Origin of the sequence: Aeromonas sp. 84A, from assembly GCF_051919345.1 — a bacterium.
GTDB classification, from domain to species: Bacteria; Pseudomonadota; Gammaproteobacteria; order Enterobacterales; family Aeromonadaceae; genus Aeromonas; species Aeromonas veronii.
Genome location: NZ_JBQBEW010000001.1, coordinates 465,001 through 522,671 on the forward strand (window position 1 = coordinate 465,001; position 57,671 = coordinate 522,671).

The 57,671-nt window shown below is 57.6% G+C and carries 45 protein-coding genes, 2 rRNA genes and 1 pseudogene (1 of these 48 running past the window's edge); 26 read left to right on the forward strand and 22 right to left on the reverse strand.

Features of this window, described 5'->3' with window-relative positions; all coding sequences use genetic code 11:
• Nucleotides 1-119: 119 nt before the first annotated feature.
• From ACTG20_RS02225 to tcdA, 3 genes are all read left to right on the forward strand, one after another.
• Nucleotides 120-3,009, forward strand: a 23S ribosomal RNA gene (locus ACTG20_RS02225).
• 122 nt (nucleotides 3,010-3,131) lie between these two features.
• Nucleotides 3,132-3,246 (forward strand): 5S ribosomal RNA (gene rrf / locus ACTG20_RS02230).
• A gap of 194 nt (nucleotides 3,247-3,440) precedes the next feature.
• Nucleotides 3,441-4,277 (forward strand): tRNA cyclic N6-threonylcarbamoyladenosine(37) synthase TcdA, encoded by an 837-nt coding sequence (gene tcdA / locus ACTG20_RS02235; RefSeq protein WP_194494883.1) that lies wholly within the window; start codon nucleotides 3,441-3,443, stop codon nucleotides 4,275-4,277.
• A gap of 21 nt (nucleotides 4,278-4,298) precedes the next feature.
• Here tcdA and ACTG20_RS02240 read toward each other — a convergent pair whose 3' ends face one another.
• Nucleotides 4,299-4,733, reverse strand: a complete 435-nt coding sequence (locus ACTG20_RS02240; protein WP_194494882.1) for a SufE family protein — start codon at nucleotides 4,731-4,733, stop codon at nucleotides 4,299-4,301.
• A 13-nt stretch (nucleotides 4,734-4,746) separates the two neighbouring features.
• A complete protein-coding gene (locus ACTG20_RS02245) occupies nucleotides 4,747-5,967 on the reverse strand; it encodes a cysteine desulfurase (protein ID WP_194494881.1) in 1,221 nt (406 codons plus the stop codon).
• A 181-nt stretch (nucleotides 5,968-6,148) separates the two neighbouring features.
• Here ACTG20_RS02245 and rep point away from each other — a divergent pair, with 181 nt between their 5' ends.
• Entirely contained in the window at nucleotides 6,149-8,161 is a 2,013-nt protein-coding gene (gene rep / locus ACTG20_RS02250; RefSeq protein WP_139408935.1) for a DNA helicase Rep, read from the forward strand.
• Nucleotides 8,162-8,163: 2 nt separating this feature from the next.
• On the opposite strand, the gene ACTG20_RS02255 is transcribed toward rep, so the two are convergent.
• The 5 genes from ACTG20_RS02255 to ACTG20_RS02275 all read right to left on the reverse strand — a co-directional run bounded on the left by ACTG20_RS02255 (nucleotide 8,164) and on the right by ACTG20_RS02275 (nucleotide 14,212).
• Nucleotides 8,164-10,440, reverse strand: coding sequence for a putative bifunctional diguanylate cyclase/phosphodiesterase (locus tag ACTG20_RS02255; protein WP_043821401.1), 2,277 nt, complete (start codon nucleotides 10,438-10,440; stop codon nucleotides 8,164-8,166).
• Nucleotides 10,441-10,524: 84 nt separating this feature from the next.
• Nucleotides 10,525-10,980 carry a c-type cytochrome gene (locus ACTG20_RS02260; protein ID WP_041234042.1) on the reverse strand — a complete coding sequence of 152 codons (456 nt, stop codon included), beginning with the start codon at nucleotides 10,978-10,980 and terminating at the stop codon, nucleotides 10,525-10,527.
• 197 nt (nucleotides 10,981-11,177) lie between these two features.
• The gene (gene tdh, locus ACTG20_RS02265) at nucleotides 11,178-12,206 is read right to left on the reverse strand and encodes an L-threonine 3-dehydrogenase (protein ID WP_005340852.1); all 1,029 of its coding nucleotides are present in this window, start codon (nucleotides 12,204-12,206) and stop codon (nucleotides 11,178-11,180) included.
• 55 nt (nucleotides 12,207-12,261) lie between these two features.
• Nucleotides 12,262-13,452 (reverse strand): glycine C-acetyltransferase, encoded by a 1,191-nt coding sequence (locus ACTG20_RS02270; protein ID WP_378006503.1) that lies wholly within the window; start codon nucleotides 13,450-13,452, stop codon nucleotides 12,262-12,264.
• Nucleotides 13,453-13,567: 115 nt separating this feature from the next.
• Nucleotides 13,568-14,212 (reverse strand): TetR/AcrR family transcriptional regulator, encoded by a 645-nt coding sequence (locus tag ACTG20_RS02275; RefSeq protein WP_439987432.1) that lies wholly within the window; start codon nucleotides 14,210-14,212, stop codon nucleotides 13,568-13,570.
• 157 nt (nucleotides 14,213-14,369) lie between these two features.
• Here ACTG20_RS02275 and rfaD point away from each other — a divergent pair, with 157 nt between their 5' ends.
• The 6 genes from rfaD (at nucleotide 14,370) to ACTG20_RS02305 (ending at nucleotide 20,810) form a co-directional block, all read left to right on the forward strand.
• On the forward strand, nucleotides 14,370-15,323 hold the full coding sequence (rfaD, locus tag ACTG20_RS02280) for an ADP-glyceromanno-heptose 6-epimerase (RefSeq protein WP_042029589.1): 954 nt from the start codon (nucleotides 14,370-14,372) through the stop codon (nucleotides 15,321-15,323).
• A 108-nt stretch (nucleotides 15,324-15,431) separates the two neighbouring features.
• Nucleotides 15,432-17,192, forward strand: coding sequence for a polysaccharide deacetylase family protein (locus tag ACTG20_RS02285; RefSeq protein WP_194494879.1), 1,761 nt, complete (start codon nucleotides 15,432-15,434; stop codon nucleotides 17,190-17,192).
• Between the two features lie 3 nt (nucleotides 17,193-17,195).
• Entirely contained in the window at nucleotides 17,196-18,422 is a 1,227-nt protein-coding gene (locus ACTG20_RS02290; RefSeq protein ID WP_194494878.1) for an O-antigen ligase family protein, read from the forward strand.
• Nucleotides 18,419-19,510, forward strand: a complete 1,092-nt coding sequence (locus ACTG20_RS02295; RefSeq protein WP_194494877.1) for a glycosyltransferase family 9 protein — start codon at nucleotides 18,419-18,421, stop codon at nucleotides 19,508-19,510. Before ACTG20_RS02290 ends, ACTG20_RS02295 begins: the two co-directional genes overlap by 4 nt.
• A gap of 47 nt (nucleotides 19,511-19,557) precedes the next feature.
• Nucleotides 19,558-20,343 (forward strand): DUF4422 domain-containing protein, encoded by a 786-nt coding sequence (locus tag ACTG20_RS02300; RefSeq protein WP_194494876.1) that lies wholly within the window; start codon nucleotides 19,558-19,560, stop codon nucleotides 20,341-20,343.
• A complete protein-coding gene (locus ACTG20_RS02305) occupies nucleotides 20,340-20,810 on the forward strand; it encodes an NAD(P)-binding protein (RefSeq protein ID WP_439987433.1) in 471 nt (156 codons plus the stop codon). Before ACTG20_RS02300 ends, ACTG20_RS02305 begins: the two co-directional genes overlap by 4 nt.
• 135 nt (nucleotides 20,811-20,945) lie before the next feature.
• Here ACTG20_RS02305 and ACTG20_RS02310 read toward each other — a convergent pair whose 3' ends face one another.
• Entirely contained in the window at nucleotides 20,946-21,878 is a 933-nt protein-coding gene (locus ACTG20_RS02310) for an IS5-like element ISKpn13 family transposase (protein ID WP_004235553.1), read from the reverse strand.
• A gap of 72 nt (nucleotides 21,879-21,950) precedes the next feature.
• On the opposite strand from ACTG20_RS02310, the pseudogene ACTG20_RS02315 reads away from it, so the two are divergent.
• Nucleotides 21,951-22,601: pseudogene (locus ACTG20_RS02315) on the forward strand (UDP-galactopyranose mutase); the annotation flags it as partial.
• Between the two features lie 31 nt (nucleotides 22,602-22,632).
• On the opposite strand, the gene ACTG20_RS02320 reads toward ACTG20_RS02315, so the two are convergent.
• A complete protein-coding gene (locus ACTG20_RS02320) occupies nucleotides 22,633-23,694 on the reverse strand; it encodes a glycosyltransferase (protein WP_194494874.1) in 1,062 nt (353 codons plus the stop codon).
• A gap of 236 nt (nucleotides 23,695-23,930) precedes the next feature.
• On the opposite strand from ACTG20_RS02320, the gene ACTG20_RS02325 reads away from it, so the two are divergent.
• Nucleotides 23,931-25,130 (forward strand): 3-deoxy-D-manno-octulosonic acid transferase, encoded by a 1,200-nt coding sequence (locus ACTG20_RS02325; protein WP_194494886.1) that lies wholly within the window; start codon nucleotides 23,931-23,933, stop codon nucleotides 25,128-25,130.
• Between the two features lie 43 nt (nucleotides 25,131-25,173).
• On the opposite strand, the gene ACTG20_RS02330 is transcribed toward ACTG20_RS02325, so the two are convergent.
• Entirely contained in the window at nucleotides 25,174-25,713 is a 540-nt protein-coding gene (locus tag ACTG20_RS02330) for a hypothetical protein (protein WP_194494873.1), read from the reverse strand.
• A 256-nt stretch (nucleotides 25,714-25,969) separates the two neighbouring features.
• Here ACTG20_RS02330 and ACTG20_RS02335 point away from each other — a divergent pair, with 256 nt between their 5' ends.
• From ACTG20_RS02335 to ACTG20_RS02360, 6 genes are all read left to right on the forward strand, one after another.
• Nucleotides 25,970-26,728, forward strand: a complete 759-nt coding sequence (locus ACTG20_RS02335) for a substrate-binding periplasmic protein (RefSeq protein ID WP_439987434.1) — start codon at nucleotides 25,970-25,972, stop codon at nucleotides 26,726-26,728.
• Between the two features lie 60 nt (nucleotides 26,729-26,788).
• Nucleotides 26,789-27,610, forward strand: coding sequence for a helix-turn-helix transcriptional regulator (locus ACTG20_RS02340; RefSeq protein ID WP_005357044.1), 822 nt, complete (start codon nucleotides 26,789-26,791; stop codon nucleotides 27,608-27,610).
• Between the two features lie 40 nt (nucleotides 27,611-27,650).
• The gene (locus ACTG20_RS02345; RefSeq protein WP_439987436.1) at nucleotides 27,651-28,286 is read left to right on the forward strand and encodes a LysE family translocator; all 636 of its coding nucleotides are present in this window, start codon (nucleotides 27,651-27,653) and stop codon (nucleotides 28,284-28,286) included.
• Between the two features lie 57 nt (nucleotides 28,287-28,343).
• Nucleotides 28,344-29,474: an ABC transporter substrate-binding protein gene (locus tag ACTG20_RS02350; RefSeq protein ID WP_439987437.1), complete on the forward strand. Its 1,131-nt coding sequence runs from the start codon at nucleotides 28,344-28,346 to the stop codon at nucleotides 29,472-29,474.
• 391 nt (nucleotides 29,475-29,865) lie between these two features.
• Nucleotides 29,866-30,522 (forward strand): DUF3313 domain-containing protein, encoded by a 657-nt coding sequence (locus ACTG20_RS02355; protein WP_439987438.1) that lies wholly within the window; start codon nucleotides 29,866-29,868, stop codon nucleotides 30,520-30,522.
• A 244-nt stretch (nucleotides 30,523-30,766) separates the two neighbouring features.
• Nucleotides 30,767-31,279 (forward strand): cupin domain-containing protein, encoded by a 513-nt coding sequence (locus tag ACTG20_RS02360; RefSeq protein WP_439987439.1) that lies wholly within the window; start codon nucleotides 30,767-30,769, stop codon nucleotides 31,277-31,279.
• Nucleotides 31,280-31,380: 101 nt separating this feature from the next.
• Here the strand turns inward: ACTG20_RS02360 and ACTG20_RS02365 are convergent, their stop codons facing one another.
• Entirely contained in the window at nucleotides 31,381-31,881 is a 501-nt protein-coding gene (locus tag ACTG20_RS02365; protein WP_439987440.1) for a DUF1993 domain-containing protein, read from the reverse strand.
• Nucleotides 31,882-32,192: 311 nt separating this feature from the next.
• Between ACTG20_RS02365 and ydfZ the strand changes: the two genes are divergently transcribed.
• The 3 genes from ydfZ to ACTG20_RS02380 all read left to right on the forward strand — a co-directional run bounded on the left by ydfZ (nucleotide 32,193) and on the right by ACTG20_RS02380 (nucleotide 34,543).
• Nucleotides 32,193-32,390 carry a putative selenium delivery protein YdfZ gene (gene ydfZ / locus ACTG20_RS02370; RefSeq protein ID WP_005357022.1) on the forward strand — a complete coding sequence of 66 codons (198 nt, stop codon included), beginning with the start codon at nucleotides 32,193-32,195 and terminating at the stop codon, nucleotides 32,388-32,390.
• Between the two features lie 688 nt (nucleotides 32,391-33,078).
• On the forward strand, nucleotides 33,079-33,609 hold the full coding sequence (locus ACTG20_RS02375) for an REP-associated tyrosine transposase (RefSeq protein ID WP_194494867.1): 531 nt from the start codon (nucleotides 33,079-33,081) through the stop codon (nucleotides 33,607-33,609).
• A gap of 172 nt (nucleotides 33,610-33,781) precedes the next feature.
• The gene (locus tag ACTG20_RS02380) at nucleotides 33,782-34,543 is read left to right on the forward strand and encodes a hypothetical protein (RefSeq protein ID WP_194494866.1); all 762 of its coding nucleotides are present in this window, start codon (nucleotides 33,782-33,784) and stop codon (nucleotides 34,541-34,543) included.
• A gap of 111 nt (nucleotides 34,544-34,654) precedes the next feature.
• Here ACTG20_RS02380 and uvrD read toward each other — a convergent pair whose 3' ends face one another.
• A complete protein-coding gene (gene uvrD / locus ACTG20_RS02385) occupies nucleotides 34,655-36,826 on the reverse strand; it encodes a DNA helicase II (RefSeq protein WP_194494865.1) in 2,172 nt (723 codons plus the stop codon).
• Nucleotides 36,827-37,333: 507 nt separating this feature from the next.
• Here uvrD and ACTG20_RS02390 point away from each other — a divergent pair.
• The 4 genes from ACTG20_RS02390 (at nucleotide 37,334) to ACTG20_RS02405 (ending at nucleotide 42,069) form a co-directional block, all read left to right on the forward strand.
• Complete coding sequence (locus tag ACTG20_RS02390; RefSeq protein WP_005340803.1) at nucleotides 37,334-38,332, forward strand: BMP family lipoprotein; 999 nt, start codon at nucleotides 37,334-37,336, stop codon at nucleotides 38,330-38,332.
• 85 nt (nucleotides 38,333-38,417) lie between these two features.
• Nucleotides 38,418-39,983, forward strand: a complete 1,566-nt coding sequence (locus tag ACTG20_RS02395) for an ABC transporter ATP-binding protein (protein ID WP_100644783.1) — start codon at nucleotides 38,418-38,420, stop codon at nucleotides 39,981-39,983.
• Entirely contained in the window at nucleotides 39,983-41,101 is a 1,119-nt protein-coding gene (locus ACTG20_RS02400; RefSeq protein ID WP_005357011.1) for an ABC transporter permease, read from the forward strand. The genes ACTG20_RS02395 and ACTG20_RS02400 overlap by 1 nt, the downstream gene beginning before the upstream one ends.
• 2 nt (nucleotides 41,102-41,103) lie before the next feature.
• Complete coding sequence (locus tag ACTG20_RS02405) at nucleotides 41,104-42,069, forward strand: ABC transporter permease (protein ID WP_005340795.1); 966 nt, start codon at nucleotides 41,104-41,106, stop codon at nucleotides 42,067-42,069.
• 265 nt (nucleotides 42,070-42,334) lie between these two features.
• Here the strand turns inward: ACTG20_RS02405 and ACTG20_RS02410 are convergent, their stop codons facing one another.
• Nucleotides 42,335-44,326 (reverse strand): bifunctional 2',3'-cyclic-nucleotide 2'-phosphodiesterase/3'-nucleotidase, encoded by a 1,992-nt coding sequence (locus ACTG20_RS02410; RefSeq protein WP_194494864.1) that lies wholly within the window; start codon nucleotides 44,324-44,326, stop codon nucleotides 42,335-42,337.
• Between the two features lie 348 nt (nucleotides 44,327-44,674).
• On the opposite strand from ACTG20_RS02410, the gene ACTG20_RS02415 reads away from it, so the two are divergent.
• Entirely contained in the window at nucleotides 44,675-45,616 is a 942-nt protein-coding gene (locus ACTG20_RS02415) for a hypothetical protein (protein ID WP_194494863.1), read from the forward strand.
• 81 nt (nucleotides 45,617-45,697) lie between these two features.
• On the opposite strand, the gene mgtE is transcribed toward ACTG20_RS02415, so the two are convergent.
• The 9 genes from mgtE to hlyD form a co-directional block, all read right to left on the reverse strand.
• On the reverse strand, nucleotides 45,698-47,122 hold the full coding sequence (gene mgtE / locus ACTG20_RS02420; protein ID WP_139399905.1) for a magnesium transporter: 1,425 nt from the start codon (nucleotides 47,120-47,122) through the stop codon (nucleotides 45,698-45,700).
• Nucleotides 47,123-47,268: 146 nt separating this feature from the next.
• Complete coding sequence (gene cysG, locus ACTG20_RS02425) at nucleotides 47,269-48,669, reverse strand: siroheme synthase CysG (protein ID WP_194494862.1); 1,401 nt, start codon at nucleotides 48,667-48,669, stop codon at nucleotides 47,269-47,271.
• A gap of 12 nt (nucleotides 48,670-48,681) precedes the next feature.
• A complete protein-coding gene (nirC, locus tag ACTG20_RS02430) occupies nucleotides 48,682-49,494 on the reverse strand; it encodes a nitrite transporter NirC (RefSeq protein ID WP_194494861.1) in 813 nt (270 codons plus the stop codon).
• 57 nt (nucleotides 49,495-49,551) lie between these two features.
• Nucleotides 49,552-49,869, reverse strand: a complete 318-nt coding sequence (nirD, locus tag ACTG20_RS02435; RefSeq protein WP_113069183.1) for a nitrite reductase small subunit NirD — start codon at nucleotides 49,867-49,869, stop codon at nucleotides 49,552-49,554.
• Between the two features lie 106 nt (nucleotides 49,870-49,975).
• Nucleotides 49,976-52,522 carry a nitrite reductase large subunit NirB gene (gene nirB / locus ACTG20_RS02440; protein WP_194494860.1) on the reverse strand — a complete coding sequence of 849 codons (2,547 nt, stop codon included), beginning with the start codon at nucleotides 52,520-52,522 and terminating at the stop codon, nucleotides 49,976-49,978.
• A gap of 306 nt (nucleotides 52,523-52,828) precedes the next feature.
• Nucleotides 52,829-53,917, reverse strand: a complete 1,089-nt coding sequence (locus ACTG20_RS02445) for an ABC transporter permease (RefSeq protein ID WP_194494859.1) — start codon at nucleotides 53,915-53,917, stop codon at nucleotides 52,829-52,831.
• 3 nt (nucleotides 53,918-53,920) lie between these two features.
• Complete coding sequence (locus ACTG20_RS02450) at nucleotides 53,921-55,030, reverse strand: ABC transporter permease (RefSeq protein ID WP_182926775.1); 1,110 nt, start codon at nucleotides 55,028-55,030, stop codon at nucleotides 53,921-53,923.
• Nucleotides 55,027-56,766, reverse strand: coding sequence for an ATP-binding cassette domain-containing protein (locus ACTG20_RS02455; RefSeq protein ID WP_439987442.1), 1,740 nt, complete (start codon nucleotides 56,764-56,766; stop codon nucleotides 55,027-55,029). Before ACTG20_RS02455 ends, ACTG20_RS02450 begins: the two co-directional genes overlap by 4 nt.
• A protein-coding gene (gene hlyD / locus ACTG20_RS02460; protein WP_219278515.1) for a secretion protein HlyD crosses the window boundary here: on the reverse strand, nucleotides 56,763-57,671 show its 3' portion. The gene runs 60 nt beyond the window's last position; the window shows 909 of its 969 coding nt (coding positions 61-969); the start codon falls outside the window, past its right edge; its stop codon occupies nucleotides 56,763-56,765. Before hlyD ends, ACTG20_RS02455 begins: the two co-directional genes overlap by 4 nt.

Consider the following 57,671-nt stretch of genomic DNA (forward strand, 5'->3'; position numbering starts at 1 on the left):
GTTCTCAAACATTTGTTACAAGTGCTTTGGAAACTTCTTGGCGAAAACCAAATTTTATTTGGTCCTTGTTGTACGACAACAGGCTGTGCCGGTTTCACCGACACTTCTTGGGGTTGTATGGTTAAGTGACTAAGCGTACATGGTGGATGCCTTGGCAGTCAGAGGCGATGAAGGACGTACTAACCTGCGATAAGCTGTGAGAAGTCGGTAAGAGACGCTATTACTCACAGATTTCCGAATGGGGAAACCCACCCGAGATAACTCGGGTATCTGTTACTGAATACATAGGTAACAGAGGCGAACCGGGAGAACTGAAACATCTAAGTACCCCGAGGAAAAGAAATCAACCGAGATTCCCTCAGTAGCGGCGAGCGAACGGGGATTAGCCCTTAAGCATCTTGGAAGTTAGTGGAACGGTCCTGGAAAGGCCGGCGATACAGGGTGATAGCCCCGTACACGAAAACAACCTTGATGTGAAATCGAGTAGGGCGGGACACGTGACATCCTGTCTGAATATGGGGGGACCATCCTCCAAGGCTAAATACTCCTGACTGACCGATAGTGAACCAGTACCGTGAGGGAAAGGCGAAAAGAACCCCTGTGAGGGGAGTGAAATAGAACCTGAAACCGTGTACGTACAAGCAGTGGGAGCCCTTCGGGGTGACTGCGTACCTTTTGTATAATGGGTCAGCGACTTACATTTTGTAGCGAGGTTAACCGTATAGGGGAGCCGTAGGGAAACCGAGTCTTAACTGGGCGTCTAGTTGCAAGGTGTAGACCCGAAACCGGGTGATCTAGCCATGGGCAGGTTGAAGGTTGAGTAACATCAACTGGAGGACCGAACCCACTAACGTTGCAAAGTTAGGGGATGACCTGTGGCTGGGGGTGAAAGGCCAATCAAACTCGGAGATAGCTGGTTCTCCCCGAAAGCTATTTAGGTAGCGCCTCGGACGAATACTACTGGGGGTAGAGCACTGTTTGGGCTAGGGGGTCATCCCGACTTACCAACCCCATGCAAACTCCGAATACCAGTAAGTAATATCCGGGAGACACACGGCGGGTGCTAACGTCCGTCGTGAAGAGGGAAACAACCCAGACCGCCGGCTAAGGTCCCAAAGTTCTGGTTAAGTGGGAAACGATGTGGGAAGGCTCAGACAGCTAGGATGTTGGCTTAGAAGCAGCCATCATTTAAAGAAAGCGTAATAGCTCACTAGTCGAGTCGGCCTGCGCGGAAGATGTAACGGGGCTCAAACCAGGCACCGAAGCCGCGGATTCACACTTATGTGTGAGTGGTAGGGGAGCGTTCTGTAAGTCTGCGAAGGTGTATCGAGAGGTATGCTGGAGATATCAGAAGTGCGAATGCTGACGTAAGTAACGATAAAGGGGGTGAAAAGCCTCCTCGCCGGAAGACCAAGGGTTCCTGTCCAACGTTAATCGGGGCAGGGTGAGTCGACCCCTAAGGCGAGGCCGAAAGGCGTAGTCGATGGGAAGCAGGTTAATATTCCTGCACGACTTGTAATTGCGATGGGGGGACGGAGAAGGCTAGGTGGGCCAGGCGACGGTTGTCCTGGTGAAAGTGCGTAGGTGGTGTTTCTAGGCAAATCCGGAGACACAACACTGAGACACGAGACGAACGCACCACGGTGCGGAAGCCATTGATGCCCTGCTTCCAGGAAAAGCCTCTAAGCTTCAGATTACAAGTCATCGTACCCCAAACCGACACAGGTGGTCGGGTAGAGAATACCAAGGCGCTTGAGAGAACTCGGGTGAAGGAACTAGGCAAAATAGAACCGTAACTTCGGGAGAAGGTTCGCTCTTGATGGTGAAGTCCCTTGCGGATGGAGCTGTCGGGAGTCGCAGTGACCAGATGGCTGGGACTGTTTATCAAAAACACAGCACTCTGCAAACACGAAAGTGGACGTATAGGGTGTGACACCTGCCCGGTGCCGGAAGGTTAATTGATGGGGTTAGCGCAAGCGAAGCTCTTGATAGAAGCCCCGGTAAACGGCGGCCGTAACTATAACGGTCCTAAGGTAGCGAAATTCCTTGTCGGGTAAGTTCCGACCTGCACGAATGGTGTAACCATGGCCATGCTGTCTCCACCCGAGACTCAGTGAAATCGAATTCGCCGTGAAGATGCGGTGTACCCGCGGCTAGACGGAAAGACCCCGTGAACCTTTACTACAGCTTGGCACTGAACATTGAACCTACATGTGTAGGATAGGTGGGAGGCTTTGAAGGCGTGACGCCAGTTGCGCTGGAGCCGTCCTTGAAATACCACCCTTGTATGTTTGATGTTCTAACGCAGGGCCCTGAATCGGGCTCGCGGACAGTGCCTGGTGGGTAGTTTGACTGGGGCGGTCTCCTCCCAAAGAGTAACGGAGGAGCACGAAGGTTGGCTAATCCTGGTCGGACATCAGGAGGTTAGTGCAATGGCATAAGCCAGCTTAACTGCGAGACGGACAGGTCGAGCAGGTACGAAAGTAGGTCATAGTGATCCGGTGGTTCTGAATGGAAGGGCCATCGCTCAACGGATAAAAGGTACTCCGGGGATAACAGGCTGATACCGCCCAAGAGTTCATATCGACGGCGGTGTTTGGCACCTCGATGTCGGCTCATCACATCCTGGGGCTGAAGTCGGTCCCAAGGGTATGGCTGTTCGCCATTTAAAGTGGTACGCGAGCTGGGTTCAGAACGTCGTGAGACAGTTCGGTCCCTATCTGCCGTGGGCGTTGGATGATTGAAGGGAGTTGCTCCTAGTACGAGAGGACCGGAGTGAACGAACCTCTGGTGTTCGGGTTGTCACGCCAGTGGCACTGCCCGGTAGCTAAGTTCGGAATCGATAACCGCTGAAAGCATCTAAGCGGGAAGCGAGCCCTGAGATGAGTCATCCCTGACCCCTTGAGGGTCCTAAAGGGCCGTTGGAGACCACAACGTTGATAGGTGGGGTGTGTAAGCGCAGTGATGTGTTGAGCTAACCCATACTAATTACCCGTGAGGCTTAACCATACAACACCCAAGAAGTGTTCTAAGGCTTGTAGCAAATAGAACGAACTACTCAAATTCAGTGATAGTGACAAGCCAAGCGCAACATCACTACTCACGTCAGCTTTCTCAGATTGAAGAATTTGCCTGGCGGCCATAGCGCCGTGGAACCACCTGATCCCATGCCGAACTCAGAAGTGAAACGCGGTAGCGCCGATGGTAGTGTGGCATTCGCCATGCGAGAGTAGGACACTGCCAGGCACCCAATACAAGAAACCCCGCTCATCGAGCGGGGTTTTTTATTACCTGCAATTCATAAAATCGTCTAATAACTGACCTTTCATTCCCTCTTCCCTGCCGTTTTCTCCATTTTTCCTCCTCGATTTTCTCCGGTTCTGCCATCGCGGCTGGCGGTGGTTGCCGTTATAATGGCCGCCCTCAAGCAAGGTGGTGGTATGAAAGCAGAATATCTACAGCGATTCGGGGGCATTGCCCGTCTTTATGGTCAGAACGCCTTGCGTTCCTTTAGCCAGGCCAAGGTCTGTGTGGTGGGGATCGGCGGCGTTGGCTCCTGGGCGGCGGAGGCGCTGGCCCGTGCCGGTATCAACCAGATCACCCTGATCGACATGGACGATATCTGCATCACCAACACCAATCGTCAGATCCACGCCATGCAGGGGACGGTTGGTCGCCTCAAGATCGAGGTGATGGCCGAGCGCATTCGCGCCATCAATCCGGATTGCGAAGTGATCGAGATAGACGATTTCGTCACCGCCGATAATCTGGCCGAGTATATCAAGCGGGAGTTTGACTATGTGGTGGACGCCATCGACTCGGTCAAGGCCAAGGTGGCGCTGATTGCCTTCTGCAAGCGCAATAAAATCCCGGTGATTGTGGCGGGTGGTGCCGGCGGACAGATGGATCCGACCCAGATCACTGTGGCCGATCTGGCCAAGACTATTCAGGATCCGTTGGCGGCCAAGGTGCGCTCCGATTTGCGCCGGTTGCACAACTTCAGCAAGAATCCGGCGCGCAAATTCGGGGTGGAGTGTGTCTTCTCAACCGAGCAGCTGAGCTATCCGGATGGCAATGGTGGCACCTGTCAGGCCAAGGCGGCCAGCGATGGCACCATGAAGATGGATTGCGCCTCCGGTTTTGGCGCGGTGACGCCGGTGACGGCAACCTTCGGTCTGGTTGCCGCGTCCCGGGTATTGAAGAAGATTGCCGAGCGGGGTGCCCGTGCCGAGAAAGAGGTTGGGAATGAAAACGCCGGGTCGATTGGCGAAGCCTAATCGACCAATGAACAAGGCGGGTTAGGCCGCGTGTTCCCGGATCGCCAGTACGATCGCTCTGAGCCCGTTACCTCGTGACGGGCTCAAGTGTTTCTCAAGCCCCAGTTCGGTGAAATAGCCTTCAATATCAAAAGCCTGGATCGCCGCAGACGATTGGTGGTTGAGTGCTGCCAGCACGATGACGATGAGGCCACGCACGATGCGGGCATCGGAATCACAGGCAAAGTGCCAGCAGCCATTCTCGTTTTGTTCTCCCTTCAGCCAGGCCTGGCTTTCACATCCCTTGAGGCGGAACTCCTCCTGCTGCCATTCGGCGGGTAGTGCTGGCAGCTGCTTGCCGAGCTGGATGATGAGCCGGTACTGGTTCTCCCAGCCGTGAGCGGCGGCAAACTGTTGGCGGATGGTGTCGGCGTTGGGCTCAAGGCCAATCTGGGTATAGCTTGCGAGGTCACTCATTCGGTTGTCTGCCTTAGAAGAAGTCACTGAGTTTGTGCAGGGCGGCCAGCAGGGCATCGACATCATCCCGATTGTTGTAGCAGGCCAGTGAGGCGCGCATGGTTCCGCCGATCCCGAGCGATTCCATCAGCGGCATGGCGCAGTGATGGCCGACTCGCAGGGCGATCCCCTGCATATCGAGCAGGGTGGCGGCATCTTGCGGGTGGATGTCGTCGAGCAAGAAAGAGACTGCCCCGGCGCGTTGGCCGGATTCGCCGATAAGACGCAGCCCCGGCACCTGTTGCAGGCTTGCGACCAGATAGTTGATCAGCGTCTCTTCATGCTTGGCTAATGAGCCTCGGTCTTGCCCCATCACAAAGTCGATAGCGGCGGCGAGGCCGATAGCGCCAGCGATATGGGGGGTGCCTGCCTCGAACTTGAAGGGCAGGGTATTGAAGGTGGTACCGCTGAAACTGACCCGATCGATCATCTCACCGCCGGTTTGCCAGGGTGGCATCCGCTCCAGCAGTTCGGTGCGGCCCCACAACACGCCTATGCCGGTCGGGCCATAGAGCTTATGGCCGGAGAAGGCGTAGAAGTCGCAACCGATGGCCTGCACATCCACCTCGAGATGAGCCACCGCCTGGGCGCCGTCGATCAGCGTCACGGCTCCAACCGTTTTGGCGGCCGCCACTATCTCTTTGACTGGATTGACGGTACCGAGGGCATTGGAGACGTGGGCCACGCTCACCAGCCGGGTGCGTGGCCCCAGCATGGTGTGATAGGCGGCCAGATCGAGATCGCCCCGCTCATCGAGGGGGATGACCCGGATCACTGCGCCGGTACGCTGGGCAAGCAGCTGCCACGGGACGATATTGGCGTGGTGTTCCAGCGTACTGAGGATAATTTCGTCCCCCGCCTTGAGCTCGCTCATCCCCCAGCTCTGGGCCACCAGATTGATTGCCTCCGTGGTGCCGCGGGTCCAGATAACTTCGTGGCTGCGGGGCGCATTGATAAAGCGGGCGACCGTCTCGCGGGCAGCCTCGAAGGCGCGGGTAGCGCGGCCACTCAGCGCATGGGCGGCGCGGTGCACGTTGGCGTTGTCGGCCCGATAGTAGTCAGCGATGGCATCCAGTACCGCTTGCGGCTTCTGGGTGGTGGCGGCGTTATCCAGATAGACCAGAGGGTGGCCGTTTACCTCCTGCGCCAAGGCCGGAAACTGGCTGCGCAGTTGGTCATGCTGTTGCTGATTCATGCTCCCCTCACTATCTGGAAAAAGTCATCATCTCGAAAGGTCGGCCATGATCCTGAAAATAGCGCCCGAACACAAGGTGCGATAAGCCCGATGAGCGGTTGCCTGCCTTGCTGCAGGTACGGCTCGTCGGGTGATTTCTGGTACAATGCCGCCCCTCATCATAAGCCAAGAGATCCGGCCCATGAAGCTCAACCCCAATCAGAACGAAGCGGTCAAGTATGTTTCCGGCCCTTGCCTGGTGCTGGCGGGTGCCGGATCGGGCAAGACCCGCGTCATCACCAACAAGATTGCCTATCTGGTGCAGCAGTGCGGGTACAGTGCGCGCAACATAGCTGCGGTCACCTTTACCAACAAGGCGGCGCGGGAGATGAAGGAGCGGGTCGGCCAGACCCTGGGACGCAAGGAGGCTAGGGGGCTGATGGTCTCCACCTTCCATACCCTGGGGCTCGATATTATTCGTCGTGAGCACAAGAGCCTGAATCTCAAGGCGAACTTCTCCCTGTTCGACGACACCGACCAGCTGGCGCTGCTGAAAGAATTGACTGAAGACGAGCTCGACAACGACAAGGACAAGCTCTCGGCCCTCATTACCCAGATTTCCAACTGGAAGAACGACCTTATTCTGCCTGCCCGCGCGATGCGCATTGCCCGCGGGCCGGAAGAGGTGCTGATGGCCCAGCTCTACGAACGTTATCACCGCCAGATGGTGGCCTATAACGCGCTGGATTTTGACGACCTCATCGTGATGCCCACCCTGCTGCTCAAGAGCAATCAGGAGGTGCGCGAGCGCTGGCAGAACAAGATCCGCTATCTGCTGGTCGATGAATATCAGGACACCAACACCAGCCAGTACGAGTTGGTGAAGCAGATCGTCGGTGAGCGAGCCCGTTTTACCGTGGTGGGGGATGATGACCAGTCCATTTACTCCTGGCGCGGTGCCAAGCCGCAGAATCTGGTGCTGCTGAGCGAAGATTTCCCCAGCCTCAAACTGATCAAGCTGGAGCAGAACTATCGCTCCAAGCGGCGTATTCTCAAGTGCGCCAACATCCTGATCGCCAACAACCCGCACGTCTATGACAAGGCGCTCTTCTCCGAGCTTGATGAGGGGGTGAAGCTCAAGGTGCTGTTCGCCAAGAATGAGGAGCACGAAGCGGAGCGGATCGCCGCCGAGATGATGGGCCACAAGTTTATGAACCGCACCCGGTTCAAGGATTACGCCATCCTCTATCGGGGCAACCATCAGTCGCGCATCTTCGAGAAGGCGCTGATGACCAACCGGATTCCTTACCGTATCTCCGGTGGCACCTCGTTTTTCTCCCGCACCGAGATCAAGGACATCATGGCCTACCTCAAGCTGCTGGTGAATCCGGATGAGGACACCGCTTTTCTGCGGGTGGTCAACCTGCCGCGCCGCGAGATCGGCCCCACCACCCTCGAAAAGCTTGGCCAATACGCCAACCAGCGCGGCAAGAGTCTGTTTGCCGCCAGCTTCGAGCTGGGGCTGGAGCAGCACCTCTCCGGCCGTGGCCTCGTGGCCCTGCAGGCATTTACCAACTGGCTGGTACGCCTTGGCGATCAGGCGCTGCGCGGTAATCCGGTGGAGGCGGTGCGGGACATGATCAAGGAGATCCACTACGAAGAGTGGCTCTACGAGACCTCGCCCAGCCCGAAAGCGGCCGAGATGCGGATGCAGAACGTCTCCACCCTCTATCGCTGGATCACCGAGATGCTTGAAGGAGATGAGCTGGAGGAGTCGATGACGCTGGCACAGGTGGTCACTCGCCTCACCCTGCGCGACATGATGGAGCGCAACGAGGGGGAGGATGACGCCGATCAGGTGCAGTTGATGACGCTGCATGCCTCCAAGGGGTTGGAGTTCCCCTATGTCTACATGGTGGGGATGGAGGAGGGCTTGCTGCCCCACCAGACCAGCATTGACGAGGACAATGTGGAGGAGGAGCGGCGTCTCGCCTACGTGGGGATCACCCGGGCTCAGACCGAACTGACCTTCACCCTCTGCAAGGAGCGGCGCCAGTTTGGCGAGTCGGTACGTCCGGAGCCAAGCCGCTTCCTGCTGGAGCTGCCGCAGGATGATCTTGAATGGGAAAACCAGAAGAAGGTGACTGCCGAGGAGCGCCAGCAGAAGGGGCAGGTCGGTGTTGCCAACCTGCGGGCGTTGTTCAAGAAGGATTAACCCTAAGGATTGGCCGGGGTCAGTAGCGGCACTATATCTGCTCCCGGCATGGGCGGAGAGATATAGCGCCCTTGCCCCATCCGGCAGCCGATATCAATCAGCTTCTGCAACTGCTGCTGGTTCTCGATCCCCTCGACCACCAAGGTGTAATCGAGATCCTGACAGATATCCCGCATGGCGCGGATCAGCGCCAAATCTTTGGGTGATTGCAGCATCCGCTGGGTAAAGCTGTCATCCACCTTGATGTAATCCACCGGGAAGTGGAACAGGGCGTTGAGGGAGGAGAAGCCGGTGCCGAAATCATCGAGGCTGATCTGGATGCCCTTGGCGCGCAGCTCGTGCAGGGATGCCAGCGCATCGGAATCTTGCCGCGACAGCTCCCGCTCGTTGAATTCAAAGATCAGATAGCCGGGGGCGACCCCCTCCTCTTCGATAATTCCCATCAGTCGCATGATGTGGTCATGGTTGACCAGATGCTTGCCCGACAGATTGATGGCGACCTTGAACTTGCTCTGCCCGGAGATTGGCAGCCAGTTCTTCAGTTGCTGACAGGTGTGGCGCAGGATCTGGTAATCCAGCTCCAGAATCAGGCCGCACTGCTCTGCCAGCGGAATAAAGTCGAACGCATCCTTGAGAATGCCCTCCTCGGTCAGCCAGCGCGCCATCACCTCCAGTCCGGTCAGGCGGCTATCCTGCAGCCGGATCACCGGTTGGAAGTAGGGGACGATACGCCCCTCCCGCAGGGCTCTGGCCAGCATCTCTTCCGGCGAATTCCAGTTCTGGTTGATGCAATCATCCGAGTAGCTGACGATGCGACTGCGACCATTGCGCTTGGCCTGATACATGGCCAAATCGGCCTGATGGAGCAGCTGGCTGATATCTGAGGTTTGCTCGGAGACGCTCGATACCCCCAGGCTGACGGTAATGCTCAACTCGTTGCCGAGTAGCCGGAACGGGTATGAGAGACGGCTGATAATGCGGTTGAGCACCGGGCTGATGTCATCGTCGCTCTTGCTGCTGTCCAGATAGATGACGAACTCATCGCCCCCCAGTCTGGCCACCAGATCGTTTTGCCGGATGCAGGTCTGCAGGCGGCGGCTCACCTCCTTGAGCAGCTGATCGCCAGCACTGTGGCCCAGGGTGTCATTGATCTGCTTGAAGTGATCCACATCGATAAAAATTACCGCGAATCCCGGCGATTTGTAGCGGTTGTAGTGGGTCATGGCGTGGTTGAGGTGGTTCATCAACAGCGCGCGGTTGGGAAGTTGGGTCAGCGGGTCGTGAAGCGCATCGAATTGCAGCCGCCGTTCCAGCTCCTGATGCTGCTTGAGCTGCTTTTGCAGCCTGAGGTTGGTCTGACGCAGCTGTTGTAGCCGCTGGTTGATGGAGTCTTCGGTATTGATGTCGTTGAGCTGCTGGCGGATCCGTCTCAGCTCCAGCAGCAGGGTGAGCTGGCCACGCAGGAAGTCGAGAAACAGCTTGTCGTCGGTCTCCAGCGGTTGAGCCGTGCTGATGATGAAGTGGGCGAAGTACTGTTGTTGCAGCCGCAGCGGCATGCTGTGCCAGTAGCGGGACTCCCTGCTCACCTCGATATTGCTGGTGCTGTGGCACAAGCCGCTGATGAACTCGTCTCCCTGATGGGGATGGGCGGGGTAGATCTTTTCCAGCTTCTGACTGGTTAACCTGACCAGCAGCATGTCCTCGATGGTGAGCATCTGGCGCAGTACCGCTTCCAGCTGGGAGAAGAGCGCCTGGGCCGGCAGAGTATTGGCGAGCCGCATGATGCGGCTGATGCTCTCGATTTTCTTTTTCCAGTTCGGGTCTTTGCGGATCAGCGGTGAAGGGAGCTCGGTGAGATGGGATCCCGCCTGGGTTTCGGTCAGCCGTTTGGCCAGACACTCCAGCAGCAGACGCAGGGTCGGCAGGTCGGCGGGGGTGCCGCGCGCCAGCAACCACTGTATCTGGCCATGCTCGATGGGGAAGACGCACCACCCTTCGGCCTCATCCAGCTGGGTGAGCTGATCGGTGATGCGGGACTGCTCACGGCCCAGCTGTTGCTTGAAGATGTCGCTGACCTTGTAGGCGTAAAGCCAGTTCAGACCGGTATCGGAGAGGCCCAGCATGCCGAAATGTTGCAGCGGGCAGAGTTGGTCAATCTGCTGGATCAGGGCATCGTAATCGTCAGACGTGGCGGTTTGTGGCGCCGGGAAGTCCATAATGGCAGAGACCAACGCCAACAGAGGAGTTGAGTAGTGGGGTTCGATGGATTGGGCCGACATGTGCAACTCCCGATATGTCTACCTTACAAGAGTAGTCGGAAGCCGATAGATTGAAAGGGCCGCAATTGCGGCCCTTTCAAATACTTACAGCTTGTCGATCATGTAGTGGATGGCGTTTTCAATCTCTTCATCACTACAGTTCGCACAGGTGCCGCGCGGAGGCATCATGCCGGACTTACCGGTAAAGCCTTCAATGGCATGTTTCTTGAGAGTATCAATGCCCTGGGCGATGCGAGGATCCCAGGCTGCCTTGTCACCCCGTTTGGGGGCTCCAGCGGCGCCGGTGTCGTGACAGGCAAAGCAGGCGCCCTTGTATACCGTTTCGCCATCGCGGGGACCGGAAGAGGCGGCCGCCGTCGGTGCAGCACTCGCGCCGGCAATACCTTCCAGATCCTTGGCGGTATAGACCTGACCGATTGGTTTGATCCGCTCGGCAATGGCCTCCGGTGACATCTCATCGGCAGCAAGCACTGCCCCAGACAAGCTGGCGGCCGTCATCCCGACAGCCAGCAAATAGCTCAGTTTTTTCAACACGCTCATATACTCCCAGCAGTCTTTTATTATCCATGTAAACGACGGGATTATAACCGAATAGTTACAGCCATTTAAACGCTTGTGTGTGAAGTGTTAAACACTCTGCGTACAAAGTTTTGGCCAATATCACGGCAATTCGGGTGGTGGAGATAAAAAGAAACCCGGCATTCGCCAGGTTTCGGGTACCCAAGGGGTGAAATGGGTTATTTGTCCCAGCTCAGGATCACCTTGCCGGAGTGGCCGGAGCGCATCGCATCGAACCCCTGCTGGAATTCGTCGATGTGGAATCTGTGGGTGATGATGGGGGAGAGATCCAGCCCGGACTGGATCAGGCTGGCCATTTTGTACCAGGTCTCGAACATCTCGCGGCCATAGATCCCTTTGATAAACAGCCCCTTGAAGATCACCTTGTTCCAGTCGATGGCCATGGTGGAGGGGGGAATGCCGAGCATGGCGATCTTGCCGCCGTGGTTCATCTTGTCGAGCATCTCCTGGAAGGCGCTCGGGACGCCGGACATCTCCAGCCCCACGTCAAACCCTTCGGTCATGCCCAGCTCGCTCATTACGTCGGCCAGCTTCTCCTTGGCCACGTTGACCGCGCGGGTGGCGCCCATCTTGCGGGCCAGCTCCAGCCGGTATTCGTTGACGTCGGTGATCACCACGTGGCGCGCACCCACATGACGGCAGACGGCGGCTGCCATGATGCCAATGGGGCCTGCCCCGGTGATGAGCACATCTTCACCCACCAGATCGAAGGAGAGGGCGGTGTGCACCGCATTGCCGAATGGGTCGAAGATGGCGGCCAGCTCGTCCGGGATGTTGTCCGGCAGCTTGAAGGCATTGAACGCGGGGATCACCAGATATTCGGCAAAGGCACCCGGGCGGTTGACGCCAACACCAATGGTGTTGCGGCAGAGGTGAGTGCGGCCAGCGCGACAGTTACGGCAGTGACCGCAGGTGATGTGTCCTTCGCCGGAGACCCGATCGCCGATGGCGAAGCCGCGCACCTCCTGACCGATGGCGACCACTTCCCCGACATATTCGTGGCCGACCACCATGGGTACCGGAATGGTCTTCTGGGACCACTCGTCCCAGTTGTAGATGTGGATATCGGTGCCGCAGATGGCGGTTTTGCGGATCTTGATCAGCAGGTCGTTGTGGCCGAGCTCGGGAGCCGGCACATCCGTCATCCAGATGCCGACCTCTTTGTGCAGTTTGGAGAGTGCTTTCATGGCTGTTCCTTCAATATGAATGCAGAAAAAAGGGGCTGCAGCCCCTTGATTCAAATCAGATAACGCCGAGTTCACGGCCGATGCGGATAAAGGCGTCGATCGCCTTGTCCAGCTGCTCGCGGGTATGGGCGGCAGACATCTGGGTGCGAATGCGGGCCTGACCCTTGGGCACGACCGGGAAGGAGAAGCCCACCACATAGATGCCGGCTGCCAGCATGCGGCTCGCCATTTCGGAGGCCAGTTTGGCATCCCCCAGCATCACCGGAATGATGGCGTGGTCGGCGCCAGCCAGAGTGAAGCCAGCGGCGCTCATCCGTTCGCGGAAGTAACGGCTGTTCTCTTTCAGGCGGGCGCGCAGGTCGTGACCCTCGGCCAGCATGTCGATCACCTTGATGGTGGCGGCAACGATGGAGGGGGCCAGCGAGTTGGAGAAGAGGTAAGGGCGGGAGCGCTGACGCAGCCAGTCGATCACCTCTTTCTTGCCAGAGGTATAGCCGCCGGATGCGCCGCCGAGCGCCTTGCCCAGAGTGCCGGTGATGATGTCGACCCGATCCATCACGCCGCAATATTCGTGGGTGCCGCGACCGTTTTCGCCGATAAAGCCGACCGCGTGGGAGTCATCCACCATCACCAGCGCATCGTATTTGTCCGCCAGATCGCAGATGGATTTGAGGTCGGCGATGACCCCATCCATGGAGAAGACACCGTCGGTGGCGATCAGCTTGAAGCGGGCGCCATCGGCGTCAGCCTGCTTGAGCTGGGCTTCCAGCTCGGCCATGTCGTTGTTGGCATAGCGATAGCGCTTGGCCTTGCACAGCCGCACGCCGTCGATGATGGAGGCGTGGTTGAGGGCATCGGAGATGATGGCATCTTCGGCGCCGAACAGGGTCTCGAACAGGCCGCCGTTGGCATCGAAACAGGAGGAGTAGAGGATGGTGTCTTCGGTGCCGAGGAAGGCAGACATCTTCTGCTCCAGCTCCTTGTGCTGATCCTGGGTGCCACAAATGAAGCGAACCGAGGCCATACCGAAGCCGTGGCTGTCGAGGCCCTGATGGGCAGCGGCGATCAGATCCGGGTGGTTGGCCAATCCCAGATAGTTGTTGGCACAGAAGTTCAGTACCTGCTCCCCACCCACGGCGATGCTTGCCTGTTGGGCGGAGGTGATGATGCGTTCCTGCTTGTACAACCCTTCAGCTTGCACCTGATGCAGTTGTTCGGTCAGGTGACGATAGAATCCGTTAGACATCCTCGATCCTTATTGGCTATTTCAGCTGAGTATCAACAGAGGGCCACATTTTACTTCAGTTTGTTGCGGTTAATTCAAATTATTGTTCTGCAATTAAACAATTGTGAAACAGATCTCACCCGGCTGGTTGGGCCAGTTGGCGGTAGTGTTGCTCCAGCTGCCGGATCTGTCCGGCGACTTGCGGTTGCACGTAGGGGCGCAGTAGAAACAGCACCTTCAGCACTCCCTGATAGAGCAGTGGCTTGGTGATGCGGGTATTGGGTGCCTGGGCAATCTGGAACGGGATCCAGCAGGTGACCACCATCTTGATGGTCTGACCGAGATCCGGCAGGTCTTCATCGCTGACATCGATAATGCCCCCTTCGCGCAGGCTCTTGAGCAGGGTCACGACCGAGGCTCTCATCTGCTCCTGCGCCTTGAGGTATTTCTGTTGCAGCGGCTCGTCCCGGCTCAGGATGTCCGGCAGGTTGGCGTAGAAGAAGCGGAACTGCCACATCAGATAGAAGATGGCATCCAGATAACCCATCAAATCCTGCAGGGTGATTTCACGGTTGCGGGTCGGAATGAAGCTTTCGCTCAGGTGGCGGGCATATTGATCGAAGATAGAGTGGATGATGTCCTCCTTATTACGGAAGTGGTAATAGAGGTTGCCCGGACTGATGCCCATGTGCGCCGCAATATGGTTGGTGGTGATGTTGCGTTCACCCTGATCGTTGAACAGCTCGGTGGCGCTGTGAATGATCCTGTCTCTGGTCTTCATCACTCATTCCTCCAACGGGTTCCGTCTGGGGCAAATGGAACAAGGTCGAATCCCCAGACTGCCCGTGATAAACTTTTCGGCAATTTCAAATTGGCTCACTATACACAGCTTTAACAAGCAGTCACATGTAGCCATCAACGTACGAGAGGCAAACTCCATGATCGTAGTAACTGGCGGTGCTGGCTTTATCGGCAGCAATCTGGTCAAGCAGCTGAACGCTCAAGGACGGACCGATATCGTGGTCATTGATGACCTGACCGACGGCACCAAGTTCGTCAACCTGGTCGATCTGACCATCGCTGACTACATGGACAAAGACGAGTTCCAGGCGCGTATCGTTTCCGGCGACGAATTCGAAGAGTGGGACGGCATTGAGGTTATCTTCCACGAAGGTGCCTGCTCGGCGACGACCGAGTGGAACGGCAAGTTCATCATGGAGGTCAACTACGAGTACTCCAAGGACCTGTTCCACTACTGCATCGAGCGTGAAATTCCCTTCATTTACGCCTCTTCTGCCGCCACTTACGGCGGTCGCAACGACAACTTCATCGAAGATCCCAAGTTCGAGCAGCCGCTCAACGTCTATGGCTACTCCAAGCAGCTGTTCGACCAGTACGTGCGCCGCTGGATGCCGGAGATCAACTCTCAGGTCGTCGGCCTCAAGTACTTCAACGTCTACGGCCCGCGCGAGCAGCATAAAGGCTCCATGGCTTCCGTTGCCTTCCACCTCAACACCCAGGTGAAGAAGGGCGAGAATCCCAAGCTGTTCGAAGGTTGCGACGGTTTCCCCAACGGTGGTCAGATGCGTGACTTCATCTATATAGACGACGTCTGCAAGGTAAACCTGTGGTTCTGGCAGAACCCGCAGCACTCCGGCATCTTCAACTGTGGTACCGGTCGTGCCGAGCCGTTCCAGAACGTGGCTGAAGCGGTGATCAAGCATCATCAGAAGGGTTCTATCGAATACATCCCCTTCCCGGATCACCTCAAGGGCCGCTACCAGAGCTTTACCCAGGCCGACATGACCAAGCTGCGCAACGCAGGTTATGACGCCGAGTTCAAGACTGTGGCCGAAGGGGTTGCAGATTACATGGCGTGGCTCAACCGCTAACGGGTGAGCTTTACACTGCCTATGTAGACAAGCCGGAAGCAGGCCATACCTGTTTCCGGCTCTGTTGTTTGTCACTGTTTTTCTCAGTTTCTACCGGGTAACCACGCAATGAACATATTGATGGCACTCTCCCAGCTCGAAGTGACGGGCGCCGAGGTTTATGCCACCACGGTCGGCAACGAACTGACCCAGCGTGGTCACAACGTCTTTTATGTGTCGGATACGCTGACCAAGCCAACCCTTGGTCCCGTCTTCAAGCTTCGATTCAACAAACGCAGTATCCTGCGCCGTTTCTGGCACGTCTTTTACCTCATCTATCTCATCAAGAAGCACCATATCCAGTTGGTACATGCTCACTCCCGTGCCTCCGGCTGGAGCAGCTATGTTGCCTGCAAACTGACCGGCACCCCGATGATCACCACGGTACATGGCCGCCAGCCGGTACACGCATCCCGCAAAGCCTTCCATGCCCTTGGATTCAGGGCAGTTGCCGTTTGCGAGGATATCGCCCGGCAGATCATCGACAACCTTGGCGTGGATCCCACCATTGTGCAGGTGCTGCGCAACGGTATCGAGATCGACAAGTTCCAGTCCGTGCCGGCGCCGGATAATGACAAGCCGGTGATCGCCATCATTGGCCGTTTGAGTGGCCCCAAAGGGGAGCTTTGCTACCGCCTGCTCGACGAAGTACTCGATCTGGATGCCTGCAAGGTGCGGATTGTCAGTGGTACCTGCGTGCCCGAGCGTTTTGCCCGTTTTCAGGATCGTGCCGAGTTTGTCGGTTATGTCGATGATGTGCCAGCTCTGCTGGCGAGTTGCGATCTGGTGATCGGCGCCGGTCGGGTAGCGATGGAAGCACTGCTCTGCGGTCGGCCCGCCTTTGCCATTGGTGAAGCCAAGGCCATTGGTCTGGTGACGGAACGAAATCTGGACGAGGCGCTGGCCAGCAATTTTGGCGATATCGGCCCCAAGGATCTGGCTATCGATTTTGCTGCCCTGAAGGGAGAAATCGAGACCGCCTTGGCCAGCAAGACGGTGCCGGAAGTCATTCACCAACGCATTCAGGATGAGTATGGCTTGCAGGGGGTAGTATCTGGCCTCGAAACCATCTATCAGGATGCCGTAGTCGAAACACTGCGCCGCGAGATGCCGGTCATCATGTACCACCGTTTTATCGAGCAGGATAGCGAGAAAGGAGTGCATGGCACCTGGATGTCGATCGCCATGTTCGAGAAGCATCTGCGACTGATGAAGTGGCTAGGCTACGAAACCCTGACTTTCCGCGATTTGGCGGACAAAGGCTTTATCCACCGTCTGCAATACGGCAAGAAGTACCTGATGATCACTGCCGATGACGGCTATCAGGACAACCTGACCCGCATGCTGCCGCTGCTGGAAAAATATGGTTACAAAGCTGTGGTGTACGTAGTCACCGGCGAAGGTTATAACCGTTGGGATGTGGAGCATCCGACCAATCCTGATACCAAGGTCTCATTGATGAGTGGTGAGCAGGTCAAGGCGTTGGCCGCCAGCGGTCATGTGGAAATTGGTGGTCATACCCTGACCCATCCCCGCTTGAGCAAGCTCACACCCGAACAACAAGCCCATGAAATTCAGGAGAATAAACGCCAACTGGAGGCCCTGCTTGGCCATCCGCTGCTCTCATTTGCCTACCCTTACGGAGATATGAACGAGAGTGCCAAGGAGCAGGCTATCGCCGCCGGGTATCGTTTTGCCGTCGCTACCAATAGTGGCCCCAAAGCAATGCACCAGGACCCTTTCCAGATCCGCCGGATTGCCATTTTTCCCCGCACAGATGTGTTTGGATTGTGGCGCAAGATCCGCGGGAATTATGTGTTCAGGAAATAACTTGTGAATTTAGATAAAAATCGCCTACGACTAAATATTATTGTGCAATTTGCAGCTTTTTTATTTGGTGCAATAGTTTTAACTGTTCCCAGTGGTTATGGATATGGGCCCAGCATTTTAGTTTTGGCAAGTGCTTTTGTCTTTTGGCGTAAAAGGTATTATTTGGCAATGAGTTCTGAGGTGAAAATATTATCATATATATTCATCTCTTTTTTTATTATCCAAGCCGTGTCAATCTGGATTGATGGTGGTGCTCTCAAAGAGTTAGATCGACCAAGTCGCCTATTAATGGCTGCAATGACATTGCCTTTATTGAGTTTATTTCCTGTAAATATTAACGTGTTTATTGCGGGGCTTTCTATAGGAGCAATTAGTTCAGGTCTAATTGCGATATATGAGAAAGTTTATTTAGGAATGCCACGAGCTTTTGATGAAAGCATGCCAATTCAGTCAGGAAACATCAGCATGACATTGGCATTGTTATGTCTATGTGCTTTTTTTTGGTTCCGCCATTTAGGGAAGAAAAGCATTGCTGCCTTTATGCTTCTTTCATTTTTAATGGGGGGGGTAGGCAGTTTTCTCTCCGGGACCAGAGGTGGCTGGATTTTACTTCCAATAGTATTGTTTACAATAGTTTTTTATTTTCGAAAACTGCTATCCCTCAAAGATGGTCTCTATGCAAGTACAGTATGTGCCTTATTGTTTTTCTTGGCTATGCTTCCGCAAAGTGGCGTAATGGACAGGATATATAATGCGAAAGCAGATGTTGTTCATTATTTTGATGGTGTGAACCCGGATACATCTCTAGGCATTCGATTGCAGTTGTGGGAAAGTGCATATAACTCTTTTTTGGAAAAACCAATTTTTGGTTGGGGAAATAACGGCATTCGCTTATCACAATTAAACCAATATAATAATGGTTCTATATCCGAGTTCATTTATAATTTTAACTCACATGCACATAATCAATTTTTAGATGAATTGGCTAAACGCGGCATTATAGGCTTCTTGATGTTAGCTCTGCTGTACTTTTATCCACTTTGGGTTGCGAGTAAAAATAGAGATAACTTGTTGGTTAGTAGTATGTTGGCGGTTTCATCATTAACTCTTGTTGATTATAGCTTGAGTCAAGCATTTATAAGTCATAACTCCGGGATGATATTCTTCATGTTTTTATTTTCGGCTTTAATTACCACAATAAAGGTATCGCCTCTGGAGGGAAGAAAATGATTAAGAAATTGCAATCGTGGCGCGATATCATTCGTCGTAAAATAGGAATTATGATTTTTGACCGCCCTGTTACAAACTCATTATATGAACAACGAGGAGCCACAGTATTCGTCCGTTGGGACGCAAAGCTGGGTGATGCGATAGTTTCATCGTGGGTTGCTAGAGAGATCAAAAAAAAATACCCAATGCAGAAGGTAATCGCTATCACATCACCCGATATAGCTCACTTATTCAGAAAATATTTTAAATTTGATGAGGTTTTTTGTATACCCAAAAGACCATCATATAATCAACTAGCGAGTTTGGCCTCTTCGCTAGGAAATGTCGATTATCTTGTACATTTTTCAAAAAGTATGAAGATGAAAGACATGTATTTTATAAAAAAAACAAACCCGAAGCATGTTATTGGGATCGATGATGATTTGCAATGTGTTGATATTAAACTGGGTAAAAAAACAGAAAATGTTCATTTTTCGATAAAGTTTTCTGAAGCGCTGAAATCTATGGGGGTTGGTGAGTTTGACAGTAAATATATAATCCCATATTTCACTGAAGATGAAATGAAGGTCAGGGAACATTGGCCTAAGGTTCCGACTATATGCTTTAATCCATATGGAAGTGGGAGCTCAAGAGTATTCAATAAAGAGAATGTATTGAATCTGATAGATATAATGCTGGCTGAATCGGATTTCAATATCTGTCTATTATATCCACCTAATCAACTGGAAGAAATTGACCGCATTATGTCAATGATGTCTGTTGCGTCTAAAGAAAGAGTTTTTATCTATAACCAGCCGCCATCACTTGGGGCTTTGTTTGCCCAGGTAAGAGCGAGTGTTGGTATGGTTTCCGTAGATACTGCTACTGTTCACATTAGTGCAGGGCTAGGTAAGCCTATCTTGGGAATATATAACGATAACTTTGGCATGCCTGAAAACAAAGAGTGGCTACCAAATTGCCATAATTCGAAAGTGTTATATGTTGAAACAAATATGATTCAGAGTGTTAATTATATTAATCTTGATAAGTTTAGAGCTATGTTTATAATGTGGAGTTCTCTTTGTATCAGTAGAAAAAACACTTATTAATAATCTTTTTTTAAAATGGCTTTCAAAATATAAAGGTTTTTGTTTTTATGACAATAAAAATATATGTTGCAACACATAAGCCATATAGTTATCCAAGTGATGCAAATATTTATGTACCTATAGAGGTAGGAGCCGCATTAAGGGAGACGCATTTCTGTTTGGTAAGAGATGATATCGGCAATGATAATATTTCATTGAAAAATGGAAACTTTTGTGAGTTGTCTGCAATATATTGGATGTTGAGAAATGATAACTCAACACATGTAGGATTAGTTCATTATCGGCGTCATTTTAAATTGGGTGCTAGAAATGAGGAAAAGTTTATAGGGCGTTGGGGGGTTAATTCTTGTGTAACTGCATGTGAACTTGATAAATTATTTAAATGTTATGACATAGTAATACCCAAGAGAATTAAGTTTCATGCTCATATTGAACAGGATTATAAAATAAATCATGTTCATGCTGATTATGAGATTACTAGAAGTATTATAAAGGATAAGTATCCAAAATATTTAAAGTATTTTGATGACTTTTCATGCCAAAGAAGTATCCATACTTGCAATATGTTTGTCATGCCTCAACAATTATTTAGAGAATGTTGGGAGTGGATTTTTTCTGTGCTATTTGAGTTAGAGCTGTCTATTGATATTAGTTCCTACGATAGTTATCAGCGCAGAGTATTTGGTTTTATATCAGAGAGGCTTTTTAATGTTTGGATCTTATATGCTGCACAAGAGCTAAATTTGCGCATTTATGAATCTGGGGTGATAAATCTAGAGTCAAAGAGCCGAGTTAAAAAATTATTTAGTAAGTTTATTAAGGAATCAATATGACAGAATATGATTATCTTATCGTAGGGTGCGGATTGTATGGTGCGACATTCGCAAACCAGATGAAGGATAATGGGAAACGTTGCTTGATAATTGATAAGCGAGAGCATATTGGTGGCAACGTTTACTGCGAGCAACAACATGGTGTGATTGTACATAAGTATGGCGCCCATATATTTCATACCAATGATAAAGAAATATGGGACTTTGTTTGTGCTCACGTTGATATGGAACCATATATAAATAGTCCATTGGTAAGATATAATGATGAACAATATAATTTACCGTTTAATATGAATACATTTCATGGTCTATGGGGTGTAAAAAACCCGGAAGAGGCTATGGCTATGATAGAAAAACAGAGGGCTGAATATAATAATGCAACTCCCCCTGCAAATTTGGAGGAGCAAGCCCTCTCATTAGTCGGGCGAGACATATACGAAAAACTTATTAAGGAAGGTGCGATTTAATCAGTCATGACGATCCAGAGCCTGGATATCCTCCTTACGCGGCAAAGTAAGCACCCCAGTTTGGACAATATTTAATCTCCCCCATCAACTCAGGGTAAGCAAAATGTCACTGCTCCACTGATATTACAATGATTTTCACGACATCCCCGCCAGTTGTCCCGCCCGCACCAAATTGCACATTGCAAACAGCATTGAAAGCCGGTTGTGGTTCTTCATCAGTCCCCGTAATCGTGTTTTGCTGAAACCAAACTGGCACTTCAGTATCCGGAAAGGATGCTCAACCTTTGCCCTAATACCTGCTTTCACATATTCATCATGCAGCGCCTGCTTATTCAGCCGGGGATGCTGTCTGAGCTTTTTTACGGCATGAGGACCTTTGGCAATAAACCACTCTTTAACCCGATGTGTCAGAGAGTCCCGTTTTTCTGCCCCGCGATATCCGGCATCGGCGAAGACAATTGCTACCGGCTCCGTAATCAGGCTATCCGCCGCATTCAGGTCATGCACATTTGCCGCCGTGGTCACTACTTTTTCCGTCAAGCCTGTGGCCGCATCAACAGCAATATGAGCTTTCATACCAAAGTACCACTGATTTCCCTTGCGGGTCTGATGCATTTCAGGATCCCGTTGACCGGCTTTATTTTTTACGGAACAGGGAGCGGAAATAATGGTCGCATCGATAATGATGCCCTGACGTAACATCAGTCCGGCCTGCTTCAGTTTCTGGTTAATCAGTGCCAGTATCTGTTCTCCTGCATGATGTTTCTCCAGAAAATGGCGGAAATTCATGATGGTTGTGCGATCTGGCACCGTGTCACAGATCCCCGCAAATTGACGGAACGGCAGGACATCATGCAGGGCGTCTTCAGCCGCTCCGTCACTGAGGTCAAACCAGAGTTGCAGGCAGTGGATACGGAGCATAAGCACCAGGGGGAAAGGCCGTCGGCCGCGACGGGATGACGGATAGACGTGAAGCAGCTTATCAGCAATATCCTGCCACGGCACCAGAACATTCATACGGTCAAGAAAACGGGATTTACGGGAGGAATAGCTGGAAATGGCAGGCATTGTAAACAGCTCATGATAAAGAAAGCTTTATGTTCTCACATATGACGATTAAATCGCACCTTCCTTAAAGGTTATACAGAGAAACAGTGGGGAAAAAAAGCAACTGAATTACCGGCGTTTATAATTAAGCGTATTCCTGTTAGATTTACATATGATAACAATTATTTCAGTGATAAGTACCAAGGGATTCCATTGGGTGGTTATAACACATTAATAAAGTCATTGATTGATGGTGTCGATGTGAAATTAGGGGTGGATTTTTTTGATAATCAGGAAAAATATCGTAAGTTGGCGAAAAAGATCGTGTTCACGGGTGCTATAGATGAGTACTTCTCATACTGTTTTGGCGCACTAGAATATCGCTCTCTTAGATTTGAGCATGAAGTTTTTGAGAGTGAGAATGTACAGGGTAATGCAGTTATAAACTATTCTGAAGCATCCATCCCCTATACTAGAGTTATTGAGCATCGTCACTTCTCTCGCTATTGCTCATCACCATTCTCGGTGTTGACAAAGGAATACCCAGACTCATGGGTGCTTGGTAAGGAAAGGTATTATCCTGTAAATAATGACGCAAATATGGAACGCTATAATAAATATAGAAGGTTGGCAAAAAATGAGTCTGACGTGATTTTTGGAGGCCGACTTGCTGAGTATAAATACTATGACATGCATCAAGTAATTAGTTCTGCACTTTATCGTGCTCGTCAGGAGTTGGAGTAATACAAGGCGAATCATATGATTCGCCTTTCAATTATAAAGCAAGGAATTTTTTAATGGTTTGGCTACTAGAGAATGACTCGTATAAAGTATTGCTTATGAAAGGTGGCATTTTATCAATAGATGATATTGCGGTTGAAAGTGCTTGACCGTTATTTATTGGGCATAGATATTCAAATAGACTGCCAGTAAGAATCTCTGCCGGCCCAGACGGGCAATCCACGCTGATCACCGGGGTATGGCAGATAAGTGCTTCAATAAGTACTGTTGGCAATCCTTCAGCATCCGATGTCAGGATAAGTGCTTGGGCAGCCCTGATATAGGGATAGGGATTCTTCTGAAAATCGATGATTTTCACCTTGTTGGCAAGGTTCATCTCCTCGATCATGGCCTCAATGTGAGGACGCCGCTCCCCTTTTCCCATCAGGACGAGTGGTGTGTCAACGCCGCTTAGCTGATATGCCTGCAAGAGGCGATCGTGGCGTTTTCGCTCTTCGAAGGTGCCGACATGGATAAAATACTTGTCGAATGGCTTGCTGAAAGGCTCATTAGCCAACGCCTGAATTTTCTCGATATCAAACGGATTGTAGATAACCTGACACGATTTGGGTGTAGCTTTTACATTTTGCAAAATGTCGTCTGCGATGCCACGAGATACGCAGATCAGTTTCTTGCCATTATAGAAGCGCTTGAATTTTTCATATCCTTTGGCATTGTCTTTGGCAAAACCGGTGACATTTCCGTGGATCCAGTAATAAATATTCAGTGTATCAGGCAGGTGTCTGGTAATTTTGTCACATGAGCATGAGATAATTACGTCAGGCGAGATCTCTTTGACTTTTTTAAAGATCAGAGATGCTTGTATTTTTTCAACCGCAACATTGGATATGGCTTTAGTCAGCTTTGTGACAATGCCAAGATTAATCGGGTGAATGTTGTCAGGTAGCGTATGGTCTATTTTTTCCCGCAAGGTAAACAAGGTTACATCTGCACCGGCATCTTTTAGCAATGATGCGGTATTGAGCAAAACCTTTTCCGCACCACCACCATACAAGTCTTCAACAATGAATAAAAACTTTTTAACTGGTGGGGTCATAACTGCTCCGCGGGTCTCATAACTGACTGGTAAATCTACTAAAAATGTGAATCGTAAACGAGCAAAATCAGGTGGCAACTGTTAAAGTCGTTAGCAATTTTTTCAATAGGTATGGATCAATGATTGGTCTTAGTGGGCGCTACCATAACGCATTATTCGCGGCCTGTATATTTGCCGGGCTGCTGCTTTCCTGGTTGTTTTCCGATCACCAACTCCTCACCGGCGACCAGACCCAGATGCTTTACAAGGGCTACCTTGGGGCTTATGAGGGGGTCTGGCTCAGCTATGGCAATGCGGCGAGTGCGGTGGGCAATGTGCCGGGGAGCTTGTCGGCCTGGCTGATTGGCGGGCCGCTGCTGCTGTGGGATTCTCCCTATGCCCCCATGGTGTTGCTGCTGGCGATGCGGTTGGTCGGATTCCTGCTGTTTGATGCGGTGATCCGTCAGGTGTTTGATGACAGGGTGCGTCTGCTGTTTCTGTTGCTCTGCTGGCTCAACCCCTGGTTCCAGTACGAGAGTCTGCTCTACAACCCCTCCTATCTGTTCCTCTTCTCGGCCATGCACTGCTGGTCGGCCTGGCATATGCGCGAGCGGGCCTCCTTCTGGCACATGATCGTTCACCTGCTGGCCATCGGCATGGCGATGCAACTGCACTACTCCTGGCCGCTGCTGGCGGTAATGTCCACCTATCTGTTCTGGCGTCGCATTCTCAAGGTGAGCTGGAGCGGGGTGGTGGTAGCGACCCTGCTGATCGGTGCCTCCCTGATCCCCTACGCGATGGAAGTGATGAGCAACAGCCATATTACCCAGAACGTCGATCCCGAGGCGCGCCAGCGCTATATCGGCTGGGGGCTGGTGCATGTCTATCCGGTGCTGAAATCAGTGCTCTACTGGCTGCGTTACGGCTCTTGGCTGTTTGCCAGCAAGCTGGTCAACGATACCCAGTTCATCTGGTTGGCGGGGCACGAATACCTGCAGATGGCGGCAGTCTGGCTGTGGCGGGTGGTGATTTACGGGGTCGGCTCGGCGACCGTATTGCTGGCGGCCAAGGCCAACTGGCAGCTGTGGCGCGAACTCAAGCCGCGTCTGTTGCGTAGCGACCGCGCGCCAGTGGATGGTGAAAGCTGGCTCGGCCTCTATGCGCTGGCGGCGGTGCTGGCTGTGCTGGTGAGTGCGGCGCTCTCGCCCATCATCTTCAACTACTGGCACCTGATGCTGATCTTCCCCTACGCCTTGTTCCCGATCCTGCTGTTACTGGTGCGTTGGGGCCGCCGTTACCCGCAGTGGGTTGGCAAGGGGCTGCTGGCAGCCACCCTGTTCTGCACCGCGGTGAACCTGATCGCGGCGTGCGACAGCACCAAGTTCTCCTATCAGGCGGACTACAAAACCCAGGTGCTGGAGTATCTGCAAGAGATGAAGCTGCAACCCAAGCAGTGAGTCATCCACGGCCAGCTCCCCGATCTCGGTGGGCTGGCTGTCACTATTCGAAACGGTCCATATGGGCGAAGTTTTTGGCTTCGGCAACCCAACCCTCACGCCCCTGCTTGTCCCGGATTTTTACCCACCACTGGTTCTGCGGTGACCGGCCGTATCTGATCTCTTTGCGCGCATAGTCATAATCGAGGATGTAGGTTTTGCCCTTGTACCAGAACAGGCTATTGCCTTCGCCCAGTCCGCCGAGGATATAAAGCGTTTCCCCTGCCTTCATATTCAACAGTGGCCCTTTGCCCTCCTTGCTGTAGCCCAGCTTGACCGATCTGAGTATCTCGACGATCCCCGGTTGTTCGGTAATGACAACCCCGGTCAGCCCTTCCACCTGCTGGCCGCGGGGTAGCCGGAACAGCGTTTTGGCCGTCAGGGATGGCTCGGTTCTGACGATCACCTCTTGCTTGGTGGTCCATGTCTTATAGGTGCAACCTTCAAACGGGCAGCGACCCCAGTCGTAATAGGGCAGGCGCGGCTTTTCATCAGAACTTACAGTCGCAGCAAACAACGACAACAACAGCAAAAACAGTCTCATGAATCTACCTGTCCGGCGGGGCGCTCATCCGCCGGTTTAATGAATGGGGCCGCACTATATCTCAAGAGACCAAAATCCATCAAAGCAGCGGAATTATTCATTTTCACCGCAATAAAACGGGGCTCATTGGTCATGGGAGTCGGTGGCGCAAGAGGTCGAAGCGCGGCGGGAGCGGATAGCCCGCCCCTTTGCCTTGTGCCATGCTGATGGCTATCAGGGCATCGGGTCGGCACTTATGGGCATCTCTCGTTCGGGCATGCGTTTGGTATTACTGCTATCGGCACTTCTTCTCCCTCTTATGACCATCAGCCAGGCTGTGGCGATCAACGCGCCACTGCGGGGATGCGTCTTTCAGCTGGCGCCGCTGGTCACCATTGATCGGCAGGGCGAGGTCTCCGGGCCGGTGATCGACTACTTTCGCCGTCATATCGAACCAGCGATCGGGCGTACCATCGAGTGGCAGGGGCTCAATGTGGCGCGGCTGCTTAGCAACCTCGAGAGCGGCGAGTGCGATCTGACCCCGCTGCTGAGTTACAGTCCCGAGCGTGCTCTTCACTTCCGCTATATCGACCCCCACCTGTTGCTGCTGCGGCCGGTGCTGGTGGTACTGATGCCATCGCGGCTTCACGCGGTCGAACGGCAGGAAGATCTCTACGGCACCACCATCGGTTGGTCGAGTCAGGCGATCGTGCCGCCGCTGTTGCAGCATCCGCAGATCCATATCGACACCCTCTCCCAGCTCAGCTGGGAGCATGGCAACATGCAGAAGCTGCTGCGCGGGCGCATCGATGCCGCGCTCTTCTCCAACGATATCTCCGCCAACCATTTTCGCGCCAAACTTCCTGCGGCGACCCGCCTCATCTACCTGCCGGTCACCCCGCTGCAGGTGCATATCGTGTTGAACAAGTCGTTGGGGGACGGCAATCCCGAACTGGTGCAGCGTATGCGTCAGATGGTGGAGCGGGTGCCGCTCGCCTCGCTGGTGGAGCCAACCCCTCGGCTGTGGGGGCGTTGAGAGGGGGTTGCGTGCAATAATCTACAAGCCCAAGGCCCGCTTTTGGTGTATCTATAACCCATGAATACCACCGATTCCCTTATCCGCTACTGGCAATCCCCGCACCTGCCGGGGGTCGAGCTGTCACACTCCCACCACAGGGCGTTCAGCTACGGCCGCCATGTCCATCTCGACTACCATATCGGGCTGGTGCAGCGGGGTGGCCAGAAGTTTATCCACAAGGGAAATAGCCACCATCTGGTGCGCGGAGTGCTCTCTACCGTCAACCCGGATGAGGTGCACGACGGCCTCAGCCTGCTGCCGGAAGGATACGAGGTGCGGGTCTTCGCCATCGATCCGCAGCAGCTGGCGCTCTGGCTGCCGGAGCAGCCGGAACCCTTCTTCGACAAGGGATTGCAGAGCCGCCCCGACCTCTATCAGGGTTTTGCTCAGTTGCACGGCTATCTCGACAACCCCAAGGCCGATGGCCTGCTGATCGAGAGCCAGCTGCTTGCCCTGCTGGGGGAGCTGCTGCATCTGGCCCCCGAGGTACACCAGCTGGCCGATCCCCAGTTGCGATTCCTGCGCGACTACCTGATGGCCGCCCTCGACGAGCCCCACTCGCTGGAAGAGCTGGCGGGGCTGCTCGGGCTCGACCGTTTTGCCTTCCTGCGCCAGTTCAAGAAGCGCAGCGGCATGACCCCCTACGCCTGGCTGAAACGGCTGCGGCTGGAGCAGGGCAAACGGCTGCTGGCGAGCGGGATGGCGGTGAGCGAGGTGGCGCTGGCGGTCGGCTTCTTCGATCAGAGTCACTTCCACCACGGCTTTCGCCAGGCATTCGGTCTGACACCCGCCGAATTTCGTGCCCAGATGCAATCTTTTACAAGCCGCGCCCCCCGCTGATCCGCCATGCTGGCTCTCCGTCGTTAAAGCGAGAGTTGTTATGCTGACCAGTCTGTTCGTTACCCTCGGCCTGATGCACCTGATTGCACTGGCCAGCCCCGGCCCTGATTTCGCCCTGATCCTGCGTACCAGCCTGCACCGGCCGACCGCCCTTGGCGCGGCGCTGGGCATCTCGCTGGCGATCATGGTGCACGCCACCCTGAGCCTGACCGGGATCAGCATGCTGATCGCCAGTCACCCGCTGCTGTTTATGGTGATCAAGTGCTGCGGCGCCCTCTATCTGGGCTGGTTGGGGTGGGGCGCCCTGATGGCGGCTCGCCAGCAGAGCAGTACCGTGATGACCTGCACCGCCAACGAGCTGCACGGCTGGGGCAGGGGCGTGCGCACTGGCCTTGCCACCAACCTGCTGAACCCCAAGGCGCTGGTGTTCTTTATCGGTCTGCTGGCCGCCATGGTGACGCCAGAGGTGGATGGAATGACCCGCAGCCTGCTGGTGGGCGAGCTCTTCATCATCTCCCTTTGCTGGTTCGGGCTGCTGGCGTGGAGTCTCTCCACCGATCGTGCCCAGCGCCTGCTGCTGCGGGTGCAGCGGCCGCTCAATCTGGTGACCGGCGTGCTGTTTGCGGTGGTCAGCCTCTCCATTCTGGCGAGCATGGGGGCAGAGCTGGTGGCCTGACGAGTCGGCGCATGGGCCTATACTCCAGCAAGGTTTACCTGTCAGGAGTGCCCGGCCATGCGTCTACTGCCTCTTTGCTGGTTGTTGGGGATGACCCCGGCGCTGGCGGCCCCGGTTCAGCTCAAGTTGCTGGAGTGGGGCTATCTGCCAGCGGGTTATGAACAACAGTTTGCCGACTACGCCAAAGCCCATGGGGTGGAGGCGACGGTCAGCCGGATCGAGCCGCTGCTGACCGATTTCGACAGCGTCTACCGCGCCCTGCGCACCCGCAGCGCCGATGTGGTGCTGCCGACCAGCTACTTCTACAAGGCCCATCACCAGCCGCTGTTCAAGCTGCTGCTCCCCATCGATTTCAGCCGCCTGCAGCACTACGCCGAGGTGAAGCCTGCCCTCAAGAACACCGAGTATGACAAGCAGGGGGAGCGCAACTACTCGGTGCCCTTCTCCTACGCCATGTTCAGCCTCGCCTATGACAGCAAGCTGGTGCCGCAAGCGCCCACCAGTTGGCAGGTGCTCGCCAACAGCTCGCCGTCGGGCCAGTTCGCCGAGTTTTGCGACCAGTTCGAGCCGCTGCTCTTTTCGGTGCTGCTCTCCCTTGGCAAGTCGCCCGCCCTGTTTGCCAGCGGCGAGATGCTGGCCGACAAGACCTTGCAGCAAGAGGTGGAGCAGCAGCTCTCGCAGCGGCTGCGAGCCAGTCGCGGCTTCTGGTTCAATCAGGCCAACCGCTGTGAGGATCTGCGCCAGCAGACCTTTGCCACCACCTGGGGGCTGGAGCTGGTGGAGTGCAACAAGCAGAACGATCAGCAGTGGCGGATCGCCATGGTGCAGGAGGGGGCCATCTATGCCCTCGATGCGATCTCCATCGCCCGCCATGTCGGGGATGATCCCGCACGGCTCAAGGCCGCCTACCTGCTGGTGGATTTTCTGCTGAGCGCGCCGCTGCAACGCCAGATGCTGGTGGGCACGCCCACCATCTCGGCCAGCAATATGGCCTCCCGGCCGCCCCTCAGCCCGCAGGAGCAGGCGGTGCTGCCGGATCGCCCGCTGCCTGAGTTTGACGAGCGGCTGCTGGTGCCCGCGTTGCCTGCCCATATCAAGAATCGCTACAAACGGATGGTGCAGCAGGCGATCGTCGCCAGCGGCAAAGAGGGGCTGGTCAAGCAGTGCCCCTGGGATCTCGATAACTGATGAATGAGCCTGCTGCTTCTCCGGCGGCAGGCAAGTTTGCGCAAGATGGCTGATGATCGGTCATCGTGCGTTCCAGGGTATTTCCCCGTTCAACTCACGCCGCTCGCTGGCCCCCATCGTTTGAAAAAAACCGAGCACTTTTCGCAGCCCCATTTAGCCGGATTAAACAACCGAACCCTCGCCAGATTGCCGTTCGTACCCTGGCTGACCCTGTACAAAAGTGCCTCAATTGTGACAACTTGGATGTGAGCTGAACAATCCTGATCTGTCCCTTGTGGGAAGGTGATGAATAGGTTATTTCTCTGTGACATTGGCGGCATCCGGCACGGGGTCTCCAGCCATGTGGTGCGAAATCCACAGCAAAAACAAACAGTAAAATGCAGGAGCAAATATGAAAAAGGTCGTGATGGTTGCCGTGGCTGCGGCCCTTCTGGGTGGCTGCGCCGTCAAGAATCAGGTATCCCACAGCTTGCAGGCGATCCCGCTGACAGCCTTCCAGCAGAGCGAGAGCAACCCCAATCAGCGCGTCTACAAGGAGCCGGGTGTTGACCTGCGCCAATACAATGAGGTGTTGCTCGATCCGCTGCAGTTTATTCGTCAGGAGAACGGTCAGTGGTATCTGCTGACCGCCAATGAACAGAACCAGATTGGCCGCTATTACCACGACAAGTTCCAGAGCGAGCTGATCAAGCAGGGCGTCAAGATTGCCACCACCCCCGGCCCGAAAGTGATGCGGATCCAGGCCGCCGTCACCAACTTCGACCTGACCCGCCCCGACCCCAAGCTGCGTGACCTGCTGCCAGCCAAGATCGCCATCAATGTCACCCGCGAAGTGATCGGCAAGGAGCCCTACCTGCTCAAGGTGGGCAGTATGGCCCAGCTGCTCGACTCCCAGAGCGGCAAGCTGCTGGTGCGGGTGATGGATGCTCGCGAGAGCCCGGACAGCACCCACAAGGATGAGCCCATCACCGCCGGGGAGATGGAGAAGATGATCGACCAGTGGGCGGCCAGCCGTGCCAAACAGCTGGCGGACAATCTTGGCAAGTAAGCTCGGCAAGTAAGCACCGACATCATCGAGAGGGGGAGCTAGCGGCTCCCTCTTTTTTGGCCCGCTGGCGGGCCGCCGCCATGACTCGTAGCCCTTGCCAGTCGGGCGATCAGTACGTTGCCGAGTCCGCCGCCGCACCATCCGCGGTGCAGCGGGCCGACCGATTTCTGCTTTTCTCCCCTGCATTTTGGCAGTTAGGATGACCCACTCCCGTGACTGCATCCTCATAGAAAAAGGAACCACTATGAATCGCCACCCCTGCATCAAACACTGGAGCGAGCTGCAAGAGCAGACGCCGCGCTACTACTCCGGCAGTCAGGAGCCCCTTTCCCGCGGCTGCGCCCTCGGCAAACACTTTGGCTTTAGCCGCATCGGCATTCACCACGAGATCGTCGAACCCGGTCACCGCACCAGCTGGCCCCACGCCGAAAAGACCGAAGACGAGTTTGTTCACGTGCTGGAAGGCACCCCCGATGTCTGGCTCGATGGCGTGCTCTATCGCCTGCAACCGGGTGACTCGGTGGGCTTCAAGGCCGGTGACGGGCTGGCCCACGCCTTTATCAACAACACCGACGAGACTGTCCGCCTGCTCTGCATCGGCGATACCGATCGGGAGGACAACCGCATCCATTATGCCGTCCACCCCGAGCGCAACATCACCCTCGGCAAGCTGCACTGGGATGACGTACCCGAGCGCGAGCTGGGGGATCACGACGGCCTGCCCGACAAGCTGCGTGAGAGCAACGGACCCTTCTAGGGTGCAGCCCTTCTGCACACCAGCCCAGTACCACCCGATATAAAAAAGCCTGCCGCTTGGCAGGCTTTTGCTATCTGTTTGCCGCCTGTGGCGAGCGGCGCTTATTGCAGGTTGAGCCCGCCCAGATAGTCACGCTTGCCGAGATCGACCCCGGCGCGGCGCAGCAGGGCGTAGGCCATGGTGAGGTGGAAGTAGAAGTTGGGAATGCCGTACTCATGGACGCAGGTGTGGCCATCCATCCCCTTGCCGCCCGCCCAGTGGGGCACGTAACGGCCGCTGGCATACTGGCTGTAGTCCGCGTCCAGCTTGCCTTGCAGATAGGTGATGGTCTTGCCGATATGGGCGCGCAGATCCGCCATGGTCTTGGGATCATCGCCCATGGTCGGTAGCTCGCTGTGGCTGGCGGTGGCCACCACGGCGCGGGCCGAATCGCAGCAGATCAGCACCTGCTTGGCCAGCGGCAGCATATCGACGATCAGCCGCTCGCCGAAGAAGTTCTCCACGTTGAACTGCTTCGCCGCGGCGTGGGCCTCGGCCTTGGCCAGACAGTGATCCAGATTGGTCAGCATCTTGATGAACTGGGCGGTAATGTCGCGATTCATGAGCACTCTCCATCTTGTTGAAACAGTGGTCCGCTTGTGCGGCCACAGTGAATGAGACTGGCTAATCGGCCACCAATATACCCCAACCGCTGCCGGGTTCGAGCCCGCCACGACGAAAAGGGCAGGGCAGCGCTACTTCGCGCGACAGCCGTTGGCCAAGCCGCCATGCTCGCTTTTTGAGCCTGCGAGTCCCTTATCGCCCCTTTTTTGATCTGTGACATAAATCACCTTTTTTCAGGGGCGTAGGCTGAATGCCGTTGTCCTGGACAGACGCCTGCGCATTCGCCAGGACACAAGAAAAGGAGAATGAAATGAAGATCTATGACCGTAACCGCAATGTGCTGAACCAGGGTCAGCGCGTGATGATTGCCGCCACTGGCGCAGTCGATTTTCTGAAAGAGGCCCACACCGACAATATGACCCCCTATCAGGCGGAGCATGAGAAGTGCGTGCTGCTGGCAAACTCCGGTGAGCGCTACGCCCCCATCGAGTTGATTAGACTAGGCTGATCCCTTTCCCTGTCACCCTACTCTTTACAATTCACCCGGCCGCCGCGCCCCATCTGGCGGCCGGGTTTCTGATCTCCCTTCCTCTGTTGTCGCAATCCCGTTTGGCCAGACCCCTGTCAGCCGCTGCGCACCGCATGCCGCCGGTCAGTCATTGCCCGCTATCTTGCCGATGTTGCTCCCTAGCCCTGCGGGAGAGGGGCGGGGTGAGGGGATCGGTTGTCACGAACTGGCCGGGGTTGCTCCCTCGCCCTGCGGGAGAGGGGTGGGGTGAGGGCATTGCTTGCCACCCACTCGCCGTCGCTTCATCCGCCCGCGAATCCATTCCCTCTCACCACCCTGTAAATCGGCCAACCCCTTGTTGCCGCCTGTGATGGCAGCCCCGAGCCCTGAGTGGCTGCCAAAACTGTTGGTATAAATTTAATTTATAGGTTTTGCGAAAATGCCCTCGTTTTGTCTTATGCAGGCAGGCGGCGGGCCACAAGCACCCGTTTGGCTGCCAGCGGGGCGCCGGAGGGCAATGGCCGATTTGAGATAACGGGAATGGCTCGAAGTAAAAGGGATTTGTAGGTTCGATTAGCGAAGCGTAATCGGACGATCGCGTCAGGAATATCCGCACCATCATGGCTCGCAAGCAGATCGAAGTGAGGCAAGGCTATGCTTGGCTTTTCAGTCTCGATGAGGGGAAAGGATGGCCAATTGGCGGCGGGCGTGGTGGCCCGGAGGAACCTGGTTCTTCACCGTCAACCTGCTGGAGCGGCGCAACAACCGGCTGCTGGTGGAGCAGATCGACCTGCTGCGCCAAAGCGTTGCCAGGGTGCAACAGGCTCACCCCTTCGCCATTCATGCATGGGTGGTGTTGCCCGACCATCTCCACTGCATTCTCTCTTTGCCGGAAGGGGACACCGATTTCCCCCTGCGTTGGCGGCTGATCAAAAGCCACTTTTCCCGCGCCTTGCCGGTGACTGAGCGGCGTAGCCAGACCCGGTTACGCCACGGGGAGCGGGGTATCTGGCAGCGCCATTATTGGGAACACCTGATCAGGGATGAGCAGGATTACCGCCACCATATGGATTACGTCCATATCAACCCGCTCAAACATGGTCATGTCACGCGGGTGGCCGATTGGCCGTATTCCACCTTCCATCGTTACGTGGCGAGCGGCGTCTATCCACCGGATTGGTGCGGGTCGGTGGATGGGGCATCGGGGGGATTGGAGTGAACCCTAAAAGGGTTGTTCCGTTGTAAGCGACCGATAATGCGAACGTCTTACGCGATCGTCCGATTACGCTTCGCTAATCGAACCTACGGTCTATTCGAACCTATGGCACTGGGATAAACTGGCTTTGACATATTTAATATGGACATGAAGTCGAGAGCCATTGGGGAATAAAATGATTGTCAATTTTATAAAAAAATTTGTATTAGCAATAAAAAATACCATGCTTTTTTATCAAAACCACAGCATTGCAATATCGACTTTCAGTGTGATTGTTTTTACAGCAGAATGCTACTTCATGGTCACAATTTACACTTCTTACTTTGGTTTTGATTTTTTCATTTTCGGTGGAATGTCTGATATATATCAAATGGCTTTACACCAAGGTGTAATAATAAAGCTATTTTTGATATCACTTTCTTTAACCGCTATTCCGGTTTCTCTTTATAGTTTCTTGACAACCACTGTAAAGAATGAAGTTACGACAGACGACAACCTCTATAAATCTTGTGAGATATTGCCAATAATAATTATTGCTTTTGTATTTTTTGGTCTCTTAAGCTCACCTATGTTTTTATCTTTTTCATCAAAAATTGATGCGGAAGAAGTGAAAAATGGTTTTTCAGCAAGATACAGCATAGAGACAAATAAAAAGTTAATTCCATGCCTCTCAGTTATTGGTGCAACATCAAGTTATATTTTTATTTGGGATGACAAAACAAAAATGCCATCTGCACTGCCCAAATCAGAAATAAAGACTATCAATCTTGTTGTTCCACCACCACCTAGTAATAGGGCTCCATCTCCAAATGGGAGCTATAAAAAGAAAGTTGAACTTCAACGAGAATTACAAAAGCAGTGGTCATCAAAATTAGAAAAGACTTGCCATCAATCTGTAAAATGGCATGAATGGCAAAGTGTATTTACAATATCGTAGGTTCGAATAGCGAAGCGTATTCGGACGATCGCGTATTTAAAGTTGTCGCGATAGGCAATATAAAAACCAACCCGGCCTAAGCCGGGTTGGTTGTATCAAGAGCGGGAAAAATCAAAGCGCTTCCAATCTGGCATACGCCGTCACCAACCACTTGGCGCCGACGTCGTCGAACTGGATCTGCACCCGGCTCTGCTGGCCGACCCCTTCGAAGTTGAGTACCACCCCTTCGCCGAATTTCGGATGGAGCACCCGCTGGCCAAGTTTGATGCCGCTGGCGTCGAAGCTCTGCTGCACCTCGTTCTGGCTAAAGCGGCCGTACTGGGTGGGGCGGCTGACCTGAGTGCGCAGCCGGATCTCTTCCAGACACTCGGCGGGCATCTCGCGGATAAAGCGGCTCGGCTTGTGGAACATCTCGCGGCCGTAGATGCGGCGGCTCTCCGCATAACAGATGTAGAGCTTCTCCATGGCACGGGTCATGCCGACGTAACAGAGACGGCGCTCCTCTTCCAGCCGGCCCGACTCCTCGGTCGATTGCTGGCTGGGGAACATCCCCTCTTCGACGCCGACCAGCAACACCAGTGGGAACTCCAAGCCCTTGGCGCTGTGCAGGGTCATCAGCTGCACCGCGTCGGCATATTCGTCGGCCTGATTCTCGCCGGACTCCAGCGCCGCGTGGGCGAGGAAGGCGGAGAGATCGCTCATATCCTCCAGCTCGTCCGGGCGCTGGTACTGGCGGCAGGCGGTGACCAGTTCGTCCAGGTTCTCTACCCGTGCCTGGGATTTCTCGCCTTTTTCCGCCAGATACATCGCCTTGAGGCCAGAGTTCTGGATGGCGATATCCGCCTGCTGGTGCAGCGGCAGCATGGCGACCTGCTCCTCCAGCGCGTCGATGAGATCCACAAAGCCGCGCACCGCGTTGCCGGCGCGACCGGTCAGCACCTTGTCGTTGAGCAGCGCCTTGGCCGATTGCCACAGGTTGAGCCCCTGATCGCGGGCGTTGCCGCGCAGGATCTCGAGGGTGCGATCGCCGATGCCGCGGGTCGGGGTGTTGACCACCCGCTCGAAGCTGGCGTCGTCGCCACGGTTGTTGATAAGCCGCAGGTAGGCCATGGCGTCCTTGATTTCCTGCCGCTCGAAGAAGCGCAGGCCGCCGTAGATGCGATAGGGCATGGCATCCTGCATCAGCGCCTCTTCCAGCACCCGTGACTGGGCGTTGGAGCGATAGAGGATGGCACAGTCGGCCAAGAGGCCGCCTTTTTCCTTCCAATCCTTGAGGCGGCCGACCACGAAGCGGGCTTCGTCCACCTCGTTGAAGGCGGCGTAGAGGGAGATCGGCTCGCCATCGGCCCCTTCGGTCCACAGCTCCTTGCCAAGGCGCTCGGCGTTGTTGGCGATGACGCTGTTGGCGGCTTTGAGGATATTGGCGGTGGAGCGGTAGTTCTGCTCGAGGCGGATGGTTTCGGCGCCCTGATAGTCGGTCAGGAAGCGCTGGATGTTCTCGATCTTGGCGCCGCGCCAGCCGTAGATGGACTGGTCATCGTCACCGACGATCATCACCTTGCCGCTGTTGCCCGCAAGCATCCGCAGCCAGGCGTACTGGATGCCGTTGGTATCCTGAAACTCGTCCACCAGGATGTTCTGGAAGCGGTCGCGGTAGTGCTCGAGGATGTGCGGTTTGTTGAGCCACAGCTCGTGGGCGCGCAGCAGCAGCTCGGCAAAATCCACCAGACCGGAGCGATCGCAGGTCTCCTGATAGGTCTTGTAGATCTGCTGATAGGTGCGGGTGACGGGGTCGCCGTAGAGGTCGATGTCGCCGGGGCGCAAGCCCTCATCCTTCTTGCCGTTGATGTAGCCCATCACGGCGCGCGGGGCCCAGTGCTTCTCGTCGAGGTTGAGCGCCTTGAGCACCCGGCGAATGAGACGGTACTGGTCGTCGGAGTCGAGGATCTGGAAATCTTGCGGCAAGCCGGCATCCAGATGGTGGGCCCGCAGCAGACGGTGAGCGATGCCGTGGAAGGTGCCGATCCACATGCCGCGCACGCCGTCGCCGATCACCTTCTCGACCCGGCCGCGCATCTCGGCCGCCGCCTTGTTGGTAAAGGTGACCGCGATGATGGAGAAGGGTGAACAGCGTTCCACCTGCATCAGCCAGGCGATACGGTGCACCAGCACCCGGGTCTTGCCCGAACCGGCACCGGCCAGCACCAGCAGGTTGCTGCGGGGCGCCGCAACGGCATCTCTTTGCTTGTCGTTGAGCCCGTCGAGCAGGGTTGAAACGTCCATCACCACTCCTGTTTATTTATACAGGCGGGGATTATACGGCCATCCCCCTGCCAGACCAAATCCAAACTCGGGGGGAGGGGCAAGATGGGCGCTTGCGGGGGGCTCCGGTGCGGCCATTTTTGGCTGGCGCAGAGAGAACGGGACGGGGAGGTCTCCAGCTGTAGCCAACTCTTGCTCGCGCGGTTTGTGGGGATTTTGCGAGCCGGATCACGGGCTTGCCGGGGGGCTGGATGAATAAGAGGGGAAAACGGTTTACAGTAACTTGCTGAACAATAAGAGAAATGTCGTTTGGGTCTTTTGGTTGTTAGCATAAAAAACTGAAAAGTAGCTAAAAAACAACTGCTTATAATGTTATTTGCTTAGAATTCAAACCGTTAACGCAAACGTTTTTCCCTTATCATTTGCTTGACCCGCATCGGGGCTGACTTAGAGTAAGCCTGCGTGCTAGATAGCCTGCTCTGACAGGCAAGCAAGTTCCCTCACTTAATAACAATCAAGGATACGATCGTGACTAAAGTGCTCAAGCTGGCCACTGTGGCCTCCCTCACTCTCGCTGCTCTCTCTGCTCAGGCTGCTTCCGAGCCAGCCGTCATTTATGACACCGCGGGCAAGTATGACAAATCATTCAACGAAGCCGTGTTCCGTAACGGCGTCGAGCTCTACAACAAGGACAAGGGCGTCAAGGTCAAAGAGTTTGAACCCCAGAACGAAGCCCAGCGCGAGCAGGGTCTGCGTCGTCTGGCCAGCCGTGGCAACGGCCCGATCGTGGCGGTCGGTTTCAACATGGGTTCTGCGGTAGAGAAGGTTGCGACCGAATTCCCGAAAACCCAGTTCACCATCATCGACATGGTGGTCGACAAGCCGAACGTCCAGTCCGTCATCTTCAAGGAGCATGAAGGTTCCTTCCTGGTGGGCGCGCTGGCAGCCATCGCTTCCAAGAGCGGCAAGGTCGGCTTCGTGGGCGGCATGGATATCCCGCTGATCCGCAAATTCCAGTGCGGTTACGAGCAGGGTGCCAAGTTCGTCAATCCGAAGATCGAAGTGTTCCAGAACATGGCGGGCTCTACCCCGGCCGCGTTTGCTGACCCGGCCAAAGGTGCCGAGCTGGCCAAGTCCCAGTTCGCCAAAGGCGCTGACGTGGTTTACGCCGCAGCTGGCGGTACCGGTATCGGTGTCTATCAGGCAGCCAAGGACAGCGGCAAGTTCGCCATCGGGGTGGACTCCAACCAGAACCACCTGCAACCGGGCACCATGCTGACCTCCATGGTCAAGTCTGTGGGTCTGGCCGCTTACCAGACCTGGGATGACGCTGCCAAAGGCGAGTGGAAGCCGGGTATCAAGAACCTGGGTCTGGCCGAAGGCGGTGTGGATTGGGCGCTCGACAAGGACAACGAGAAGCTGATCACTCCGGAAATGAAAGCCAAGGTAGATGCCATCAAGGCTGAAATCATCGCTGGCAAGGTCAAGGTTCATGACTACATGAGCGATAACACCTGCAAATACTAATTAGATAGTTGCTACGACTCTCAACGCACCACCGGCCCGCACGGGCCGGTTTTTAGTCTTATTTCATGAAACGCAGGGCTGCATCATGGACCAGACAGATCGCTATGCCATCGAATTAAGAGGTATCGATAAGCGGTTCGGCGAAGTGTACGCCAACAAGCTGATCGACCTTAAGGTTCGCAAAGGCAGTATCCACGGCATTGTCGGCGAAAATGGCGCCGGTAAGTCCACCCTGATGAGCATCATTTATGGTTTCTACCATGCCGACAAAGGCGAGATGCTGATCGACGGGAATCCTTTCAAACCCCATGGCTCACAAGATGCGATTGCCGCAGGCGTGGGCATGGTTCACCAGCACTTCATGCTGGTCAATAACTTCACCGTATTGGAAAACGTCATCCTCGGCGCTGAGAACGGCTGGCACCTTCAGCAGAGCGTGGCGTCAGCCGAAAAGCTGCTTGGCGAACTGGCGCGGGATTATGGCCTCGACGTGCCGCTGCACGAAAAGGTCGAAGATCTGCCGGTTGGCTTGCAACAGCGGGTCGAAATTCTCAAGGCGCTCTATCGCGGCGCTCGCATCCTGATCCTCGACGAGCCGACCGGGGTACTGACCCCGCAAGAGGCGGATCACCTGTTCGAGGTGCTGAAAAAACTGCGGGATCAGGGGGCAACCATCATCCTTATCACCCACAAGCTGCGGGAGATCCTGGCCATTACCGATCAGGTCTCCATCATGCGCCGTGGCGAGATGGTGGCCCACGTCGCCACCAAGGATACCGACAAGGAGCAGCTGGCCGAGCTGATGGTGGGCCGCAAGGTGCGCCTCAAGGTCGACAAGGGGCCAACCCAGCCGGGTGAAGCCAAGCTGAAGATCGAAGGGCTCAGCTACTTCGACGCCAGCAAGGTAGAGCGGGTCAAGTCCGTCAGCTTCGAGGTGCGGGCCGGTGAAGTGGTCGGCATTGCCGGGGTCTCCGGCAACGGTCAGTCCGAACTGCTCAGCCTGCTTGGCGGCATTCTCAAGCCGAGCAAGGGCGGCTTCACCATCAGCAGCCGCAGCGGCGTGCACAAGGTGAGCGCGGAGCACCCGGCCGATCCCGAGCTGGTGCGCAATTACGGCCTCGGTCATGTGCCGGAAGATCGCCACAAGATGGGGCTGATCAACCGCTTCGAGGCGAAAGAGGCCTTTATTCTCGGTTATCACCGCCGCCCGCAATACAACAAGGGGTGGCTGCAGAACAAGGAGGCGATCCAGCAGGATTGTCAGGCCAAGATGGAGAAGTGGGACGTGCGCCCGCCCCATCCCGATCACAAGACCGCCAACTTCTCCGGTGGCAACCAGCAGAAGCTGGTGATAGCCCGTGAAGTGGAGCAGGACCCGGATGTGCTGTTGATCGGCCAGCCGACCCGCGGGGTCGACATTGGCGCCATCGAGTATATCCACCAGCAGATCATCGCCATGCGCGACAAGGGCAAGGCGGTGCTGCTGGTCTCGGTGGAGCTGGACGAGATCATGAGCCTCGCAGACCGGATTCTGGTCATTGCCGATGGTCGCATCGTCGGCGAGCTGGATGGTGCCAAGGCGGATGAGCGCACCATTGGTCTGATGATGGCGAATATCGTTCCCGATGACGTTGCCAAGGAGGCCCACTGATGAGCCAAGTACGTATTCCTGCCTGGGTCTCCGTAGGCGTCTTGTCTGCGGTCAACATCCTGCTGGCCTTCCTGGTGTCGGCCATTCTGTTCTACTACCTCGACATCAACCCGGTCGATGCCGCCAAGATCATGTGGTACGGCGCGTTCGGCACCGGTGAAGGGGTCGGCTTCACCCTCTACTACGCAACCGGCTTTATCTTTACCGGTCTGTCGGTGGCGGTCGCCTTCCACGCAGGTCTGTTCAATATCGGTGGTGAAGGGCAGGCCTATATCGGTGGGCTCGGTGTCGGTCTAGTCTGTCTGATGCTCGGCGATGTGCTGCCGTTTGCCCTGCTGTTGCCGCTCTCCATCATTGCCGGTGGTCTGTTCGGTGCGGCCTGGGCCTTTATTCCGGCCTGGCTGCAAGCCAAGCGCGGCAGCCATATCGTTATCACCACCATCATGTTCAACTTCATCGCCGCCTCGCTGATGGCCTATCTGCTGGTGGAGGTGTTCAAACCGCCCGGTTCGATGGCGACCGAGAGCAAGGTGTTTGCCGAAGCAAGCTGGCTGCCCAAGATGAGCGGGCTGGCGAACCTGTTCGGGATGGAGATCCCCAACAGCCCACTTAACATCAGCTTCTTCTGGGCGCTGATCTGTGCGGCGCTGGTGTGGGTCTTTATCTGGCACACCCGCTGGGGTTACGAGATCCGCTCGGTCGGCGCCAGCCAAAGCGCCTCCGCCTATGCCGGTATCTCCTATCCCAAGGTGGTGATCCTGGCGATGGTGATCTCCGGCATGCTGTCGGGCTTCTTCGCCCTCAACGTGCTGCAGGGTGAGCTGCACCAGATCAAGCTCAACTTCGTGGAAGGGTTCGGTTTCACCGGTATCGCGGTGGCGCTGATGGGGCGCAACCATCCGGTTGGGGTCATCATCGCCAGCCTGCTGTTCGGCTTCCTCTATCAGGGGGGCGCAGAGCTCAGCTTCGAGTTCGGTGTTGACCGCAACATCGTGGTGGTGTTGCAGGGTCTGGTGATCCTGTTCTGTGGCGCCCTTGAGCACATGATGCGTCCGCGCATCGAGCAGCTCTATCTGGCGTTTGCCAACCGCTCAGCCGCACAAGCTAAAGGAGTCTGATCATGTTTGAAATTCTGATCCTGATGCTGGATGCGACCATTCGGACCGCACCACCGTTGATTCTGGCCGCCATGGCGGGCATGTTCTGCGAGCGCTCCGGGGTGGTCAACATCGCGCTGGAAGGCAAACTGCTGGCGGCGGCGTTCGCCAGTGGCGCGGCGGCGGCGGTCTCCGGTTCTGCCTGGGTAGGTCTGGGGGCCGGGGTGGGTGTCTCCATCCTGTTCGCCCTGATGCACGGCTTTGCCACCATCACCCACCGCGGTGATCAGGTGGTGAGCGGTATGGCCATCAACATTCTGGCGGCCGGTCTGACCGTGACGCTGGGCCGTTACTGGTTCGATCAGGGTGGCCAGACTCCGGCGCTCTCCGGTGATGCCCGTTTCGCCCCCATCGATCTGCCCTATGCCAAGGAGTTGTGGGATGTGCCGGTGATCGGCCAGCTCTACAGCGAACTGTTGAGCGGCCACTCCCTGCTGGAGTACGTGGCGTTCGCCTGCGTACCGCTGGCCTGGTGGGTGATGTTCCGTACCCGCTTCGGTCTGCGGCTGCGGGCGGTGGGCGAGGCACCGGCAGCGGTCGATACCGCCGGTATCTCTGTGGTGCGGATGCGCTACACCGCGCTCCTCATCGGCGGCCTGCTGGCCGGTATCGGTGGCACCTATCTGGCGGTGGCCCAGACGGCCCAGTTCATCCCCAACATGAGTGCGGGCAAGGGCTTTATGGCGCTGGCGGCGCTGGTGTTCGGCAAGTGGCGCCCCTGGAACGCCATGGCAGCCTGTCTGCTGTTCGGCTTCCTCGATGCGGTCGCCATCCGGCTGCAAGGGGTCAGCATCGGTGGCTTCGCCATTCCGGTGCAGGCCATCGAGGCACTGCCCTACATTCTGACCGTGTTCCTGCTGGCCGGTTTTATCGGCCGCGCCGTGGCGCCCAAGGCGCTTGGTACACCTTATGTGAAGGAGCGGGAGTAGCGCCCTTTATCGCGATACTCCCACCCACCCTGATAACAGCAGGCCCACTTCGGTGGGCCTGTTTTTTTATGGGCGGTATGGGGCAGATCAGCCGGGATCTGGATGGTTCGACAGAGGGAGGCGATGGCGTGAAGGGATAAATGGGCTGCGTGAGTTGCTGCGGGTAGCGGCTGGCGTACAAGAGCTGACCCTCTGCCTGCACCATCAAAAACCCCCTCGTATCAGGAGGGGGTTGCAGAAGTTATTGCCGGATGAACCCTGAGGCTCAGGGAGCCAGCACCAGCTTGTAGACGCCAAAGCTGGGGTGTTTGGCATCGGTGGGCGGCAGGGTCTCCACATAGTTCAGCTTGCCACCGGTCAGGGCTTGCGCTTCGCTGCGTGGCGAGCTGTAGATGCGCAGATCCAGATTGGCGGGCAGGGGGGCCAACTGCCAGTTGTTGTCTGCCGGTGGCTCGAAACCGGCCGGATTCTTCTCTGCCAGATCCTTGAGGTATTCGGAGAGCACTTCGCGGGTTTCGAACTGATCTTCATGGACGATCACCTTGGCGTTGATGCCCGGGAAGTTGCCACCACCGCTGGCGCGGTAGTTGTTGGTCACCACGTAGAACATCTGGGTCGGGTCGATCGCCTTGCCCTGATAGGTGAGGTTGGTGATGCGATAGCTGTCGCTCACCTTGTTGCCATCCACATCGTAACGGGCGGGTTTGGTCACATCGACCTGATAGTTCACCCCGTCGATCACGTCGAAGTTGTAGGTGCGGTACTTCTCGTTCACCAACCACTGGGTAGCGGTGCTGGCGGCATCGATCTTGTTGAACTGGACGGCGCTCTTCTCCAGCCACTCCTGTACGGTCGCGCCATTGATGGCGACCACCTGCAGGGTGTTGGGGTAGACATAGAGGTCGGCCACGTTGCGCAGGGAGATATCGCCAGCTGGTACATAGGTGAAGTCGGTCGGGCCGTTGCGACCACCGCGGAATGGCGCGGCGGCGGAGAGGATGGGCCATTTCTCCTTGAGCTGACCATCTTGTTGCAGCTTCTTGGCGTGCCACAGCTGGGCGTCGCTGACGATCTGGATGGAGGGGTCATCCTGCACCAGCGCGAAGAAGCTGTGGATCGGCTTGGTGATCTTGCTGAGGGGCTCGTCCAGCCACTGGTTGGCCTGCTCGTGCTCGGCAATGACCTGATCGACCACCGCCTGATCTTCGGTGCTGCTGGCGCTGCTGTCGATTTTGCGCAGCTGGGACTGGCTGGAGGCCACTTCCCAGCGACCCTCTTTCCAGGTCATGTGCAGGTCGATGATGCCGAGGTGGTTACCCCAGACGCCCGGCATCACGGTCGGTACGCCCGCCAGAGTGCCTTTCTCGTTGTCCACGTCGGTCATGTTGGGGTAGTCGCCCGGGAAGGTGCGGTGGGCGTGGCCCAGCAGCAGGGCATCGACCCCCTTCACCTTGGCCAGCGGCAGTGCGGCGTTCTCCATCATGGGTTCGCGCGGGTCACCTATGATGCCGGTATGGGCCACGACCACGACGATGTCAGCACCCTTGGCGCGGATTTCGGGTACATAGTGCTCGGCGGTCTCGACCATATCGGCCACCACCACCTTGCCTTCCAGATTGCGCTTGTCCCACTGGGTGATCTGGGGCGGCGTCAGGCCCAGCACACCGACCTTGATGGTCTGGGTATTGCCGTTGGCATCCTTCACCTGACGATCCAGCACCACATAGGGTTTGAACTTCTGCTTGCTCCAGTCGATGGTGCCATTGCCATCACGGCTGAAGGCATCGGCCTGGAAGACGTTGGCGTTGATGTAGGGGTAGTTGGCCCCTTTCAGGGTCTCTGAGAGGAAGTCGAGACCGAAGTTGAATTCGTGGTTGCCCAGGTTGCCGACATCATAGCTCATGGTGTTGAGCGCCTTGATGGCGGGGTGGGTCTGCTTGCTCAGCCATTGCTGCTTGACCTGCTGGTCGTGGATATAGTCGGCCAGCGGGGTGCCCTGGATCAGGTCGCCGTTGTCGATCAGCAAGTTGTTGGCGTTCTCTTCGCGGGCCTTGCGGATCAGCACAGCGGTGCGGGCGAAGCCCAGCGAGGCATCCGGCTTGTTCTGGTAGTAGTCGTAGCTCAGCAGGTTGGAGTGGATATCAGAGGTTTCGATCAGCCGCAGGGTGAGATCACCGGGGGCCTGAGAGTTGTTGTCATCACAGCCGGACAGCAAAAAGATAACTGCCACCGCGCTCAGTTTGAGGGTGGTTTTCATTGTTGGATTCTCTTGTTATGGGTATGCCAGCGTGGTGCATTCTATCGACAGCAAAAGAATCCGATTGTGAGCAGGCTGGCAATTCGGGCTAATTACCCTCCTGTTAATAGAGTTATGACTCTGATTTTCATCTGTTTTTTCGAGTCGCTAACCTCGCTGCTTTTCCGCCGTTAGTCACCCTGTCGTTACCGCAGTGCGGTCGGGGCAAGCGGCACGGCCTGCCGCTCCTGCGAGGCTGTAATGGTTGGTTACAGATCTCCATTCGACTGATAGATGACCTTTCCCTTAAATTCAGCGGCGATTGATTGCATCTAAAAATTACAAAGCGACAGCAAGGAATAAAAACTCATGAAAATGCACAACAAAGTGCTGCTGGCCATCGCCTGCGCTGCGGCCCTGTCTGCCTGTGACAGCGAAAAAGCTGCCAACAGCATTGCCAAGCGGGTGCCGCTGGCTCTGCCTGAGGCGGGTCTTTACCAAGCGAATCTGATGAGCCGCGACGGCGACAAGGCGACGTCGCGCATGATCAAGGATCTGGATGGTCTGGCGCTGGTCTACCCGAAGGGTGAAACCGTGCAGCACTGGGGTGTCTGGGTGGATCATCAGGTGGGCAAGGTCGAGACCAACAGCCAGTGGCTGGGTCAGGCTGACCAGAAAGCCGACAAAGACGGGATCTACCCGGTGCAGTTGATCCGCAACAGCGAACGGCTCGGCACCAGCACTGCGCTCAGCTCGGTGACCAACGACCACAACCTCATCACCTTCCAGGAGCAGCCGGTCATCGATCTGCAGGGCAAGGAGATCAAGCGCTGGGTTTTTGATTTCACCCGAACTGGCACCAAGTTCTCCGACAACTCCCCCATCTATTCCGGTTTCAGCGGTCATGTGGCGGTGACGGCTCTGACCACCAAAGCGGTGACCACGGCCAGCTGGAGTGCCACGGGCAGCGATGGCTTCAGTAGCGACATGGTGGGCAAGGTGGATACCACCAACAACGGCGGCAAGCTGACGGTGGCGATCGAGTTCCCGGCGGCAGGTTGTACGCTGGTGGGCGAGGGGAGTGCGACGGCCGGGTTGAGCAAGCTGACCATGAGCGGGTTTGGCAAGTGCAACTTCAAGCAATCCGCTGCCGCCACGCCGATCGAAAACCTCTGGAATGCCGCTCTGGCCCGGGCGATGGATAACAGCGTTGCCTATGTCACCACCTATACCACGGATGCCAAAAAAGAGGCGCTGGTCATCGGCTTCCCCGACACCAATGGCTTGCTAATCACCGCTGACAAGCGATAAGCAGCCCAACGGCAGGGACGGGCAAACGCGCCTGAAACAACAAGGGAGCCAGTGGCTCCCTTGTTGTTTTCAACGCACGGTTTACAGCAGGAACAGGGTCGCCAGCCCGAGGAAGATAAAGAAGCCGCCGGTATCGGTGATGGCGGTGATCATCACGCTGGCACCGACTGCCGGGTCGCGGCCGAGGCGGGTCATGGTCATGGGGATGATGACCCCCATCAGGGCGGCCACCAGCAGGTTGAGCATCATGGCCAGGGTCATTACGGCGCCGAGCGCCGCATCCTGATAGAGCAGATAGGTGGCGATGCCCATGGTGCCGCCCCACACCAGCCCGTTGATAAAGGCGACGCCAAGTTCCCGCAGTAGCAGGAAGGAGAGGTTGCCTGCCTGAATGTGCTGCAGCGCCAGCGCCCGCACTATCATGGTGATGGTCTGGTTGCCGGTGTTGCCGCCGATCCCGGCGACGATGGGCATCAGGGCCGCCAGCGCCACCAGTTGGGAGATGGTGTGCTCGAACAGGCCGATCACCCGCGAGGCGACAAAGGCGGTGCAGAGGTTGATGGCAAGCCAGGCCCAGCGGGTCTTGACCGCCTTGGAGACCGGGGCGAACACGTCTTCATCCTCGCTGATACCCCCCATCCGGCGCAGGTCGGTGTCACTCTCCTCATAGACCAGATCCACCACCTCTTCGACGGTGAGGCGGCCCATCAGCTTGCCCTTGCCATCCACCACGGCGGCGGAGAGCAGGTCATCCCGCTCGAAGGTGCGGGCGGCCGCTTCGTCGTTATCCTCCGGATCGAAGGTGACCGGATCCCGCTCCATCACGTCGCTCACCAGGGTGGCGGGTTTGTGCAGCAGGACAGTGGTGAGGGCCAGCTCCCCCAGCAGGTGGTTGCGCCGATCGATGACGAACAGCTTGTCGGTGTTGGCGGGGATCTTGCCGCGCAGACGCAGATAGCGCTGCACCGTGGCCAGACTCACCTCGGGGCGGATGGTGATGATCTCGAAGTCCATCATGGCGCCGACGGTGTGCTTGCCGTAGCGGATCACCTCCCGCACCCGATCCCGGTCGGCGGGGGCCATATAGGTGAGCAGCCGCCCCATCAGGTTGCGTGGCAGGTACTGGCCCAGATAGATCTGGTCGTCGATATCCAGGGTGCGCAGAGCGTGCAGCAGCTCCTTGTCGCTCATCCCGCTGATGAGGCTGTCCCACACCGTCTCCGACGCTTCGACCAGGATCTGGCCGCGCTTCTCCTCCTCCACCAGCGCCCACAGGGCATGACGCTCATCGGGCGGCAGCGACTCCAGCGCATCGGCGACGTCGGCGGCGGGCAACCCGTTGACCAGCGAGGTGAGTTCGCTGGTCTGATCGCGTTGCTCGGCATCCTGCACCACCTGCGGATCGAGCAGGCTGTCGGTGAGGGCATCATCGCGCAGCAGCAGGGTGAGAATGCGGGATCTGTCATCCGCGCGCTGCCGGGCGCTGTTCTTGATGGGAAGAGACATGGGATGAATTCCTGAGATGGTAGCCAAGGGCTCAATGCCCATAGGATACCAGACTTAAAACAACAGGTTATGACCGCGATGGGAGAAGAGGGGGGTAAAAGTGAGGCCACCTGTTGGTGGCCTCATGATCGTTTGCCGAGGATCCCTCAGGCGAGGGCGCGCTGAGCCTGTGGTGCCTCGCCAAACCAGGCGAGCCGGTCGGCAAGGGTCACCACGGATCCCACCATGATCAGGGCCGGGCTCTCGACCCCCACTGCCAGCGCGGGCAGCTCATCGAGGGTGCCGCGAATGACCCGCTGGCAGGGTTGAGTGCCGCGCTCGATCAGCGCCACCGGGGTGTTGCCCGCCTTGCCGTGGGCCAGCAATTGCTCGCGGATGGTGGCGCAGGATGAGAGCCCCATGTAGAACACCAGCGTCTGTTTGTCCTTGGCCAGCAGCGGCCAGTCGAGATCCCGGGCGCCACCCTTGCCGTGGGCGGTGACGAAACGAACGCTCTGGGCGTGATCGCGGTGGGTGAGCGGAATGCCGGCGTAGGCGGCGCAGCCGCTGGCCGCGGTGATCCCCGGCACCACCTGAAAGCCGATGCCTGTGCCGACCAGCGTCTCCAGCTCCTCGCCGCCACGGCCGAAGATGAAGGGGTCGCCCCCCTTCAGCCGCACTACCCGTTGCCCCTTCTGCGCCTCCTCCAGCAACAGCTGGTTGATCCCCTCCTGCGGCACGCAGTGATTGCCCGCCTGCTTGCCGACGAAGATACGCTTGGCATCGCGGCGCACCAGCGCCATCACCTCGTCCGATACCAGCCGGTCATAGACCACCACGTCGGCCTGCTGCATCTGGCGCAGGGCGTGCAGGGTGAGCAGACCCGGATCGCCGGGGCCGGCTCCCACCAGCACCACTTCGCCAGTGCTCTGGCTCTCGTCGGCAAACAGGTTGTCGGCCAGCTGGTGGGCAGAGGCGCTATCGCCCCGCGTCAGCGCCTGACCGAGTCGGTCTGCCCCGAGCAGCCGCTCCCAGAAGCGGCGCCGCGCACCCATGGTGGCGAAGCGGGCCTTGACTCGCTCCCGCAGGTTGCCGGCAAAGGCCGCCACGGCCCCCAGATGTTGCGGCAGCAGGGCTTCCAGTTTTTCTCGCAGCAAGCGGGCCAGCACCGGCGCCTTGCCGCCGGAGGAGATGGCTACCATCAGCGGCGAGCGATCGATGATCGACGGCATGATGAAGCTGGAGCGTTTCGGGTCATCTACCACGTTGGCAAAGATCCGCGCCTGATTGGCGCTCTGGTAGACCAGCGCATTCACCTCGCGCCGATCGGTGGCGGCCACCGCAAGCCACTTGCCCGCCAGTTGCTGCGGCGCGAAGTCACCGGCCAGCCACTCGATGCTCCCGTTGGTCGCCAGTTCCGCCAGCTCGGGGTCGAGCTCGGGCGCGACCACGGTGAGCTGGGCACCGGCATCCAGCAGCAGGCGCGCCTTGCGCTCCGCCACCTCGCCGCCGCCGACCAGCAGCACGGGTTTGTTGTCGAGTCGGCAAAAGATGGGCAAGTAGTCCATGGGGCCTCCTGATCAGGCGGTTCGGGTCTGGTTGGCGGTGCTGGTGGTTTCGCTCACCGCGACCGGGCGCTCAGCCTTGGGGGTGGCATACCAGTAGCCGAGGCCCATAAAGAGGGCGCCGGAGACGGTGTTGCCGAGGGTCACCCACAGCAGGTTGTGGCCGATGCCGCTCAGGGTGTAGGCATCGGAATGGGCGCCAAACCAGGAGAGGGCGAACAGGGTCATGTTGGCGATGGAGTGCTCGTAGCCGGAGGCGATAAAGGCCAGCAGGCACCACCAGATGGCGATGAAGCGGGCGGCCCCTTCGGTGCGCAGCGCCATCCAGATGGCGAGGCAGACCAGCCAGTTGCAGAGGATCCCCTTCATAAACAGGGTCAGGGCCGGAGCCTGGGTTTTGGCCAGCGCCACCTTGTGGGCCAGACTGCCTGCGTCCGGCAGCAGGCTGCCGCCGTAGGAGTAGATGAGCGCCACCACGATGGAGCCAATCAGATTGCCCGCCCAGGTCTGCGGCAGGATGCGCAGCAGGTCGGACATGGTGATCTTGCCCGTTTTCACCCCGAAGGTGAGGAACATGGTGTGGCCGGTAAACAGCTCGGAGCCGGCGATGATCACCAGGGTCAGGGCGATGCCGAAGGTGGCCCCCATCACCAGCGGTCGGATGCTCGGATCCACCAGATTGCCGAGGGTGAAGATAAGGATGATGCCGAGGCCCACATAGGCCCCCGCCATGGCGGAGCTGAGCCAGAAGCCGAGCTTGTCGCTGCGCTCGAAGCGGTTGATGCGGGCCGCGTTGGCGGCGCACTTGTTAATGGTTTCCGTGTACATCTTGTGAGTCCTTGAAAGGGCTGCCTGCAGGCAGCCCGAAAGAGAGTGAATTTAGCTTTAGACGGCGACCCAGACCTGCTGGTCGCGTACTTCAACGGGGTAGCTTTGAACCGACATGGCGGGATTGTCGAAACAGTGGCCATCGCTCAGGCGAAAGCGCTGCTTCTTGAGCGGGCTGGCGACCCAGAGCTCGCCGTCGTGTTCGCAGATCAGGCCCCGCGACAGTACGTTGGCGGCGAAGAAGGGATCCCGGTTGTCGATGGCGAACACCTCGGCGGCCGCGCTCGGGCGGAACAGGGCGATTTGACGCCCCTCGATCAGTGCGCAGACGCCGGTTCCCGGCAGGATGTCGCTGAGTTGGCAGGCGAATTTCATGATTGAACCTCCACATCGAGCGAAACAGGCATATTCTGGCGACCTTCAATGAGTGCGCAGACGCCGGTTCCCGGCAGGATGTCGTTGAGTTGGCAGGCAAGTTTCATCATTTGGTTTCCACCTCGATCTGGTAGACGGGGATGCGCTCGGCCGGAGTGGCGGGTCTGTGCTGGTCGCGCTCGCTGACGAACTGCACGTCCGGATCGCGCTTGTCGCTGTTGATGAAGTGGCTGAAGCGCTTGAGCGCCTCCTCTTCGTTGAGGGTGCGCGACCATTCGCACTCGTAGCTGTCGATAAGGGTCTGGATATCGCGCTCCAGCGTCTCGGCCAGTCCCAGCTTGTCGTCGACGATCACCTCGCGCAGGTAGTCGACGCCCCCTTCCAGGTTGCCGAGCCAGACCGAGGTGCGCTGCAGTTTGTCGGCGCTGGTGACGTAGAACATCATAAAACGGTCGATCAGCTTGATGAGGGTCTCGCGGTCTAGGTCAGACGCCAGCAGGTCGGCGTGGCGCGGCTTCATGCCGCCGTTGCCGCCCACATAGAGGTTCCAGCCCGCGTCGGTGGCGATGATGCCGACGTCCTTGCCTTGCGCTTCGGCACATTCGCGGGTGCAGCCGGAGACGCCGAATTTCATCTTGTGCGGGGTGCGAATGCCCTTGTAGCGGTTCTCGAGGAAGACCCCGAGGCCAACGCTGTCCTGCACGCCGAAGCGGCACCAGGTGCTGCCGACGCAGGTTTTGGCCATGCGCAGCGCCTTGGCGTAGGCCTGACCGGTTTCGAAGCCGGCCGCCAGCAGCTTGCGCCAGATGGCAGGCAGATCATCCTTCTGGGCCCCGAACAGGCCGATGCGCTGGGCGCCGGTGATCTTGGTGTAGAGCTGGTAGTCGCGGGCCACTTCGGCCACCGCCAGCAAGCCTTCCGGGGTCACTTCGCCGCCGGCCATGCGCGGGATGACGGAGTAGCTGCCGTCCTTTTGCATGTTGCCGAGGAAGATGTCGTTAGTGTCCTGCAGCGGGATATTGCGCGGGCTCAGCACATGCTCGTTCCAGCAGGAGGCGAGGATGGAGCCGACGGTCGGTTTGCACACCTCGCAGCCATAGCCTTGGCCGTGCTTGGCCAGCAGCTCGTCGAAGCTCTTGATCCCCTCCACCTTGACCAGATGGAACAGCTCCTGACGGGAGTGGGGGAAGTGGGCGCAGAGGTGGTTGTTGACCTCGATGCCCTGCTTCACCAGTTCGGCGTTGAGCACCTGACTGATGAGCGGCACGCAGCCGCCACAGCCGGTACCGGCCTTGGTGTGCTGCTTGATGGCGGCCAGCGTGGTATGACCCTCGGCCACCGCTTTGGCGATGTCGCCCTTGGAGACGTCAAAGCAGGAGCAGATCTGGGCGCTCTCCGGCAGGGCATCCACCCCCAGCGTCGGTTTGGCTCCGGCGTAGGCGGGCAGGATCAGGGTGTCAGGGTGGCTCGGCAGCGGCAGGGCGTTGAGCATCATCTGCAGCAGGTTGCCGTAATCTTCCACGTCACCCACCAGCACGGCGCCGAGCAATCGGCTGTTGTCCTCGCTCACCACGATCTTCTTGTAGACGCCAGCCTGATCGTCCTGAAACACATAGCTGTGGCTGCCCGGGGTGCGGCCGTGGGCATCACCGATGGAGCCGACGGAGACGCCGAGCAGCTTGAGCTTGGCGCTCATGTCTGCCCCCTCGAAACGGCTGTCGCCGCCGAGCAGATGGTCGACGGTGATCTGGGCCATCTTGTAGCCCGGTGCCACCAGCCCGAAGAAGCGGCCCTGCCAGGCGGCGCACTCGCCGATGGCGTAGATGTCGGGGTCGGAGGTGAGGCAGTGATCGTCGATGACGATGCCGCCGCGCTCGGCGATGGCGAGATCACCGTAACGGCCAAGGGTATCTTGCGGACGAATGCCGGTGGAGAAGACCACCACGTCCACTTCAAGCTGGCTGCCGTCGGCGAAGGCGAGGCGGTGTTTCGCCTGCTCACCGCCATGCATCAGGATCTCGCTGGTGCTCTTGCTGGTGTGTACCTGCACGCCCATGGATTCAATCTTGCGGCGCAGCAGCTGGCCGCCCTGACCGTCGAGCTGCTCGGCCATCAGCACGGGGGCAAACTCCACCACATGGGTCTCGAGACCCAGCGCCTTGAGGGCACCGGCGGCTTCCAGGCCAAGCAGGCCGCCACCGATCACCACCCCGCTCTTGCCGCTTTTGGCGGCGCTGCGGATGGCTTTCAGATCCTCGATGGTGCGATAGACGAAGCACTCGTGGTGCTGACTGCCCGCAATGGGCGGCACCCAGGGGTAGGAGCCGGTGGCCAGCACCAGTTTGTCGTACCCGACCACAGTGCCCTTGTTGGAGTGCACTTCGCCGTTGGCCCTGTCGATTTTTTTCACCGCTTCGCCGAGCAGCAGGCGGATGCCGTGCTTGTCGTAGAAGCCGGGTTTGACGAGGGAGAGATCTTCGCTGGTGTGATGGGAGAAGTAGGAGGAGAGATGGACGCGATCGTAGGCGGGACGGGGTTCTGCACCGAAGACGGTGATCTCGTAACGGCCCGGGTCGGCCCGCTCGATCAACTCTTCGATGAAGCGGTGCCCCACCATGCCGTTGCCCACAACGACCAGTCTGACTTTGCTCATGATTGCCTCTGGTTTGGAGTAATAAAACATCATTCTGGGGCTAGGCTACCCAGTCGGCAGGGGCGGGCAATTGATGCAAATCAAGTGTCTATTTATATATCTCATCAGGGGTAATTCGATAAAATTCAAAGATATACAAAAATAGGTATACCAGTTGATGATTTCTGCACTGGTGTGGAGTGAGGGATGGTGGAGGGAAAGCCCGGTTTACCCACGGCCGGGGAGTGAAAACTTCTGGCGGAAAATGGCCGGCCTCGCGCTGGGCGAGACCGGCATCAATGGGCATCAGCCGAGCTAGGCGGCGGGTCAGGCGATATGGCGGCGGAACATGGCGAGTGCCAGCGACAGGGTGACGCCGGCGATGGCGAGCAGCGGCCAGAGCAGGGGCCAGGCGGCCGACCAGTCAAACCCCTTGAGGAAGACCCCCTTGAGCAGCACGATGAAGTGGGTGAGGGGGTCGATGGCTGCCAGCCACTGGAACACCTGCGGCATATTCTCCACCGGCGAGATGTAGCCCGAGAGGATCACCGCCGGTACGGTGAAGGAGAAGACCCCGAGAAAGGCCTGCTGCTGGGTCGAGCAGAACGAGGAGATGAAGAGCCCGATCCCGGCCAGTGCCAGCCCGTAGCAGACCATGCCCGCCATCAGCAGGCTGAGGCTGCCGGCAAAGGGGAGGTGAAAGACAAAACGGGCGGCCAGCGCGACTATGCACCCTTGCCCCACCGCCACCATGATGCCGGGCACCGCCTTGCCCGCCATGATCCAGCCCGCGGTGAGGGGGGAGACCAGCAGCTGATCGAAGGTGCCCTCTTCCCGCTCCCGCGCGACCGAGAGGGCGGTGACAATCAGACAGCCGGTGGTGGTGATGATGGCTACCAGCGCCGGCAGGATATGCCAGTGGAATTCGACATTGGGGTTGTAGAGGTTGCGTACCGCCAGCTCGGGTTGCCCCTTGCCCTCACTTTGCCAGCGGGCGATCACCTGACTGATGTAGCCCGCCGCCACCTGACCGCCGTTGGAGCGACGGCCATCGATAATCAGCTGCACCTTGGCCGGTTCGCCGCGCGTCAATCGGCGGGAGAAATCCCCCGGAATAATCAGCCCGAGCAGCGCCTGCTGCCCGGTGATGGCCTCGGTCATGCCCGCCTCGCCTTGCACCGGGATGATGGTGGTGAAGGCGGGCATATGGGTGAGGCGCTCCAGCAGCTCGCGGCTCTGGGCTCCGCCATCCTGGTTGTAGATGGCCAGCGTGTTGCCGGTCACCTCCAGAGTGGCGGCGAACGGGAAGAGGGCGGTCTGCAGCAGCACCGGCATGATGAGCAGAAAGCGCCCCTGAGTATTGCCCATCAGGGCCTGCAGCTCTTTTCGGATCAGCCACCAGAGTCGGATCAGCATGGGTTACTCCAGAGTGCGCCGCGTCTTGCGGGCGGTCAGGGCCAGCCAGAAACCGGCCAGCAGCAGCAGACAGAAACCGTTGACCAGCAGGATCGAGAAGACGCTGCCCGCCTGATAGAGGGTCTGCAGGGAGCTGGCGAAGTAGCGGGCCGGAATGAGGTGAGTGATGGCCCGCAGCAGCGGCGGCATGCTGGCGATTTCGAACACGAAGCCCGACAGCATCACGGCGGGCAGAAAGGCGGCGATCAGCGCCGCCTGCGCGGCATTGAACTGGCTGCGCATCACGGTGGAGAGGAAAAGCCCGAGCCCGAGGGCGCTGCCGAGAAAGACGCTGGTGACCAGAAAGAGCAGCAGCAGGGAGCCGCGCCACGGCACCGCCATCACCGCCACCGAGAAGAGCAGGCAGAGCAGCATGGCGATGATGCCGAGGCCATAGTAGGGCAGCAGCTTGGAGAGCAGCAGCTCCCCCTTGGTGACCGGGGTGGCGAGCAGCGCCTCCATGGTGCCGCGCTCCCACTCCCGCGCCACTACCAGCGAGGTGAGCAGGGCCCCTATGATGGTCATCACCACCGCAATGGAGCCCGGTACCAGAAAGTTGCGACTCACCAGCGCCGGGTTGAACCAGGCGCGGCTCTCTATCGACACCGGCATGGCGACCCCCTCGCCAGCGAGCCACCCCTGCCAGATCCCCTGCACATAGTTGGTGACGAAGTTGGCGGTGTTGGGCTCGGAGCCGTCGGTGAGCAGCAGCGCCTGCGGCGTGCCATTGCCCTGACCGGCCAGCGCGCGGGAGAAGCCGTCGTCGATCACCAGCAGGCCGCGGATCTCGCCACGGGCCAGACTGGCGAGCAGGGACTCCTTGCTCGGCCCGCTGTGGATCTCCAGCGCGGTAGAGCCGCGCAGGGCCTGCTCCAGCCGCACCGCCGGGGCGCCGCTATCGGTACGCCAGATGCCGAGGCGCAGATGGTCCACATCCAGATTGATGGCGTAACCCATCACCACCAGCAGCACCACCGGCATGATGAAGGCGATGAGGATGCTGCTCGGGTCACGGACGATTTGCAGCGTCTCCTTGCGGCAGAGGGCCAGCAGTCGCCGACGGTTGATGCTCATGCGTCCTCCTCGCTGGCCCGCTCGACCAGGGTGATAAAGGCCTCTTCCATGGTCGGCAAGGAGGTCGCCGCCTCTTTGGCAGCCAGCCCCTTGAGATCGTCCGGGGTGCCGAGCGCCAGCAGCTTGCCGCGATAGATGAGGGCAATGCGGTCGCAATACTCCGCCTCATCCATAAAGTGGGTGGTGACCAGCACGGTGACGCCGTGGTCGGCCAGCGCGTTGATGTGCGACCAGAACTCGCGCCGGGTCACCGGATCGACCCCAGAGGTGGGCTCGTCGAGGAACAGCAGCGGCGGCTCGTGCAGCAGGGCGCAGGCCAGCGACAAGCGCTGGCGCAGACCGAGCGGCAGGGATTCCGCCTTCTGATCGAGCCAGGGGGTGAGGGCAAAAGCGGTCACCATGGCGTCGATCCGCGTCTGCTGGTGGCGGCCGAACAAACCGTAGATACCGGCGAAGAAGGAGAGGTTCTGCGCCACGGTAAGCTGCTTGTAGAGGGAGAACTTCTGTGCCATGTAGCCGAGGCGCTGGCGTGCCGCCGAGGGGCTGTGGGCCAGATCGATGCCGGTCACCAGCGCCTGCCCCTCGCTCGGGCGCAGCAGGCCGCACTCCATCTTGAAGGTGGTGGACTTGCCCGCCCCGTTGGGGCCGAGCAGGCCGAAGATCTCGCCGCGGCGCACCGCAAAGCTGACATCATCGGTGGCGGCAAAATCGCCGAAGCGCTTGGTGAGGTGGCGCGCCTCGATCACCGCTTCGGGGGAGACTCCCTGCGGCAGTTCCGCTTCCCGCATCCCCGCCGCCAGACTCGACTCCCCGCCGGGGCCGCCGCCGAGCAGGTCGATAAAGGCATCCTCCAGCCGGGGCTGGGCCGGTTGAAAGGCGCCGTTGGCGAGATGCAGCTCCGGGAGCGGCGGGGGCGTCATGCCCGGGTGCAGCAGCAGGCGAACCCGCTCCCCCGCCACCGCGCCATCCATCACCGCCGGGTGAGCCAGTGCCCGGCGCAGCAGGGCGCGTCGCTCGCGGCCATCCAGTTGCCCCGCCTCCAGCAGCCAGCAGCGGCTGGCCATGGCCCCCATCAGATCGGCCGGCGTGCCGCTGGTGCGCACCTCGCCATCCGCCATCAGCAGCACGTGGTCGCACAGCTCCGCCTCGTCGAGATAGGCGGTGCTCCAGAGCACCGTCATCCCCCCTTTGGCCAGCTCGCGCACCATCTGCCAGAGGGCGCGGCGAGAGATGGGATCGACCCCGACCCCCGGTTCGTCGAGCAGCAGCACATCCGGGGTGCCGAGCAGGGCGCAGGCCAACCCGAGCTTCTGCTTCATCCCGCCAGAGAGCTTGCCTGCCGGCCTTGCGGTGAAGCGGGCAAGATCGGTGAAGGCGAGCAGCCGCGCGAAGGTGGGCGTGCGTTCGGGCTCCAGTACGCCGCGCAAGTCAGCGTAGAGGGTGAGGTTCTCCAGCACGCTGAGATCCTCGTAGAGGCCAAACTGCTGGGGCATGTAGCCGAGGCGCTGACGCAGCAGATCCCCCTCGCTCACCGGATCCAGCCCCAGCACCCGGATGGTGCCCGCTTCGGGGATCAGCAGACCGGCCAGCAGGCGCAGCAAAGTGCTCTTGCCCGCGCCGTCGGGGCCGACCAGCCCGGTGATGCCGCCAGCCGGAATGGTGGCCGAGATGGCGTTGAGGGCGACCCGCTCGCCAAAGCGTTTGGTGAGCCCCTCAAGGGAGATGGCGCAGCTCATGGCGCCAGCCTGACGGTGACCGGCATCCCCTGGCGCAGGGCCGGGTCGGGATCCTGCACCACGATGCGCAGCCGGTAGACGAGGTGAGTGCGCAAGTCAGGCGTCTCCACCGATTTCGGGGTGAACTCGGCGGTCGGCGAGACAAAGCCCACCACCCCGTGATAGGGCTGATCAGGCCGCGAGTCGGTGGTGAGGGTCACTTTGGCGCCGCTCGGGAAGTGGCCGAGCCAGGGCTCCTCCACATAGGCGCGCACCCAGACTGGCGCGGTCAGGGAGAGGTTGAAGGCGGTTGCTCCGCTCTGCACCATGCTGCCGTTCTCGATGGCGCGGCTGATGATGATGCCGTCGCTGGGGGCGGTCAGGCTGGCATCCGCCAGCGCCAGTTCGGCACTGGCGAGCGCCGCTTTGGCCCCTTCCAGCTGGGCATCGGACTGGGCGATTTCCTCCGGGCGGTAGCCGGTTTCGAGCTGGGCGAGCTGCTCGCGGGCGGAGCGTACCTGCGCCTGGGTCTGATCTCGCTGGGAGCGGGCGGTATCGAGCTGACCGCGAGAGATGGCGCCGGTGGCTGCCAATGCGCTCTGGCGGCGCCACTGCTGGTCGGCTTCCAGTGCAGCGGCTTCGGCGGCGGCCAGTGCGGCCCGGGCGCGGTCGGTCTCTTCGCTGCGATAGCCTTTGTGGATCAAGGCGTTGGCGGCAGTGAGCGCGGCCAGATTGGCGCGGGCGCTGTCGCGGCTGTGGGTGAGGGGAACCGGATCGAGGCGGGCCAGCAGTTGACCGGCTTTTACCCTATCCCCCTCATCGACCAGCACCTGATCGACGCGGCCGCCGACCCGAAAGGCCAGATTGACATCGCGAATATCGACGTTGCCGTAGAGGATGGAGCCGTCGGCCGGGCGCCCCTGCCA

Bases quoted from the DNA above. Each gene is read 5' to 3' on its own strand.
- ACTG20_RS02255 (WP_043821401.1), bottom strand. From the start codon at position 10,440: ATGTCGGCCCAATCCATCGAACCCCACTACTCAACTCCTCTGTTGGCG.
- ACTG20_RS02400 (WP_005357011.1), top strand. From the start codon at position 39,983: ATGAGCCAAGTACGTATTCCTGCCTGGGTCTCCGTAGGCGTCTTGTCT.
- rep (WP_139408935.1), top strand. From the start codon at position 6,149: ATGAAGCTCAACCCCAATCAGAACGAAGCGGTCAAGTATGTTTCCGGC.
- ACTG20_RS02275 (WP_439987432.1), bottom strand. From the start codon at position 14,212: ATGAAGACCAGAGACAGGATCATTCACAGCGCCACCGAGCTGTTCAAC.
- ACTG20_RS02260 (WP_041234042.1), bottom strand. From the start codon at position 10,980: ATGAGCGTGTTGAAAAAACTGAGCTATTTGCTGGCTGTCGGGATGACG.
- mgtE (WP_139399905.1), bottom strand. From the start codon at position 47,122: ATGTCTCTTCCCATCAAGAACAGCGCCCGGCAGCGCGCGGATGACAGA.
- ACTG20_RS02300 (WP_194494876.1), top strand. From the start codon at position 19,558: ATGACAATAAAAATATATGTTGCAACACATAAGCCATATAGTTATCCA.
- ACTG20_RS02455 (WP_439987442.1), bottom strand. From the start codon at position 56,766: ATGAGCTGCGCCATCTCCCTTGAGGGGCTCACCAAACGCTTTGGCGAG.
- ACTG20_RS02295 (WP_194494877.1), top strand. From the start codon at position 18,419: ATGATTAAGAAATTGCAATCGTGGCGCGATATCATTCGTCGTAAAATA.
- ACTG20_RS02415 (WP_194494863.1), top strand. From the start codon at position 44,675: ATGAAAATGCACAACAAAGTGCTGCTGGCCATCGCCTGCGCTGCGGCC.
- ACTG20_RS02285 (WP_194494879.1), top strand. From the start codon at position 15,432: ATGAACATATTGATGGCACTCTCCCAGCTCGAAGTGACGGGCGCCGAG.
- ACTG20_RS02310 (WP_004235553.1), bottom strand. From the start codon at position 21,878: ATGCCTGCCATTTCCAGCTATTCCTCCCGTAAATCCCGTTTTCTTGAC.
- ACTG20_RS02335 (WP_439987434.1), top strand. From the start codon at position 25,970: ATGCGTTTGGTATTACTGCTATCGGCACTTCTTCTCCCTCTTATGACC.
- ACTG20_RS02355 (WP_439987438.1), top strand. From the start codon at position 29,866: ATGAAAAAGGTCGTGATGGTTGCCGTGGCTGCGGCCCTTCTGGGTGGC.
- tcdA (WP_194494883.1), top strand. From the start codon at position 3,441: ATGAAAGCAGAATATCTACAGCGATTCGGGGGCATTGCCCGTCTTTAT.
- ACTG20_RS02330 (WP_194494873.1), bottom strand. From the start codon at position 25,713: ATGAGACTGTTTTTGCTGTTGTTGTCGTTGTTTGCTGCGACTGTAAGT.
- nirD (WP_113069183.1), bottom strand. From the start codon at position 49,869: ATGAAATTCGCCTGCCAACTCAGCGACATCCTGCCGGGAACCGGCGTC.
- ACTG20_RS02380 (WP_194494866.1), top strand. From the start codon at position 33,782: ATGATTGTCAATTTTATAAAAAAATTTGTATTAGCAATAAAAAATACC.
- ACTG20_RS02240 (WP_194494882.1), bottom strand. From the start codon at position 4,733: ATGAGTGACCTCGCAAGCTATACCCAGATTGGCCTTGAGCCCAACGCC.
- ACTG20_RS02445 (WP_194494859.1), bottom strand. From the start codon at position 53,917: ATGCTGATCCGACTCTGGTGGCTGATCCGAAAAGAGCTGCAGGCCCTG.
- ACTG20_RS02270 (WP_378006503.1), bottom strand. From the start codon at position 13,452: ATGTCTAACGGATTCTATCGTCACCTGACCGAACAACTGCATCAGGTG.
- ACTG20_RS02340 (WP_005357044.1), top strand. From the start codon at position 26,789: ATGAATACCACCGATTCCCTTATCCGCTACTGGCAATCCCCGCACCTG.
- tdh (WP_005340852.1), bottom strand. From the start codon at position 12,206: ATGAAAGCACTCTCCAAACTGCACAAAGAGGTCGGCATCTGGATGACG.
- ACTG20_RS02325 (WP_194494886.1), top strand. From the start codon at position 23,931: ATGCTTTACAAGGGCTACCTTGGGGCTTATGAGGGGGTCTGGCTCAGC.
- ACTG20_RS02365 (WP_439987440.1), bottom strand. From the start codon at position 31,881: ATGAATCGCGACATTACCGCCCAGTTCATCAAGATGCTGACCAATCTG.
- rfaD (WP_042029589.1), top strand. From the start codon at position 14,370: ATGATCGTAGTAACTGGCGGTGCTGGCTTTATCGGCAGCAATCTGGTC.
- ACTG20_RS02405 (WP_005340795.1), top strand. From the start codon at position 41,104: ATGTTTGAAATTCTGATCCTGATGCTGGATGCGACCATTCGGACCGCA.
- nirB (WP_194494860.1), bottom strand. From the start codon at position 52,522: ATGAGCAAAGTCAGACTGGTCGTTGTGGGCAACGGCATGGTGGGGCAC.
- uvrD (WP_194494865.1), bottom strand. From the start codon at position 36,826: ATGGACGTTTCAACCCTGCTCGACGGGCTCAACGACAAGCAAAGAGAT.
- ACTG20_RS02410 (WP_194494864.1), bottom strand. From the start codon at position 44,326: ATGAAAACCACCCTCAAACTGAGCGCGGTGGCAGTTATCTTTTTGCTG.
- ACTG20_RS02305 (WP_439987433.1), top strand. From the start codon at position 20,340: ATGACAGAATATGATTATCTTATCGTAGGGTGCGGATTGTATGGTGCG.
- ACTG20_RS02345 (WP_439987436.1), top strand. From the start codon at position 27,651: ATGCTGACCAGTCTGTTCGTTACCCTCGGCCTGATGCACCTGATTGCA.
- ACTG20_RS02375 (WP_194494867.1), top strand. From the start codon at position 33,079: ATGGCCAATTGGCGGCGGGCGTGGTGGCCCGGAGGAACCTGGTTCTTC.
- ACTG20_RS02245 (WP_194494881.1), bottom strand. From the start codon at position 5,967: ATGAATCAGCAACAGCATGACCAACTGCGCAGCCAGTTTCCGGCCTTG.
- ACTG20_RS02350 (WP_439987437.1), top strand. From the start codon at position 28,344: ATGCGTCTACTGCCTCTTTGCTGGTTGTTGGGGATGACCCCGGCGCTG.
- ACTG20_RS02360 (WP_439987439.1), top strand. From the start codon at position 30,767: ATGAATCGCCACCCCTGCATCAAACACTGGAGCGAGCTGCAAGAGCAG.
- nirC (WP_194494861.1), bottom strand. From the start codon at position 49,494: ATGTACACGGAAACCATTAACAAGTGCGCCGCCAACGCGGCCCGCATC.
- ACTG20_RS02395 (WP_100644783.1), top strand. From the start codon at position 38,418: ATGGACCAGACAGATCGCTATGCCATCGAATTAAGAGGTATCGATAAG.
- ACTG20_RS02450 (WP_182926775.1), bottom strand. From the start codon at position 55,030: ATGAGCATCAACCGTCGGCGACTGCTGGCCCTCTGCCGCAAGGAGACG.
- cysG (WP_194494862.1), bottom strand. From the start codon at position 48,669: ATGGACTACTTGCCCATCTTTTGCCGACTCGACAACAAACCCGTGCTG.
- ydfZ (WP_005357022.1), top strand. From the start codon at position 32,193: ATGAAGATCTATGACCGTAACCGCAATGTGCTGAACCAGGGTCAGCGC.
- ACTG20_RS02320 (WP_194494874.1), bottom strand. From the start codon at position 23,694: ATGACCCCACCAGTTAAAAAGTTTTTATTCATTGTTGAAGACTTGTAT.